Below are 56286 nucleotides of genomic sequence, written 5' to 3'. Positions count from 1 at the left end.
ACGTGCTGCCGCTGAACCGCGGCACGGGCGGGCGCGTGCTGTCGGCCTTTGGCCCCAAACCTGCCGCCGCCAGCGCGAAAGACAAAAACCTCTATGCCCGCATCCGGGAGCAAGGCTATTTCTCGGCAACGGGCGACCGCCTGGCAGGCGTGGCCGGCATTTCGGCGCCGGTTTTCAGGGCCGACGGCAGCCTGGCCGCCGCGCTGACGCTGACCATGCCGGCCGGGCGTTACGACGGGCAGCACGTCCAAAAGGTGCTGCAGGCGGCCCGGAAACTCGGGGCGCAGCTATAACCGGCGGTGGTTCTCAGCGCTTTCGCTGCTGAATTAGGTAGATCAATGTCACAGATAAAGCGATTTCGCGGTAATTAATCGCGCGTGGTGTATCAAATACAGTAGAGGCTTATGGAAAAGCCCCGCTCCAACTCGCCTGTCAAACTGCGCGCCGTGCTGTTTGATGCCTACGGCACGCTGTTCGACGTGTACAGCGTGGGCCTGCTGGCGGAGCAGTTGTTTCCGGGCAAGGGTGAAGCGCTGGGCGTGCTGTGGCGCGACAAGCAGATTGAATACACCCGCCTGGTGACCATCAGCAATGGCGGCGCGCACTACCAGCCGTTCTGGGACCTCACGCGGGCTGGCCTGCGTTATGCATGCAAGCGGCTGGGGCTGGACCTGGGCGCCGCCCAGGAAAAGCAGCTCATGAACCAGTACCGCCACCTGTCGGCCTTTCCTGAAAACCGCGAGGTGCTGCAGGCGCTAAAGGCGCGCGGCATCGTCACCGGTATCCTCTCCAACGGCGACCCTTCCATGCTGGACGTGGCTGTGAAGTCGGCCGGGCTGGACGGCGTGCTGGACCATGTGATCAGCGTGGACAGCATCCGCAAATACAAGACGGCGCCCGAGGCCTACGCGCTCGGGCCCGCCGCGACCGGCTTCGAAGCGAAGCAGATCGGCTTTGTGAGCTGCAACAGCTGGGACGCGCTGGCCGCCACCTGGTATGGCTACCAGACGCTTTGGGTGAACCGCTACCAGCTGCCGTTTGAAGAACTGGGCACGCAGCCCGTGCATACCGGCAGTAGCCTGCGTGATGTGCTGTCCTTGCCGCTGCAATGATTCGGCATTCACGCTTCAGGTTTTGAATTGTTTTTGAATCTTTGAGTTTTGAGCTTTTGAATTTTTGAGAAAAGGGACCACACCATGAGCACAACAAACACCACACCGCGCACCGCCAGCCATCGCCTGCAGGTTGCCACCAATCTTTACCGTTTTGTCGAAGACGAAGTGCTGCCCGGCACCGGTGTGGCCAGCGCCACTTTCTGGAAGGGCTTTGACGCCATCGTGGCCGACCTGGCGCCGAAAAACCTCGCCCTGCTGGCCGAGCGCGACCGCCTGCAGACCGAGATGGACGCCTGGCACAAAGCCAACCCCGGCCCCATCACCGACATGAAGGCCTACCGTGCCTTCCTCGAAAAGACCGGCTACCTGGTGCCCTCGCCCAAGAAAGTCACCATCACCACCGGCAATGTCGATGCCGAACTCTCCAAGCAGGCCGGCCCGCAACTGGTGGTGCCTATCCTGAACGCGCGTTATGCGCTGAACGCCGCCAACGCACGCTGGGGCAGCCTCTATGACGCGCTCTACGGCACCGACGTTCTCTCTGAAGACAACGGCGCCACCAAAGGCAAAGGCTACAACCCGGTGCGCGGCGCCAAGGTGATCGAGTACGCACGTTATGTGCTGGACCGCACCGCGCCGCTGAAGAAGGGCTCGCACATCGATTCGACGGGCTATGCCGTCAAGGGCGGCAAGCTGGTGGTCTCACTCAAAGGCGGCAAGACGACTACGCTGGAAGACGCCAGCCAGTTCATCGGTTTCCAGGGCAAGGCGTCTGCGCCTTCGTCGGTGCTGCTGCAACACAACGGCCTGCACCTGGACATCCGCATCGACCGCGCAACACCCATCGGCAAAACCGACGCTGCCGGTGTGAGCGACCTGGTAGTCGAAGCCGCGCTGTCGACCATTCTGGATCTGGAAGATTCAGTCGCGGTGGTGGACGCCGACGACAAGGTGCTGGCCTACCGTAACTGGCTGGGCATTTTGCAGGGCACGCTGACCGAAAACGTGACCAAGGACGGCAAGACCTTCACCCGCGGCCTGAACCCCGACCGCGAATACACCTCGCCCAAAGGCAAGGCGGTCACGTTGCACGGCCGCTCGCTGATGTTTGTGCGCAATGTGGGCCACCTGATGACCAACCCGGCCGTGCTGTACACCGCCGCGGACGGATCGACGAAAGAAATCCCCGAAGGCATCCTCGACGCGGTCGTCACCACCGCGATCGCGATTCACGATTTGAAGCGCAAGGGCAAGGCCGGCATCAAGAACTCGCGCAAGGGCTCGGTTTACATCGTCAAGCCCAAGATGCACGGCCCCGACGAAGTCGCCTTTGCCGACGAACTTTTCCGCCGCGTCGAAAAAGTGCTGGGCCTGCCCGACAGCACCGTCAAGCTCGGCATCATGGACGAAGAGCGCCGCACCAGCGTCAACCTGAAGGCCTGTATCGCAGCAGCATCCAGCCGCGTTGCCTTCATCAACACCGGCTTCCTGGACCGCACTGGCGACGAGATGCACACCGCCATGCAGGCCGGTCCGATGATCCGCAAGGGCAATATGAAGATCAGCCCGTGGCTCAGCGCTTATGAGCGCAGCAATGTGCTGACGGGCCTGGCCTGCGGCCTGCGCGGCCGCGCCCAGATCGGCAAGGGCATGTGGGCCATGCCCGACCTGATGGCCGACATGCTCAAGATCAAAATCTCGCACCCGCAAGCCGGCGCCAACACCGCCTGGGTTCCGTCGCCCACGGCCGCGACGCTGCACGCGCTGCACTACCACCAGGTCAATGTGGCGGCGGTGCAAAAAGACATCGAGAAGAAGGTCGACCTGAAATCCGAAATCGCCCGCCTGCTGCCCGAGCTGTTGCTGGTGCCGGTCTCGCCCGACGCGCAATGGGCGCCCGCCGAGATCCAGCAGGAACTCGACAACAACGCCCAGGGCATTCTGGGCTATGTGGTGCGCTGGATCGACCAGGGCGTGGGCTGCTCCAAGGTGCCCGACATCCACAACGTCGGCCTGATGGAAGACCGCGCCACGCTGCGCATTTCAAGCCAGCACATGGCCAACTGGCTGCTGCACGGCATCGTCACCCATGCCCAGATCAAGGAAACCTTTGAGCGCATGGCCGCCGTGGTTGACGGCCAGAACGCCGGCGACCCGCTGTACAAAAAAATGGCGGGCAACTTCGAAACCTCGTCGGCGTACAAGGCGGCTTGCGACCTGGTCTTCAAGGGCCTGGAGCAACCCAGCGGCTACACCGAGCCGCTGCTGCATGCCTGGCGCCTGAAGGTCAAGGCCGGCGTCTGAGTGCTGTTGCCCTGAACTGAAAAAGGCGCTGTGAAGCGCCTTTTTTTATGGGCGGGGAATCCTCATTCGTACCCGGCGCGCCTAAAGCTCGCCCGCATCCACCAGCTGCCGCTGCTTGATGACGATCCGCAGGCTGGGGTGCTCAGGCCGTCCTGAGCGAAACAGCATCACGTCGGCATCCGCGCTGACCCAGGAGGCGGTGTCGGCGACGGCGCCTGGCGTTGCACCGAAAGCGGCGAGCTCTGGGCCCAGCCTCGCACGCAGGGATTGCAGCAGCGCCTCATGGACGTGGGCCATGGCGTTCTCCGACCCGGGGCCGGACGCCGGGTTGAGCAGCACCAGATCCATCTGCGCCAGCTTCTGGTGATTGAAGTACAGGGTTTGCTCGAAACGCGCGCCCTCGCACGCCGCATCGGCCACACGAAGCGAACCCAGCGCGCCTGAGGGCAGCCGCCGTGGCGCCCTGACGGGCTGTGCATCGGGCAGGGCGGCGGTGATTTGTTCGGCACCCATGCCCAGCAGTGCGGCATTTTCCAGCACGGTGTTAGCCCATGCGACCGGGCACAAGCCCAGTAAAAGTGCGCCGGCCAGGCAAGCACGCCGGCACCGGCCAGAAGATTCAGATGGGGCCCGGCGTAAGAAGAAGGGCCGGAATATCTCGAACAGAAAGAACATTAAACACACTCCGCAACACAGAAGGGCATTTTGCACACCCCAAAGTGTTGTGTGGAACCGACCGTTCCTCGCAGTTGCCCAACGTGCGAAGAGTCACATCAAAACCGGTATTCAGAGGCATTTAGGCGCAAATTACGGCCAATAGTTCTCTACCCGGGGCTTCAAACCATATGTGTACAGGCGAAACCAAGTGAAACATTTTGCAAGCATTTCGATGGAGACACAGTTGGCCCTTACCCTAGACACCTCTCTCGCCCCGGCACGGACGGTTGCAAGCTGGCTGGCTGAGTGGCTACACCTTTATTTTTCGCAAACCTTGGCTCCAGATGGCTTCGCAACCTGATGTTCTTCAATCCTGTCTCCAGGCTGCCGCCCAAGCGGCCCGGCCCGCCTTGGAGCAGTGCATAGAAGATGCGGTGTCGGGCATGCAGGTGGCGGAAACGCAATCCACCAAAGTCAGCGAACGTGACGAACTGGCCACCGCCTGGCGCGACCTGCAGAAGCACAAAGCCGCCTGGAGCGTGCAGTACCCCGCCGACCTGCTCGCGCACTTCAAGGCCAATGTGGCGACGGCCGCGCAGGCGGCAAGAACCCCCGAGGAATCCCCGCAGCAGCTCGCCGCCTCGGCTGCTGCGTCGTCCAGCGCCTTCGCCTCCCTGACCCACGCCAGCTTCTCCCTGGTCGATGACAGCCATGTCTCCAAGGCCATCGAGTCGTCGCGCCTGCTCCAGCAGGTGCTGCCCGCGGTTGAGCAGATACTGGCCGAACTCAACAAACTGATCAGTTCCGTGCAGGGGCTGCCCAATGTGCGGCCGGACCTCAACCCGCTGCGGCCCGACGTCTTTGCGCAAACCCTGCGCGAGATGGTGGCGGCCAGCCATGCCGAGCCGGCCATTGCCTCGCACTGGTTCAAATACCTGGCGGCGCCACTGGGGCGTGAGCTCAAGCGGCTGTATGAACGGCTGGTCAACCAGCTGGAGCTGGCCAACGTGCAGGGCGCCAGCTACCGCGTGCTGCAGACGCCGGCCAGCGTGGGCCGCAGGCGCGGCCAGGGCGGCAACGGCTCCAGCGCCGCTGCGATGGGCTCGGGCAACGGCGGCGGCAGTGGTGATGGCGACGGAACCGGCGCAGGTGGAGGTTATGGCGGCGGGGAAGGCGGCTATGGCGAGGGCTCCAGCGCTCCGGCGCCGCAGTACGCCGACCTGTCCAACTACGAAATCCGGGACGAGCTGTTCCAGGAGTTCCTGTTCGGCGGCGGCGGCAACGCGCACCACGGGCTGGCGCCTTCTTATTACCAGACGGTTGAGAAGGAACTGACGGCACTCAAGGAAGCGCCTGACTCCGGCTCCGCGCCGCTCGAGTCGCGTCCTGGTTACCTGTCTGACTACGAAGACATGCCGGCCGTCGACCGGCCGCAACGCCTGATCGACGAACGCAGCCACCTCAATGCGCAGGTGTGGGGCTCGTATGCCCAGCCCCGGGAGCGGGCGATCATCCGCACCCAGCTCAAAAAAGAAGCCCAGCAAGTCGGCCAGGTGCTGGGGCTGGAAGTGGTGCGCAAGCTGGTCAACCAGGTCGCACAAGACCCGCGCCTGCTGGTGCCGGTGCGCGAAGCCATCGTGGCGCTGGAGCCTTCGCTGCTGCGCCTGGCCATGGTGGACCCGCGCTTTTTCAGCGACGAAGGCCACGCCGGGCGCCGCATCATGGAGCGGGTGGCGCAGCGCAGCTTCAAGTACAACGACGAGTTCAGCCCCGAGTTCCTGGCATTTTTTGAGCCTGTCACACGCGCCTTCAATGGCCTCAACGGCCTCACGATCGAGGACGCGCAGCCTTTCGGCATGGCGCTGGCCACGCTCGAATACGGCTGGGACGAGCAGGACCAGCAAGAATCGCAAAACCGCAGCAATGTGCTGCAGGCCCTGCGTTTTGCCGAAGAGCGCCAGACGCAGGCCGACCAGATCGCTTTTGAGCTGAGCACGCGCTCGGACCTGGAGCAGGTGCCGGGCCTGGTGCTGGACTTCCTCTTCGGCCCCTGGGCGCTGGCCATGGCGCATGCCAAGCTGGCCGACACGCGCAACCAGATCGACCCCATGGGCTTCGGCTCCGTGGTGCCTGACCTGCTCTGGAGCGTCAAGCGCGAGGTGACGCTCAAGCGCCCGGCCAAGCTGATCGAAATGATCCCGGGCCTGCTGGCCAAGCTGCATGAAGGCCTGGAGCTGCTGGGCCAGGACCCGCGCGAGAGCGAGCCCTTTTTTGAAGGCCTGATGAAGCTGCACCGGCCGGTGCTCAAGCTGCGCCGCTTGAAGAGCCAGCGCGATGCGGAAGAGTCCGGCGCCATGCCGCTGGAGCCTGAGGAGTTGCCGGCCACGCCCGAGCAGCGCCGCGCCAAGGCCGCGGCCCATCCCTGGCTCGCACGCGACGAACTCGATGCTGCGGGCTTTGAAGACACTTTGCCGACAGCGCCGGGCGATCTTGCGCCGCTGGAGGACGAGCACGAAAGCTCCTCGGGCATGCAAACCGCAGATTCTGTGGGCGAAGAAATCGATTCTTCCCATGCCGAACTGCTCGCCGAGCAGGAAGCGTCCGCCAACGCCGCGCCGGCCATGGACCAGGGCGATGCCGAGCGCGTATTGCTTGGCCTGCGTTCGGGCCACTGGGTCGACTTGTATTCACGCCGCCGCTGGCTGCGCGCCCAGCTGATCTGGGCCAGCACCAAGGGCACGCTCTTCATGTTCGTGAGCCATGGCGGCCAGCCTCACTCCATGACCAAGCGCAGCTGCGAACGCCTGATCCGCGAACGCCTGCTCAGGCCGGTCGACAGCCATGGCGTGGTGGCGCAGGCGCTGGACGCCGTCGCCTCGGAAGTCACCTCGCAGACCACCCCGGCCGCTCAGGCCGAGGCTGAAACGGCTTAAGCTGAATGCGGCTGCCGGCCGCTGTAGGAAAGCGTCAAGCCGGCGCTCGCGGCCCTGTCTGACGCCGAGCCCGCCGGCCGGCGCGCACACTGGCCTTTCGACCCCACCCGAATCCTGCCCGCAACCCCAGTGATCTCCCAGTGATCGTTTGTTTGCGGCGAAGGGTGCGCCTGTTCAAACCGCCAACACCACACCGAAAGACCACCATGACTGAAAAATCCGCCTCCGTTCATTGGGAAGGCCGGGGCAAAAAAGGCCAGGGCCAGATCAGCACCGAAACCGCCGCGCTCAAAGCCTATCCCTATGGCTTCGGCAGCCGTTTTGAAGACGACCGCAGCGGCACCAACCCGGAAGAGCTGCTGGGCGCCGCGCATGCGGCCTGCTTGACCATGGCGTTTTCCTTTGCCTGCGACAAGGCCGGGTTCAGCACCGACAAAATCGACACCCGTGCACGCGTGCGCCTGGTTCAGCAAGGCGACGGCTTCGTGATCGACCGCATTGCCTTGACGCTGGAAGCCGTGGTCCCCGGCATCGACGAGGCGAAGTTCCAGGAAATTGCCGCCGGCGCCAAGAAGGGCTGCCCGCTGTCGAAAGCACTGGCCAGCGTGCCGGAAATCACCCTGACAGCCACGCTGCTCAAATAACAACGCAAGGGCGGCATCCGCATGAATCCGAAAACCAATTTCTCGTTTGAAGTTCAGTACACGGCGGACTCCGGCGCTGGAGCTTCCTCAGCCGGGGCCGACGGCGTGATGGCCTCGCTCGGCCCGTCGCTGCAAAAACTGTTTGCCGCCACCGACCCCGCGGCCACCGTGGCGGTGAGCGACAGCCACAAGGGCAGCGGCAACAAGCTCGTTGAGCTGACCACCACGCTGCAGGACGCGGAGATCGCCGACATCCTCAAGGCGTTTTCCGGGCAGCACGGCGTCAGCGTGAACGCGCTGGAATAGCCCTGAGCCCACAGAAGGGGCGGTAGGGCTCAGGCCTGCCAGACCCCGTAACCCGCTTCACGCAGGGCGATGCCCAGCTCGACCTCCATATCGCGCGCCGCATCGTAGGGCATGGGGTTGTACATCTCATACAGCCGCGGCAAAAGGCGTACTCCGAAATCACGCGCGTAGCGGTTGGCCTGGATGCCGGCCTTGTGTTTGTCAAAGCGCACGTCCGGGTCCAGCCCCGTCATGCCGACATAAACAAAGGGCTTGCCGAACTGGTAGTCCGGGTTGGCGCGGCGAAAGCGCGCGACGTCCCACACCTCGGGCCCTAGCTCGATCACGTAGACGCTGTAGTGGTGGCGCTTGGGCCGGGCGGGCATGGGTGGGTGAGGCCTGAAGGGTGGACGGTGGGCCGACTTTAACGCAATCCGCCTTTCAGTCTCTCAGTCTTTGCTATCAAAAGAGTAGCTGCCTACGCTTGTCTTTATTGGCTTGCAGTTGGCTTGAAGCTATTTTCGATTCAAGAGCCTTGTTGTTGGCCCTGGGATTGCTGCGACTGAGTCGCGGCAATCATTTCTCCACCTGCTTCGCTTTGCGCCGGCGCCTCTACCGGCGCCTCTACCTGGCCTTGCGCCGGTGGCTGCGCGTTCCCCTGCTCTTGCAGCCAGCTACCCGAAGACACCACCAGGTGAATGAAATGCAGCTTGGCCACGACCTCGGTCGGCAGGATGAAGGGGTAGAAGTCGGGCTGGCCCATGCTGCGCGACATCTCGTTGAGCATGGTGGTCAGGCGCGTCCAGTGGTTCAAAAAGGTCAGGAACTGCTCGGCCTCGGGGTGTTCCGGCTGGTGAAGCGCGTCGATGGTGAAGGGCGTGAACTCCAGGTCGAAATGGTCCACGCTCAGGCCGAAGCTCAGCGCCGTGTCGATCGCATCGCGCATGTGCAGGTAGTGCGCCCAGCACTCGGCCCAGTCCTCCCAGGGGTGGGTGCTGGCGTAGGCGCTCACGTAGTGCAGCGGCCAGTCGGCGGGCGGGCCTTCGTCGTAGTTGCGCTGCAGGCTGGCTTTGTAGTCCAGTGTTTCGTCGCCGAAGAGCTCGTGAAAGCCGTCCATCCAGGGCGTGCCGGCAATCAGGCGGTCCCAGTAATAGTGGCCCACCTCATGGCGGAAATGCCCGAGCAGCGTGCGGTAGGGCTCGCGCATGGCCTTGCGCACTGCTTCGCGCTTGGCATCGTCGGCTTCATCCACATTGAGTGTGATGAGGCCGGTGTTGTGGCCCGTCATGATGTGCGGGCCGTTCACCGGCGAGCGCAGGAAGTCGAACATCAGGCCGCGTCCGGTGTCTTCGCTCATGCGGGAGGCCACAGGCAGGCCGAGCAGGATCAGCGAAGACACCAGGCGGCGCTTGGCCAGCTCGACCCGCCCCCACAGGTAGCCGTTGTCGGGCAGGGCCGGGTCGGTCAGGTCCGGAATGGTGCGGTTGAGGCGGCAGGCCCGGCACATGTCGGCAGGGTCTTCGACCGGCACCAGCCAGTTGCAGGACGCGGGAGTGGAGAGGTTGAGGCAGCGCTTGTACAGCGGCTCGCCGCTTTCGAGGGCCACGGCCTGGACAGGCGGGACGCCGTCGGCAGCGGCAACCGGTGCGGGTGCGGTTACGGCGGCGGATTCCTGGCCGGGGATGGTTTCGAGCGGGGGCGGCTGGGCGTCGTCAGGCGGCGCGGCCGCCGGTGCGGCTTGCGCCTGCCATTCCTGCCAGGTGCCCTCCCGCGGGCCCGGCATCAGCGGCAGCAGCAGGCCGCGCTCACAGTCGTAGCCCAGCGGCGTGCCGCAGGCCAGGCATTTGCTGTTGCGGAAGAATACCGGCTGCCCGCAGTGGCAACGGTAGTTGCGGCCGGCCAGCAAAGGCAGGGGCTGCTCGGTGGATCGGGATGGCGTGGTGAAGAACAAGGGCTTGCCCGGATAAATGGGGCCTGCAAGGCTGAGGCTTCAGGCAAAGGGTACAGGATAGCGCCCGCCTGCTCTCCCGCCCCCGGCAGCAACACCTGTCATGCTGTCAGTGCAGGCCGACAAAACAGGGCGGGCCGCTTGCTTTTATCATCGGGTGTCAGACATGTTGACGGGCTGCCCACCGGCTGCCCGCAAAACCCTGTACCAACCCCCCGGCTCAAGCCCCAATCAACCACAACACCCCAGAGGACACCATGCCCACTTACCACGTCGAAATGATGGAAGGCCGCACCATCGAGCAGAAGAAAAAGCTCGTTGAGGCCATCACCCGCGTCAGCGTCGAAATCCTCGGCGGCCAGCCCGAGTCCGTGGACATCCTGATCACCGACATCAAGCGCGAAAATTGGGCCACCGGCGGCAAGCTCTGGTCCGAGCCGAGAGACTGAGTCCGGACAGCCATGTCCGCATCCCTCGCCGACCTGCAGGCGCACCACGGCCCGCGTTACCGCTGGCTGCTGCTGCTGGCCGTGATGATTGGCACGATGGCCTCCATCATGTCGTCGACCATCGTCAATGTGGCGATTCCCGACATGAGCCACCACTTCACGCTGGGGCAGGAGCGCGCGCAGTGGGTGAGCTCGGGCTTCATGGTGGCGATGACGGTCTCCATGCTGACCACGCCCTGGCTGCTGGGTCGTTACGGTTACCGCCGCACCTACGTGGGCACCATGGTGCTGCTGATGGCCGGCGGCATTGTGGGAGGCCTGGCCAACAGCTTCGGCCTGGTGCTGGGCGCGCGCGTGGCCGAGGGCCTGGCGGCCGGCGTGGTGCAGCCGATTCCCGCGATCATCATCATGCGGGCCTTCGGGCCGCATGAGCAGGGGCGCGCCAGCGGCCTCTTCGGCATGGGCGTGGTGCTGGCGCCGGCGCTGGGCCCCAGCGTGGGCGGCATCCTGGTCGATCTGTTCGGCTGGCGCTCGATTTTTTTCATGGTGGTGCCGCTGTGCCTGGTGTCGCTCTGGATGGCGTACCGCTATGTGCCCGACACCGCGCCGGGCGGCGTGGCAGCCAACCGCCAGGGCGCGATGATCGACTGGCGCGGCCTGCTGCTGGGTGCGGTGGGCACGCTGTGTCTGCTCAACGGCATGGTCGAGTTGCACGGCGCAGGGCGCGCGCATGCCTTTGTCTTGCTGGGCGCGGCACTGGCGGCGCTGGCGGCTTTTATCTGGTGGCAGCGCCGCCTGGCCGCGACCGGTGGTGCGCCGCTGATGAACTTGGCGCTCTTCGGCTACCGGCCTTTTGCCATGGGCAGCATCGTGGCTTTCATCTATGGCACCGCGCTGTTTGGCTCCACCTATTTGCTGCCGGTGTATTTACAGCTGGGCCTGAACCTCTCGGCCTCGCACGTCGGCACCATTCTGCTGCCCGCGGGCCTGGTGCTGGCGGCCACGATTGCGGGTGTGGGTCGCCTGGCTGACAAGCACCCGACCTGGCTTCTCGTCAGCACCGGCCTGGCTCTGCTGGCGGCGTCATTCGCGTTGATGCTCACGGTGAGCCTGGCGTCGGGCTTGTGGATGCTGGTGATGTGGGCCACGCTGGGGCGCATCGGGCTGGGTTTTATCCTGCCTTCGCTCAACCTGGGCTCGCTGCGGCCCTTGCATGAACACCTGCTGTCGCAAGGTGCGAGCGCCATCAATTTCTTGCGCATGCTGGGCGGCGCCATCGGCGTGAGTTTGTGCGGCATCGTGCTGGAGTGGCGGCTGGCTGCCCATGGCGACTCATTGGCCAATGCCACCAGCAGCCCGGCGCGGCTGGCGGCTTTTAACGAAGCCTTCCTTATGCTGGCCGGCCTGTGCGTGCTGGCCATGGTGGCCGCGTGGCAGCTTCGCGTGCCGGTGCCCACCCAACCCGGCAAATCACAGAACAACAAGCAGGAAGCAGACTGACATGTGCCAGCTACTCGGCATGAACTGCAATGCCCCCACCGATGTGACCTTCAGCTTTCGCGGCTTTGCGCAGCGCGGCGGCCACACCGACCACCATGCCGACGGCTGGGGTATCGCGTTTTTTGAAGGTGACGACAGCGTTGCCGGCGGCAGCGATAAAGGCCTGCGCCACTTTGTCGACCACCAGCCGGCCTGCAGCTCGCCGGTGGCCGAGCTGATCAGCCGCTACCCGATCAAAAGCCGCAACGTGATCTCGCACATCCGCAAGGCCACGCAGGGCCGCGTGGCGCTGGAGAACTGCCACCCCTTTGTGCGTGAGCTCTGGGGCCGTTACTGGGTGTTTGCGCACAACGGCGACCTGAAAGATTTTTCACCCCGGCTGCACGGCAGCTTCAGGCCCGTCGGCACCACCGACAGCGAGCGTGCTTTCTGCTGGATCATGCAGGAGATGGCCAAGTCGCATGCGGGCGTGCCCAGCGTGCGCGAGCTGAGCATCACGCTGCGCGAGCTGGCCGCGCACATTGCCACGCACGGCACGTTTAACTTTTTGCTCAGCAACGGCCAGGCGCTGTGGGCGCACGCCTCCACGAATCTTTACTACGTGGAGCGCAAGCACCCCTTCGCGCACGCCACGCTGAGTGATGAAGACGTGAGCGTGAATTTTGCCGAGCACACAAAGCCCACTGACCGCGTGGCCGTGGTCGTCACGGCGCCGCTGACCACCAACGAGCAGTGGACGCAGTTCGCGCCCGGCGAGCTCAAGGTGTTTGAAGACGGCGCGCTCGCCGCCGCCTAGATCCTGGATTTCAGGGTTTGGCCGGTGGGGCGGGGCACGCAGCCGCCTGCCCGTTGAGCTGCTGGCGCTCATGCGTGAAGCTGGCGCTGGCCTTGCCACCCTCGCGCCGTACCGTCACCACATAAATGCTGTCGAAGTCGCTGCCCTTCCAGCGCGGCACCTCGCCGGGGTTTGCGCCCATGTCCTTGAGCAGGGCCTTGACCATGTCTTCCAGCTTCTTGTGTTCCCACGCAATGAAGACCACGGCATTCTGGTAGCGCGGCGCAGCCAGCTCCTGCTGCAGGCCCGCGATGTTTTCAAACCCGAATGAGGTATTGACCGGCAAGCCGGCCTGCACGGCCGTAGGCGCCACGGTCAGCAGGGGCCGCACGTAGTTGTAGAGCTGGCCGCCGTCGGGTTTTTTCTCATGCGGGTCGGAGGCAAAGACGAAATCGGGCTTGCCGAATTTGCCCAGCAACACCGCCGGCAGCGCCAGCGCACGGTTCAGGCCCTGGCAGTTGATCTGGCCCAGGCCGTCGGCCGGCTTTTCGGCGTGGCGGATGAACACCAGGGTCTGCTGGCTCGCGGCGGGTTGGGCCCAGGCCAGCCACGGCAGCGCGAGCAGTAACGCCATGGCCGCCAGGCGTGGGCGGCGAACGATGTGTGCACATACCGTTGCCGCACTGCAACGAATGGTGTGGAAAACATGACGCAAAAGTACGCCAGGCAAGGGGAAACCCGAATTCAAGGTAATAATAATCATTCTCATTTACAAATCTTCCAGAGCTCAACATGTCTTCATCGCGTTTCTTCCTCACCCCCATCGCAGCAGCCGCCACCCTGGCGCTCTGGTTGCCGCTCGGCCATGCGCAAACTGCCCCTGCGCCCGAAGGAAACGCCACGGCCACATTGTCCACCGTGACTGTTAACGCCAGTGCTGACGCTTCAGCCGAAGGCCTGACCAAACCGTTTGCCGGCGGCCAGGTTGCACGCGGCGGGCGCGTCGGCATCCTGGGCAACCAGGACATCATGGAAACGCCGTTTTCCAGCACCAGCTACACCAACGAGCTGATCCAGGACCAGCAGGCCAAGAGCGTGGCCGATGTGCTGCTGAACGACCCCTCGGTGCGCACCGCCCGCGGTTTCGGCAACTTCCAGGAGCTCTATATGGTGCGCGGCTTCCCCGTGTACTCCGATGACGTGGCCTACAACGGCCTGTACGGCATGCTGCCGCGCCAATATATCGCCGCTGAATTCCTCGAGCGCGTGGAAGTCTTCCGCGGCGCCAACAGCTTCCTCAATGGTGCGGCCCCCGGCGGCAGCGGCATAGGCGGCAGCATCAACCTGCTGCCCAAGCGCGCGCCCAATGAGCCGCTGAGCCGCGTCGGCCTGAGCCTGCAAAGCGGCGGCCAGGCATCGATCTCGACCGACATCGCGCGCCGCTTCGGCCCCGACCAGGCCACCGGCCTGCGCCTGAATGCCGTGCAGCGCGACGGCGGCACCGGTGTCGACAACGAAAAAATGAAGCTCACGGCTATTGGCATCGGCCTGGACTGGCGCAGCAGCAATGTGCGCATCTCGGCCGACATCGGTCACCAGGACTACACGCTGACCGCCGGCCGCCCGAACGTGACGCCGTCGGCCCTGCTGCCGATTCCCGCCGCACCGGATGCGAAAAGCAATTTCGCCCAGCCCTGGACCTCGGCCAAAGAGCGCGACACCTTCGCCACCGTGCGCGCCGAAGTCGACTTCAACAGCGCCGTCACCGGCTGGGTCGCAGGCGGCGTGCGCAACAGCTGGGAAGGCAATGACCTGGCCAACCCGACCATTACCAATGCCGCTGGCGCCACGACCGCCACGCGCTTTAGCAACACGCGTGAAGACAAGATCACCACGCTGGAAGCCGGCGTGCGCGCGAAGTTCAGCACGGGCAGCGTCGGCCACACGGTGGTCGCCTCTGCCGCAACCTACAAAAACGATCGCAACAACGCCTTCGCGTTCTCCGCGGCCAGTGTGGTCAGCAATATCTACACGCCGGTGGCCTCGGCCTTCCCGGTGGCCAACAGCGCCGCGGCTGGTTTTGTCGGCAACAACCTGGCCAGCCCAGGCTTGCAGGCCAAGACCGACACCTCCAGCCTGGCGATTGCCGACACGCTGTCGTTCGCAAAGGACACCGTGCTGGTCACGCTGGGCGCCCGCAACCAGACCATCAAACAGCAGACCTTTGCCTACAACACCGGCATCGCCGCCGCGCCTATTGAAAGCAGCCGCACCACACCGGTGGCCGGCATTGTGTTCAAAGTCAACAGCAATCTGTCCGTCTACGGCAATTACATCGAAGGCCTGGTGCCCGGCAAGGTCGCACCTGCCACCGTCACCATCGGCGGTACGGTGACGCCAGTCACGAACGGCGGCACGGTGTTCAAGCCCTTCCATTCCAAACAAACCGAAATCGGCGCCAAGTACGACGCCGGCACCTTCGGCAGCAGCGTGGCGCTGTTTAAAACCAATCGCCCACTCGACGGCACCGTCGGCGCCACCTACGGCGCTTTCGGCGAACAGCGCAACCAGGGCCTGGAGTTTTCCATCTACGGTGAGCCGGTGCGCGGCCTGCGCCTGCTCGGCGGCCTGACGCTGCTCGATGCCAAACAAACCAAGACACTCACCGGCGCCACCGACGGCAAGGACGCCATTGGCGTGCCGCGCCAGCAGCTGAACATCGGCGGCGAATGGGACGTGACCGGCGTGCGCGGCCTGGCGCTCAATGCGCGTGTGATCCACACCGGCAAGCAATACGCCAATGCGGCCAACACCCAGCAACTGCCGGCCTGGAGCCGCCTGGACGTGGGCGCGCGCTACATCGTGGACATCGGCAACGGCCGCGTCCTGACGCTGCGCGGACGCGTGGACAACCTGCTCAACAAGTCCTACTGGGCATCAGCCGGCGGCGCCTCGCCCAGCGACAACTACCTGGTCATGGGCGCACCGCGCACCTTCGTCGTGAGCGGCAGCATCGACTTCTGAGGGCTTTTTTCATGCGTACCCTCTGGACAACCCTCCATCGCTGGATGGGGCTGTCCACCGCGCTCTTCCTCATCGTCTCGGGCCTGACCGGCGCCGTCATCTCGTGGGACCACGAGATCGACGGCTGGATCAACAGCAAGCTCTACGACACCGAGGCGCGTGGGCCCTTTCGCAACCCTTTCGAGCTGGCCGCCGCCGTTGAAGCCCACGACCCGCGCGCGCGGGTCGCTTACATGCCGCTGGGCTTCGAGGAAGGCCATGCCGCCGGCTACTTTGTGCAGCCGCGCAATGACCCGGCTACAGGCAAGCCTTACAAGCTCGGCTACAACCAGGTCTTCGTCGACCCGGTGACGGCTGAGGTGCGCGGCAAGCGTGATTCCACCGCGGTGTCGTTCAAGCCCGAGACGCTGATGCCCTTTCTGCGCAAGCTGCACTACACGCTGCATGTGCCGGCGATGTGGGGCAGCGACCGCGTTGGCCACTGGATCATGGGCGGCATCGCGCTGGTCTGGCTGCTCGACAGTTTTGTCGGCTTTTATCTCACCATGCCGCGCCGCCTGCGCAAGCGCGCCGGCGAGCAGGCGCCTGTGCACCGCGACCCGGCCAACTGGTGGTCGCGCTGGAAGCCTTCGTGGCTGCTGCGCTGGAAAGCCGGCGGCTACAAGCTCAACTTTGATTTGCACCGCGCCGGCGGGCTGTGGGTGTGGGGCCTGATCATCGTGGTGGCCTTCACCTCGTTTTCGATCAACCTCAACCGCGAAATATTCTTCCCGCTGCTGTCGATGGTGTCAAAAACCACGCCCGGCCCGTCCACTCTGGTGCCGCTCGCGCCGCTGGGCGTGCGCATCGAGCCCAAGATCGGTTTTGTTGAGATTGTCGGTATCGCCGAAGCCGAGGCCAAACGCCGCGGCTGGACCACGCCGCTGGGTGGCGCTTTCTACAACCAGCGCGGCGGGTTTTACAACATCTCGTTTTTTAACCACGCCGAGCACGACGACAGCGACGGCATGGACCTGTCCAACCTCTACCTGAGCGCGGAAGACGGCCGCCTGATCAGCAGCAACCAGCCCTGGCACGGCACCGCGGCCGACGTGTTCGCGCAACTGCAATTGCCGCTGCACGGCGGGCGCATCCTGGGCCTGACGGGCCGCATCATGATGTCGCTGATGGGAATCGTGGTGGTGATGCTGTCGGTGACCGGCATCGTGATCTGGTGGCGCAAGCGGCGCTCACGCGTGCTGGCGGCCAGCCGCGAGGCGCAGGGCGAGCGCACTGAGGCTGTGAGTCCCCTCAGCCTTTCAGCGCAGCCTCCAGCGCATCGGTGAACATGGCCGCCACGTCGAAGCCGGCCTGGTCATGGATCTCCTGGAAGCAGGTCGGGCTGGTGACATTGATCTCGGTCACATAGTCACCGATCACGTCGATACCGGCCAGCAGCAGGCCGCGCGCGGCCAGTACCGGCCCCAGAGCTTCGGCAATTTCAAAATCGCGTTTTGACAGCGGCTGCGCCACGCCCAGCCCACCGGCTGCCAGGTTGCCGCGCACCTCGTTGCCCTGCGGAATCCGCGCCAGGCTGAAAGGCACGGGCTTGCCGCCAATCACCAGCACGCGCTTGTCGCCCTTGGCAATCTCGGGCAGAAATCTCTGCACCATCACGCTCTCGGCGCCGCGTTTGTTCAGCGTCTCGATGATGCTGCCGAGGTTGAGGCCGTCTTCCTTCACGCGGAAGATGCCCATGCCGCCCATGCCGTCCAGCGGCTTGAGGATGATGTCTTTGTGCTCCGCGTGAAAGCGCTTGATGTCGGCCGCGCTGCGCGTGACCAGCGTCGGGCCGCTGAACTGGGCGAACTCGAGGATGGCGAGCTTTTCCGGATGATCGCGCAAGGCGGCCGGCTTGTTAAACACCCTGGCGCCCTCGCGCTCGGCCTGCTCCAGCAGGTGCGTGCTGTAGAAATACTCGCTGTCGAACGGCGGGTCCTTGCGCATCACAACCGCGTCAAAAGCGGCAATGGCTTCACGCCCATCGGGGCGGTCGGCATCAGCCGCGAACCAGGCGTCAGCGTCGCCCGTAAGCGTGATGTGGCGCACCTGCGCGGTGACCTTGGCGCCGGTCTGCCAGCTCATGTCCTTGGGCTCGCAGGCGCTGATGCGGTGCCCGCGCCTTTGCGCCTCGCGCATCATGTCGAAGGTGGTTTCCTTGTAGATCTTGAACGACTCGAGCGGGTCGGCGACAAAAAGAATGTTCATGGTTTGGAAGGGTTTTCTGGATTGGCTGCGGGCTTGGCGAGCACCTGCCCGGTGCGGCGCTGTTGACCGTATTGTTGTACAAAGAGCGCAATCGCGCCCGCGACCACCCCCCAAAAGGCCGAGCCCACACCGGCTATTACCACGCCCGACAAGGTGACGAGAAACGTGATAAGTGCCGCCTCACGGTGCGACTCGTCCTTCACCGCCGCCGCGAGACCACTGCCTATGGTGCCCAGCAGCGCCAGTCCGGCAATCGCCACCACCAGCTCTTTCGGAAAGGCCGTGAGCAAGCCGGTGATGGCCGCACCGAAGATGCCGATGACGATGTAAATCGCGCCGCAGCACACCGCCGCGGTGTAACGCTTGGCCGGGTCTTCATGCGCTTCCTTGCCCATGCAGATGGCGGCGGTGATCGCGCTGAGGTTGAGCGCGAATGCCCCAAAAGGCGCCAGCACAAAAGTAGCCAGTCCGCTGAGCGTGATGATTTTTGACACCGGGATGCCGCCGTCAGGTGAATCGGGGCCGTAGCCCGCCGCATGAATGGCCGCCACACCCGGCAGGTTCTGCGAAGCCATGGTCACCACAAACAGCGGAATGGCCAGGCTGACAATGGCCGCCAGCGTGAACTGCGGCGCCACAAACACCGGCATGGCAAAAGAAAAATGAACCCCGGACCACGCGAGCTGGCCGCGAGCCACCACAAAAACAATGGCGCCCAGCAGCGTCAGCACCACGGCGTAACGCGGCATCAGCCGCTTGCCCAGCAAATAAATCGCCAGCATCAGCAGCACCAGCGGCAAGGCCGTCTGCGCTGCCGCAAAAGCCTGTATGCCAAAGCGCGCCAGCACACCGGCCAACAAGGCGGAGGCGATGGCCACCGGAATGCGGTTCATGACTTTTTCAAACCAGCCCGTGACACCAAACAAGGTGATCAGCGCCGCACTGACCATAAAAGCCGCAACCGCCTCTCCCATCGAAAACCCGCCTGCGAGCCCCGCCGTGGCCAGCACAGCCGCCCCGGGCGTGGACCAGGCCACCATCACCGGTTTTTTCAGCCACAACGAAGGCCCCAGCGAACACACGCCCATGCCGATGCCCAGCGCCCACATCCATGAGGCGATTTCAGCCGGCGTGGCGTTGAATGCAAGCGCGGCCTGAAAAACAATGGCAACCGAACTGGTGAACCCGACGAGGACTGCGACAAAGCCGGCTGTGAAGGCGGCGAGGTTGAGGTCTTTGAAAAATTGCATTTGGGGGATTCTGGCAGGGTTTGGGCCTGGCTGTTCTTGCTCAGCCGGTGCGCTCTCTGTTGAGGTTGCTGGCCGGGGTCGCCCGGCGGCGACTCACTTTCTTTTGCTTCGCCAAAAGAAAGTAAGCAAAGAAAAGGCGACCCTACTGTCTGCGTCCCTCCGCTGCGCTACGGGCAACCTGCGGTGCTCGGTCCAGACGGGGTCAAAAACAACTCGCCTTCGGCTCAAACAAGTTTTTGCCCTTATCCGTCTGGACCTCCGCTCCTCGGCGCAGACAGAAGGGGGTGGGGGAAGGAATACCGAACACCAAACAGCCAAACGGCCGAATACAAATACCGAATACCAGAAGAAACAAGGACTCGCCATGGCGAGTCCTTGTTGGTATTTGTCTTTGTATTTGCCCCCGTTCCCGATTGCCCCGTCCTGGCTGGGCCGAGGAGCGCAGAGGCAAGCGGATCAGGGCAAAAACTTGTTTGAGCGCAGCGAGTTGTTTTTGACCCCGCTTGGCTCGAGCACCGCAGGTTGCCCGAAGCGAAGCGTAGGGACCCAGACTGCGGGTCGCCTTTCTTTTGGGTACTTTTCTTTGGCGAAGCAAAGAAAAGTGCCTCGCCCGCCGGGGCGAGTCCCGGCCAGCAGCTTCAGAAAAATCGACTTACCACCGGGCACCCCCGGCCATTCGCCCTCAGCAGAGCACCCAAAGTCGGGGATCACAAATCCCCATAAACCGGCTCACACCTCACATCCGTCTTTACAGAAGAAGCAATAAAACAGGCTTCATGCGCATCGTGGTGCATCTTGTCCAGCTCAGCCCGCGTCGGCAGCTTCTCGCCCGAGAAGGTCACTTCGGGGTGCAGGGTGACCACCGTCATCGCCACTTTCCCTTCAGCATTCTTTTCCATCACCCCCGTCGCTGCATCAAAGTAACGGTCCACGCAAAACTTGCGTTTAACGGCCATCGTCAAAAACCACAGCATGTGGCAACTGGAGAGCGATGACACAAATGCTTCTTCCGGGTCCAGTGCCGATGCGTCGGACATCGGCAGCGGGACGACGGACGGTGAGGACGAGCCCGGCACTTCCAGGCCGCCGTCAAAGCGCAGCAGGTGGCGGCGGCTGTAGCGGTTGTCCAGGAAGTTGGCGTCTTTGCGTTCCCACAAGGTTTCAGCAGAGTAGTGCGACATGGCTGTGTTGGCGAAGTTGAAGAAAACTCAGTGGAAGAAGCCGCGAAGCGCCTGTGCCGTCGCTTCGGGCTGCTCTTCGGGAATGAAATGCCCGGCCGGCATGGCCTTGCCTGAGACCTCGCCGCTGCACTGCGCTTCCCACAATGCCATCGGATCAAAGAGCCGGTGCACCACACCGCGCTCGCCCCACAGCACCAGCAGATCGCAGCTGAGCTTTACGCCCTGCGTGCGGCTTTCGCGGTCGTGCTCCAGGTCTATGCCGGCGCTGGCGCGGTAGTCTTCGCAGGCCGCATGCAGGGCCTCGGGGTTGCAGAAGCTGCGTTCGTATTCGGCCAGCGCCTGCGGCTCGATGTAGTTCAGGCCCGCGCTGCCCCAGCCGCCCAGTTTGGCGTGCAGGTAAGCCCTGGCTGTTTCGGGGTGGTTGGCGCCCATCATCATCTCGGGCAGTGGCGCTGGCTGCAACATGTGAAACCAGTGGTAGTAGGCGCGCGCAAAGGTCATGTAAGGCTCGGTCATGCTGCGGCCCTCGTACATGTCGAGCGTGGGGGCGATGTCGATGACGCAGAGCTTTTGCACGCGGGGTGCGTAGTCCAGCGCCAAACGGTGCGCCACGCGCCCGCCGCGGTCGTGGCCGCACAAAAAGAAACTGTGAATGCCCAGCGCGTCCATCACACCAGCCATGTCGTGCGCCATGTTGCGTTTGCTGTAGTTGCTGTGGTCGGGCAGGCCGGCGGTTTTGGAGGAGTCGCCATAACCCCGCAGGTCGGGCATCACCAGGAAATAATCATTCGCCAGGCGTTGCGCCACGCGGTGCCACATCACATGCGACTGAGGAAAGCCGTGGAGCAGCAGCAAGGCCGGGCGCAGCGGCTCGCCCAGGGTGGTTTTGGAAACCCGTGCGTTGATGGCCGCACCGTTGACCTCGAAACTGCGTGATTCAAAGCCGTCAAACCAGGGCATGGGCAACTCCCGTTGGGGTTCAAGTCTTGCGTTGAGCCAGATATTTTTGCAGATTTGCTGCCGCCTGTGCCCTGACCTTGCTGCGCAGGAAGGGCGTCCAGCCCAGCAGCAGGCCGGGCGTGCCCAGCGCCTGGCGCGACCAGGCCCAGAAGTTAAAGCGGTCGCGGTGGCGTTTGATCAGCCCCTGCTCATTGAACTCAAACTCGCCGTCGATGATGTTGTGCACCATGCGCCCGGTGGCGCTGAAGCGGTAGTCGGCTTCCCAGTGCGACTTGCCTGTGCGTGCATCGGCTTCGATGCCGCTGTAGCTCAGCTTCCACACATCGGCGCCTTTGGCCTTGGTGACGTCGCAGAGCATGTGCCACATGCCGGTGACTTCCCTGTGGCCGCGCAATGAAAACGCCTCGTCGTCAAACTGCGCATCGGCTGCATAGCAGGTCGCCATGGTGTCCGAGTCGAGGCGGGCAAAGGCGGCATAGAACTTGTCGAGGGTGGCCTGGTTGGGGTGCATGGTGTCTCCTGTTCGAATCTGGCTGGCGGTAATGGCGAACCCGAACTCTATAGCGCCAGACGCCGCCCCGGCGTCGCTCACGCGTCAGCCGGCTTCGTGCAGCAATTCCAGCAGCCGCTGCAAGGCGTGCTGCACCGTGGCGCTGCGCACCGCGGCGCGATCGCCGTCAAAGCGCCTCATCTCGCTGCTGAGCTGTTCGCCCACCTTGAAACCAAACCATACCGTACCCACAGGCTTGGCTGCGCTACCGCCCGTCGGGCCGGCTACGCCTGTCACGGCAACCGAGACTTGCGCGCGGGAGCGGTCTACAGCGCCGGCGGCCATCGCGCGGGCAACTTCTTCACTGACGGCGCCATGTTGCCTGATCAGCGCGGCATCCACGCCCAGCAATTCGGTCTTGGCTTCGTTGGAATAGGTGACAAAACCGCGCTCAAACCAGGCGCTGGAGCCCGTCAGGTCAGTGCAGGCGGCCGAGATCATGCCGCCGGTGCAGCTTTCGGCGGTCGCCAGCAGCCAGCGCTTGTTTTGAAGGACGCCGGCTAGCTGCCCGCACAGGACGGCGATGCTTTGCGCCTGTTTTGATCGCAAATCGGTGTTCACCAGAATCTCCAGAGCGCAATCACCAGCAGCGTGCAAAACGCCGCCACGAAGTCGTCAAACAAAATGCCGAAGCCGCCGCGCCAGTTAAGGCCCTTAAATGCCTGGTCCGCCCAGGCAACCGGGCCGGGTTTGACAGCGTCAAAAAAGCGGAAGAGCGCAAACGCAGCCAGCTGTGACCAGAAATCGGCGGGCATCACCAGCCACAGCACCAGCCAGAAGGCGACGACTTCGTCCCAGACGATGTTGCCCGGGTCCAGCACATTCATGGCCTTGGCGGTGACGGTGCAGGCCCACCAGCCGATGAGGGTGGAGACCGCGATCAGCCAGCCGATTTCGGCCGGTGTCAGCCACTGCTGCAACACCAGAAAGGCCAGCCAGGCCCAGAGCGTGCCGGCCGTGCCGGGCGCGACCGGGCTGAGCCCCGAGCCAAAACCCAGGGCGATGAAATGCGCAGGGTGGGCCAGGAGGAACCTAGCGTTGGGCCTGGGGGGCCTGTTTGGCGTGCTTGCTGGTGGCAGCGGAGTGTCGGTCATGGTGTGAGGGGGGTTGGCTGATTTTGTCACAGCCGATTCACAGAGCGCCTGCACAGTGCAGCGTTTATGCATGGGTGCACACGTACCTGACGAGGGAATAGAGGAAACCGGTAATGAAGAACAAGTCTGCTTTGAAAAAAATGAACGCACTGACCCTGGCCGCGGCCTGCGCGCTGTGCCTGGCTGCCGGCAATGGCCGCGCCCAAACGGCGCAAGCTGCGCCTGCGGTCGAAGCCACGCTGGTTGGCCATGCCGCCTTGCCCGCCACCGCCGCAGTGCCGGCGCCGCGTGATGCGGGCGCTTTCTTTGCCACCGCCGGCAAGTTTGCCAATGCCAAACGCCAGCGCAATGAACAACTCGGCAGCGAAAGCGCCAACACCTTTGTGGGTGACCCCAAATATCCGCGCGCATCGGGCGGCACGCTGCCCATGAAAGGCCAGTCGGTGCAGGGCTTTTCGGGCATCGTGTCCCTGGGCAAAGGCGAGTTCCTGACGCTGACCGACAACGGCTTCGGCAACAAGATCAACTCGCAAGACGCGCTCTTGATGGTGCACAAGGTGTCGGCCGACTGGGCCAAGGGCCAGGTCGTGCGCCGCAGCACCACCTTCCTGAGCGATCCCGACAAGCGCGTGCCCTTTCACATCCAGAACGAAAACACCCAGCGCCGTTATCTCACCGGCATTGACTTCGACCCCGAGTCGCTGCAGGTGGTGGGCAATGAATGGTGGATAGGCGATGAGTTCGGCCCTTATGTGCTGCGCACCGACTTTCAGGGCCGTGTGCTGGGCGTGATTGAAACGGTCATCAACGGCAAATTGCTCGCGTCGCCAGACCACTACCTGCAAGGCCGCCTGCCCAACCTGCCGGGCGAGGCCCTGTTTGAGGTGCGCCGCTCCAACGGCTTTGAGTCCATGGCCAAGTCGCCTGACGGCAGCAAGCTCTACCCGATGTTTGAAGGCCCGTTGTATGACGCCGCTGCCAAGGGTGTGGAAAAAACCGGCGACAAAACCTATGTGCGCATCAACGAGCTGGACGCCGCCACCCGCAGCTACACCGGCAAGCAATGGAAGTACCTGCTCGAAGAAGTGGGCAACCTGGCCGCCGACTTCCAGCTGCTGGATGCCACCACCGGCCTGGTGATCGAGCGCGACGACAGCACCGAAGGCCTGGCGCCGGTGTGCCCCAATGAAGCGCGCACCGACTGCTTCACCCGGCCTGCACGCTTCAAGCGCGTCTACAAGATCGACCTGGCCGCCGCCGATGCGGACGGCTTTGTGCGCAAGGTCGCCTACATCGACCTGACCCGCATCGCCAACCCGAAGCGCGTGGCGAAGCTGGGCCCCAACGAAGCGGTGTTTGCCTTGCCGCACCTGGGCCCTGAAGGCCTGGCGGTGGTGGACGCAACGCACATCGTGCTGGTGAATGACAACAACTTTCCCTACTCATCGGGCCGTGAGATCGGCAAGCCTGATGCCAATGAGCTGACCTTGCTGGATATTCGCGCCTTGATCGAGGCGAAATAGGCAAAGACGGTCAGCCGGCCGGCGGCCCGCCGGCCACACCCCGTTCGTGGCTGAACCATTCAGCCCAGTAATCAATGCAGGCGCGTATCTTCGGCAGCCGATGCCGTCCGCCCAGCGTCACCGCGTGAATGGGCACGGGCTGCTCATCGACAAAGCCTGGCAACACCGGCACCAGCAGGCCGCGCCGCACCAGGGGCTCGGCCGCCAGCATGGCCAGGCGTGCAATTCCCAAACCATGCAGCGTCAGCTGGCTGGTCATGCCGGTGGAGTCGGCGCGCCAGCATCCGTCCGCCGTGATCACCACGGGCTGGCCGTTGATGATGAATGGCCAGCGATTGAGCACGGTCGCGCCGCTGTTACTGATCAGGCGATGCCGGGCCAGGTCGTCGGGGTGTTCGGGCGTTCCGTGGGCCTCCAGGTAGCCCGGTGTGGCATACAGGCGCCGCCCCAGCGTGCCGATCTGGCGCATCACCGTGTTCTCGTTGGTGTGTGTGCCGCTGCGGATAGCGATGTCGACGCCGTCGCGCACCATGTCGACCAGCCTGTCGTCCACCTTCAGCTCCACGCAGACGCGCGGGTGGCGCTGGTTCAGGCCCTCCAGGCTGGGCGCCAGCAGGTATTCGGCCATCACGGTGCTGGCCGCCACGCGCACCCAGCCGCTGGCTTCGCCGCTCTGGCTGGCGAACTCGCCTTCGAGGTCGTCCAGCGTGTGCGTCATGCGCCGGCAATAACCGAGGAAGGTTTGCCCTTCGGGCGTGAGTGTCAGCGCATGCGTGCTGCGCTGCACCAGCCGCGCGTTGCAGCTTTTCTCGATGCGGGCAATGGCGCGCGACACCTGACTGACGGGTACTCCGCGCACACGGGCCACGGCTGAGAAGCTGCCCAGCTCGGCCACACGTGCGAACAGGTGCATGTCGTCAAAGTTCAGGTTGCGCATGCCGGCCATATTACCCATCGCGGCGGTTTTTGTTTTGCAGCTGGCGCAAGACGCATTTGCGGCGCGGGTGGTTTCCGCCGTGAGCGGTTTTGCGCACAGTAGAGCTACCTTCACAGCCCATCCCCTCAGACGAAAGGGCTTCTACCGAAAGGACACGCTCATGAACACGATCCATACCGTCACCGATGACAGCCGCCTGGTCGCTGCCGCCATGGCCGAGGCCCGGCATTTGCGCGCCCTGGCGCCCTGTGAATTCTGGTCAGCTATGGGGCGCTGGGCCGCCCGCCTCACGCACGGTCTGGTGCATCGCGCGCGGGCAGATGCCGCCGTGCGCCCTCAGGCGAAGTGATCGAAAGAGGCGTAGCGCCGTTCTATCAACGCGCCGCCCGCGTCCAGCAGGCGCAGGCCGGGTTCCGCGTCGATGCGGCCGATACGGCTGACCGGTGTCTGCGACTGCCTGGCGGCCGCCTGCACGGCGTCGCGGGCTGACGCCGGTGCGGTGAAGGCCAGCTCGTAGTCGTCGCCGCCCGCGAGCGCGAACTCCAGCTGTTTCTCGGCATCAACTCCGGCTGCAGCCCAATCAGGACGGGCGTAAGAAGCTACCAAATTGGTAGCGACCGCCGTTTCGAGCGTAGCGCCTGTTTTCGATGCACTGAGGATGTGGCGCAGGTCGCCCAGCAAACCATCGCTCACATCAATGGCCGCCGAGGCAATGCCGCGCAGCGCCTGGCCCAGGGCCACGCGCGGTGTGGGCTGCTCCAGCCGCTGCCTGGCCTGGGACAGCATGCCGGGCGGCAAGGTCACCGTGCCGCGCAAGGCTTCCAGCGCCAGCCGGGCGTCGCCCAGCGTGCCGCTCACGTAAATGTCGTCGCCGGCCTGTGCGCCGGAGCGCAGCAGCGCCTGGCTTTTTCCGCCCGTCACCGGTACCTCACCAAACACGGTGATGCAGATATTGAGCGGCCCCTTGGTGGTGTCGCCACCCACCAGCTCGCAGCCGTGCGCGTCCGCCAGTGCCAGCAAGCCTTTTGAGAAAGCCGCCAGCCAGGCTTCATCGATGCGCGGCAGCGAAAGCGCCAGTGTGAACGCCAGGGGCTTGGCGCCGCAGGCGGCCAGGTCGCTCAGGTTGACGGCCAGCGCCTTGTGGCCTAGCGCGGCCGGGTCCACATCGGCAAAGAAGTGCCGGCCTTCGACCAGCATGTCGCTGGAAATTGCCAGCTGCGTGCCGGGCGCCGGCTGCAGCAGCGCGCAGTCGTCGCCCACGCCCAGCACCGCTTGCGCGGTGGGGCGTGTGAAGTAGCGTGCGATCAGGTCAAATTCACCCATGGCGCAGAGCATACAGGCTGCGCGTGCCCCCTTGCGGGCGCCGGCAGGTTCTCAGCGTTGCTGCTGGTGCGTGACACCGCCGCGAAAGCGGTCGGCCGCCTGGCGTATGACTTCGGCCAGCAGGTGCTCTTCGCCCTGCCTTTCGCGTAGCCAGCGCGCGTCGTTGTCGGCACGCTCGACGCTGGTGCGCAGCAAATGCAGCGACGCCCCCGCGCCCATGGCGGTGGCATGGCGCTCGATCTGCCCCATGGTCTGCAGGATGTGCTCTCGCAGTGGCATATGGCCGCCGGTGGCCGGGTCTACATACACCGCATCCAGCCCGAAGCGGCAGGCCTGGAAGCGGTTGTAGGTGTAGACCAGGTAGTCGTCTTCGGTGGGCATGAAAGGCTGCTCGTGCATAAACCACGAGGCCAGCGACTGCACAAAGCCGGCCAGTGCGGTGGCGCGCTCCACCGTAAGCGGTGTGTCGAACACGCGGATCTCGATGGTGCCGAACTCCGGCTTGGGCCGGATGTCCCAGTAAAAGTCCTTCATGCTCTTGACCACGCCGGTGCGCGTCATCTTGTCGAAGTAGACGGTGAAGTCGTCCCAGGTCAGCGCAAACGGCGCGCGCCCCGACAGCGGAAACGCAAACACCGAATTCAGCCGCGCCGAGTCAAAGGCGGTGTCTTGCCCCTGCACATAGGGCGACGAAGCCGATAGCGCGATGAAGTGCGGGATGTAGCGCGACATGCGGTGCAAGGTCAGCAGCGCGCTGTCGGCGTCAGGGCAACCCACGTGCACATGCTGGCCGAAAATCGTGAACTGCTTGGAGAGGTAGCCGTAGAGCTCGGACAGCTCGCGAAAGCGCGGCTTGTCGTAAATGCGGCGCTCATGCCACTGCTGGAAAGGGTGCGTGCCGCCGCCCACCACCGCGATGTTGAGCTTGTCGGCGCTTTTCACCAGCGCATCGCGAATCTGCGAGAGCTGCCCCAGCACTTCCGAGGCGTTATGGCATATGCCGGTCGATACCTCGATCATGCTCGAGGTCATCTCGGGCACCACCGCACCGGGCAGCGGTATCTTGGACATCAGGCGCAGCATGTCTTCGGCATAAGGCGCCAGATCGTAGTCGTGCGTGTTCACGAGTTGGAGCTCAAGCTCCACGCCCAATGACAGCGCGGCGGATTTGTGAAACGGTTCAAGGCTCATGGACAGGTCCGGATGAAGGGCCGCGCGTCAGCGGCGCCCAGGGTTTGGAACTTTCGCCGGCGCGGTAGATGGCCACGGTGGCCAGCACCGCACCCAGCACTTCCATCAGCAAAATGGCGGGCAAAGCGACGCCGGCAATCTGTCGGCCCAAAGAGCCCGAGGCCGACACAAATTGCGACACCAGCAGCAGGGCGACCGACGACATCGGCGACATCGCGCAACCGACCCACAAAGCCTGTTTCCAGCTCGCGCCGCTGCCCACATTGCCGATGGCCACGCCGGTGATCTTGGCGGCCACGCGGGCAATGACCAGCGCAATGACCAGGCCGGCCACCGGGCCGCTCCAGTCGGCCTGCGCCGCCACCACCGAGACCAGCACAAACATCAGCATGGTCAACATGGACGAGGCCGTACCCATCTGCCGCGGCCACGACCAGGGGCGCGGATTGAGCTGCTTGAGCAACATGCCGCCCAGCAATGCCGCCAGCGGCGCCGAGCCGCCGAAGTGGGCGGCCAGCGCGGCGCCCGCGGCAATCAGGGCCAGCAGCAGGATGGCGGTGTTTTCGCTGGTGGGGCTCATCACGCGCAGCGCAACGCGCAGCGTGAGAGCCAGCACGGCGCCCACCACCACTGAAAGGCCCAGCACCACCAGCACCGGGTAGAGCGTGCTGAGCAAGCTGCTCACGCCTTCGGGCCGGTGCATCATGCCGGCGCGTGCGCTGCAAAGCGTGAGTGCGTACAAGGTGCTGAGGGTGGACAGCACCATCGCGCGTTCGGTGACGGGGCCGGCAGCGCGCGTGTCGATGGCCACGCGCGACAGCACGGCGGGCGATGCGGCCATGGCCAGCAGTGCCAGCGGCTCGGCTACGGCCTCGCGCACGCTCATCGCGCTCAGCGCCCAGTACACAAAAATAAACGTCAGAGACGACTCGGCCAGGCTTTGCACCAGCACCATGGGGTTGTGGCGGAACCAGCGCAGCGGAATGCGCCCGCCTGCCTCAAACAGCACTACTGCCACGCCCAGCTCCAGCAAAAAGAGCCCGGTGCCCTGCAGCGGCCAGACCGCGCCGGTAAAGCCGGCCAGGCCCGCAACGCCGCCCACCAGCGAATAGCCCACCACCTTGGGCATGCCGGTATAACGGTTCAAAAGATGGCCGGCGGCAGCGGCCACCGCCAGCAGGATGGACCACTGCACAGTCGGCAGCCCTGCCGACGGTTTGATCCATTCGGCCCAGATGGCCAGGACTTCATTCATACGGGGTTTGCCTCCACTCTCATCAGACTTGTGCAGACATGCCCCGTTGGCTGGGCGGCATGTTGCGCGTTGGTTGGCCAGCCGTTACGGCATGATGCCCGGTGGGTTTGCGTGAACAGAAACTTGTTGCATTAATTTACCGGCGCACGGCAATCAGCCATGTAGGACAAGGTCGGAAATGTTGTTCGCGGCCTGCTGGTTGAAAAATTCAGTGAGCACAAACCAGTTGGGGCCGAGGGTCCGGCTTCGCCGGCCCCAGGCGCCGTTCCCTTGAGGGGAGAACAGGCTACACGCAGTGAGCCTGGACAGGGGGAACCTAGATGATGAAAAAGCTGCGGGGATGACTGCGCCAGCGCGCCCAGATGGCCGCGCGAATGCGGGCGCGATCCAGGGTGCTCACGTTGTGCGCCTGCAATGCCAGGCGAAACGCGAGGTAAAAACTCACGCTCAGATTCAGCGCGCCAATCAGCGGAATGGCCGCGACGCACCACCAGATGGTGAGGTGTTTGAAGGCCTCCAGGCCCAGCGACGCACCGGCGGCCGCAAGCTGGCCTGTCGACAGCGTCACATGGCGCGCTTCCAGCTCCACGCCGAAGAAGCCGGTGAAGGCGGGTATCAAACCCAGCATGAAGCCCAGCGCGATGTTGGAGGCAAAGCCCGAGATGTTGTCGCGCATGAAAGTCGACCAGCGCGCCGCGCGCTCGCTGCCCAGCATTGCGGTGATGCGCGGGTTGTGGCGCATGGCCGAGTCCAGCCGGTGCAGCACAAACCAGTTTTCCGTCCAGCCCGCGATCATGGCGGCCGCAAACAGGATGCCGCCGGTAAAACCTGCCCACATCAGGGTGGGGCCCAGCAGGGTGAGGGTGCCCAGCACATGGTGGGCCTCGGCGTTGCTGATCATCGGACGGCCCAGCAGGAGCAGGATCAGCGTGTTGATCAGCAGCACGGCGGGCACCACCATAAAGACGTTGCCGAAGACGGCCGCCACCTGCGAGCGCACCAGGTGCGTGACCTCATCGACAAAAGCCTCGATGGTGCCGGCCGAATCGGGCGAGCCGAGGTCTTTGAGTTTGGCCGCCATGGCCGGCGCCGTCATGGCGGGCTGCTTGGTGGCCAGCGTGAAGTGCAGCAGCTGGATCAGGATAAAGCTGGCCGAGTACATGAGGGCGGACCAGAAGCCGCTCCAGAAAGCCGACAGGCCCACGCCGACGATCATGAATTTGAGCAGCGTGGTGAAGGCCGTAATCGCGCCGCCGCCCATGGCCTTGCCCAGCATTTCGCGATACTCGCCGCGCGTGCGGGTGATGTAGGTCTCGCCGGTTTCGGCGCTGCGCTCGGCCACCTTGGCCGACAGCAGGGTGGAGTTGGCGCTGATCAGCGCGCCTATACTTTTGCCCTCTTGCGCCATGATGACGCGGCGCCCCAGCAGCTTGACGGCGGCCATGGCGGGCTTGGGCGAGAGCAGGCTGTCGAGCAGCTCGCGCACACGCAGGATGCGCTCGCGCAGCTGGCGCAGGCGAAACACCATGCCCACCGAGATGCCGTTGTCCTCCAGGTGGGTGTAGATGCTGTTGACGGCCTGGCGGCAGGCGTCCAGGCGTTCGCGGTATTGCGCAATGGCGGCTTGCAGTTGCGCCTCGTCCCGCTCGGGTTTGAAGAACGCATTGCGCAGCTCGTCAATATCGGCCGGCAGCGCATGGAAGGCGCGCGCATGCGGCGTGGCCCGGTTCATGCGCAGGCGAAGCTCGGGCGCAAAGCCCGTCGCGCGAATTTGCGCCGTGCAGTAAGTGAGCGCATCCATCAGGCTGTATTGCCAATGCAAGGCATCCAGCTGCGGACTGGCGGAAAGCAGCGTCACCAGCCGGGCAATCTGCGGCTCTTCCAGCGCGCCCATCCACTGGGCGTCAAAGCGGGTAGGCGCGACCAGAGGGAAAAGCTCCGAAGCATCCGCCGTTTCAGGTGTACCGGGCAGCAGCTTGCGGCGCATGCGCTCGGCCAGCTCGCTCACAAACGCCGTGCGCGGCGCAAAGCCGAAATCCGCCAGCAAGGTGGTGATGTCAACCGTCTGGATCAGTGTTTGCCACCAGGCTTGCAGCTTCGCCTGCAGCTCCGGCTGCCGTTCAACGGCATCCATGAGGGTCTGCACCCGCGCCACGGCGGCAGGCACGGAGGTCTGGTCGCCGCGAATCCATTCAAACAGCTTGATCAGCCAGACGTGGCGCTGGGCCAGGTCCGCGTCCGGATCCAGCGCCTTGAGCAGGGAGGCCAGGTCTTTCATCGGTGAGGCGGTGCTGGCGTTCAGTGCAGTACGCGGCCGGCCGGTGCGCCGCCGTTTCCGGAGCCGTGATGCGCTTCCAGTACAAACATCGGGATGGGCACCTCAAAGCGCTCGCCGTCTTCGGCCACGCAAAAATAGCTGCCGTGCATGGTGCCGCTGGGTGTGCGCAGGCGCGAGCCGCTGCTGTACTGAAAAGACTCGCCGGGCTTGAGCAGCGGCTGGTGGCCCACCACGCCCAGGCCCTTGACCTCTTCGTTGTGGCCGTTGGCGTCGCTGATGATCCAGTGGCGCGAGATCAGCTGGGCCGCCACTTCACCGGTGTTGGTCACCGTGACGGTGTAGGAAAAGCCATAGATGTTTTCTTCCGGCGCCGATTGCTCGGGCAGGTACTGGGGGATGGCTTCGCAGGAGAACTGGTATTTGGGCATAGCGCAGAGAGTTAGCGACCATGTTAACCGCCTCATTTGGCTGTTGGCCGGGTGAAACAGAGGCCCTGCGGCGGGCAGGGCGGCTTGCTGCGACAATCCCGTCATGCGAAAAAACCAGACCCCCACCTACCGCATCGCCCCCTCCATCCTGTCCGCCGACTTTGCCCGACTGGGTGACGAGCTCAAGGCCGTCATTGCCGGCGGCGCCGACTGGATCCACTTTGATGTGATGGACAACCATTACGTGCCCAACCTGACTTTTGGGCCCATGATCTGCCAGGCGCTCAAGCCGCATGCCAAAAAGGCCGACGGTACGCCGGTGCCGGTGGATGTGCACCTGATGGTGCAGCCCGTCGACGCGCTGGCCGCCGCATTTGCCGACGCCGGCGCCGACCTGATCAGTTTTCACCCCGATGCCTCCGCCCATGTGCACCGCAGCGTGCAGGCCATCAAGGCCAAGGGCTGCAAGGCCGGGCTGGTGTTCAACCCGGCCGCGCCGCTCGACGTGCTGGACTGGGTGATCGAAGACCTGGACCTGATTTTGATCATGAGCGTCAACCCCGGCTTCGGCGGGCAAAGCTTCATCGACTCGGCGCTGCGCAAGATCGAGCAGGTCAGAAAGCGTATCGACGCGTCGGGTAAAGACATTCGCCTGGAAGTCGACGGTGGCATCAAGACCGACAACATTGCGCGGGTTGCGGCGGCCGGCGCTGATACTTTTGTAGCAGGCAGCGCCATTTTCGGCAAACCGGATTACAAGGCTGTCATTGACGCCATGCGGGCAGAACTGGTGAAATGAGCCGGCGCGCATGATGCAAACCCGCATCCGGCCGCCCGCACGCCGGTAGCCGATAACCGGCATCGGCCCGGCATTCATGAAAGAGCCGAGTCATGACCGAACCCGTGAGGCAGCCGGTAGACGGGCCGCAACCCCTGCGGCGCTCCCGTATTCTGGTGGTCGACGACACCGAGGACATCCGCTACTTCCTGGCAACGCTGCTGCAGGACAGCTATGAGGTGATTGCCGCCTCGTCGGGCGAAGCCTGCCTGCAGGTGGCTGTCGCCGACAGGCGCCCCGAGATCATCCTGCTGGATGTGGTGATGCCGGGAATGGACGGCTATGAAGTCATGAGCCGCTTGGCGAATGACGCGCGCACGGCGGATATCCCGGTGATTTTTCTCACGGCGCTCTCCAGTGTGGAAGAAGAGCAGCGCGGGCTGGACCTGGGCGCCACCGACTACATCACCAAACCCATCAGCCCGCCTGTGTTGCTGGCGCGGGTGCGGCTGCACCTGGAACGCAGCGCCAACGCCAAGCGCCTCAAGTCCCTGTCCGAGCAGTTGTCGCGCTATCTGGCGCCGCAGGTGTACCAGTCGCTGTTTGACGGCTCGCGGCGGGCGGAAATCCAGACCCAGCGCAAGCGCCTGACGGTGTTTTTCTCCGACATCAAAAACTTCACCGTCTCGACCGCGCAGTGGCAACCCGACGAGGTGACGTTTCTTCTCAACAGCTATTTCGAGGAGATGTCGCACATCGCCGCCGAATACGGCGCCACGCTCGACAAGTTCATCGGCGATGCCATCGTCATCTTTTTTGGCGACCCCCACACGCTGGGCCCGCAGCGGGACGCGGTGCAGTGCGTCAAGATGGCGATTGCCATGCAAAAACGCATGGTGGAGCTTCGCCGGCGCTGGAAGGAAATGGAAGTTCCCCGCGCTTTCGAGATACGCATAGGCATCAATTCCGGCCTGTGCGACGTGGGCAACTTCGGCAGCAACCTGCGCATGGACTACACCATCATCGGGCGCGAAGTGAACCTGGCCGCCCGGCTGGAGCAGGCGGCGGAGCCCGGCGGCATTCTGGTGTCCCGGGACACTTATGAACTTGTGAAAGACGATATCCGGCTGGATGCCCGGGACCCAATTGTGGTCAAGGGGTTTGCCGAGCCGATCACGGTATTCGCGGTGCACGCCACCAGCGAGGCGGCTGCTGCCGCACCGCAGGCCACTGTCAGCGCCACAGCGCCGGCGACGGCCGCCGCCCGCCTGGCTGCCGCGCAGGCAGATTCTGACGATGTGAGTTTGCCCGCGCAGGTGGACGGCCTTGACCTGGCGGTGGGCCTGACCCGCGCCATGGGCATGAAGGCGTTTTACCTCTCCATGCTGCAGCGTTTCCTCGAAGGCCGCAGCGACGCGCCCGCGCGTATTCGTGAGGCGCTGGGCGCCGGCGACTTCAAGGCGGCAGAGCTGCTCAGCCACTCGCTGCGCGGGGTTTCCGCCCAGATCGGCGCTTTGCGGCTGCCCGCCGATGCGGAGGCGCTTGAGCAGGCCCTTCACGAGAAAAAACCTTTGCCGGAGATTGAGGCCTTGCTGGTGCGGATGGAGGCTTCGCTGGGCGAATTGGTGGCCGCGCTGCGGTCAGGTCTGCCGCCTGCTGACGCGCAGGGCTCACAATGAGTGCCGCCGCCGCCGGGATTGGTGTATCTTTCTCTACGCAAGCCTTGCGGGGCTTGCAGCGCTTGCGGTATCTGGGGCTGCTTTCCTACGCCGGCCCTGACGACAATGAAGTAAAACGACAAGAACGGTAAAAAAGCCAGTCATTAGAATCAGGCAGAGCGCCCGAGGCGCATGTCACGTCCCCTTAATCAGGAGAGGAGCTCACCGTGCACAGTAACGATATCTACGCCGTCACGCCCAAAGGCCAGCAAGAACTGCGCGGCGCCGCCACCACAATTTCGCCGGAAGAGGTCGAATTGCTGGTGCGGCTGGACGGCATTTTGTCGATCGGCCAGATCCGCCAGAGCGTGGGCGGCGTTGCCGGCGCTTCGCTGGAAGGCACCATGAGCCTGCTCTATGCCAAGGGGCTGGTGGAGCTGGTTCCGCCGGACCCTTTTGCCAGTTCGCTGCAGCTGCAGCTGAGTCCCTCGGCGCTCACGGCCGCCGATGCCGAAGCCGATTTCTGCGCGGCCACACTCAAAAAATCCAATTACTACGTCCGCATTGCCCGCAAGCGCGAAACGCCGCGCCAGCGCGCACCCGGCGAGCGCCTCTCGGCCATCATCGTGGACGACGAGGAGACCCTGGCCAAGTTCCTGCATCACTACCTTACCTTCGAGGGTTTTGATGTGCGCATTGCCGGCTCCCGCGCCGAAGTCGTGGCCGAGTTCCGCAAGCCGCCGATTCCCGACCTGGTCCTGCTGGACGTGATGCTGCCCGATGCGGACGGCTTTGACATCCTGCTGCGAATCCGCTCCCACCCGCAGCTCAAGGATGTGCCGGTCATCATGCTGACCGCCAAGGCCACCCGCGAGGCCGTGCTCAAGGGCCTGGCCAGCGGCGCCGATGGCTATGTCACCAAACCCGTCGAGACGGAATCCCTGCTTCAGGCGGTCCGCACTGTACTGGGCTCGCAGTAGCGCGCGGCACAGCGAGATGGGCCGCTTTTCTGGTGAACCCGGCCTGCAGGCTCCTGTGCCATGAAGCTGCCTTTTCGCACGGCCATCACTCTGGCCCTGTTTGCCGGGATGCTGCTGATCGTGCTGAGCATCGCGGCGTCGTACATCACCATCAATACGCTGATCAGCGGCGCGCAGCACGAAAGCCGCACCGGCGAGTCCGTGCTCTTGCTGGAGCGCGTCGTTTCGGACTTCAAGGCGACGGAGTCACTGCAGCGGCGCTACCTGCTCACCTATTCGCCTCAGGATCTGGACGCCTACCGGCAGGCCCTGGCGCTGAGCCAGCAGACCTTGCTGCGCCTGCATGCGGCGCACGCCAATGAAGGCGCCGACTCGGCCTGGCGCATCCTGGAGGATGCCATCGCCGGCCGGTTCCAGTCGATGGAGCAAGCCATCGCGGCGCGGCAGCAACAGGGCCTGGAGGCCGCCGCGGCCATCGTCGGCAATGACACGAACCGCAAGCTGCATGAAGACATCGAAGCCGTGGCGGCCCGGATCAAAAACAGCGAGTCCCAGGCCCTGGAGAGCTCCAAGGACGAAACCCGCAAAACCGCGCAAACCGTCAAGCAGCTGATTTTGCTGGGCGGCCTGCTGTGCCTCAGTGTCTTCGCCTGGGCCATCCAGAAAATCATGCGCACGCAGGAAAAGCGCCGCCGCATCGAAGCCAAACTCTCCGACAGCGAGGCCATGAGCCGCGCCGTCACCGAAAGCATGGCCGAAGGTCTGGTGACTGCGACCGCCGAAGGCCGTATCGTCAATGCCAACAGCGCTGCGCGGCATCTGTTCGGCTACCGGCTGGACGACATGGTCGGCAAAGAGGTCACCATGCTGCTGCCGGCACGCTACCGCATGGGATTCAGCGCTTTTTTTGCCACATTGCCGTCCCGCCAGCACGGGTTCCGCGAATGGGACGTCAAGGTCCTGGGCCTGCGCCATGACGCGACCGAGTTTCCGGTGAATGTTTCTTTCGGCGACGTCAATGTGGGCGGCCAGCGGCTCTTTACCGCCATCATTCACGACATCACCGAAAGCAACCGCATCAGTGAAGCCCTGCGCGACAGCGAAGCCCAGCTGCGCCAGCTGACCGACTCCGTGCCCGCGCTGATTGCTTATGTGGACCGCGAGCAGCGCTTTCAGTTTCACAACCGTGCCTATGAAGAAGCCTTCGGCCTCAGGCGCGAGCAGATCCAGAACAAGCCGATGCACGAAGTCCTGGGGCCGGTGCTGTACGCGCAGGTCAAGGGCTATGTGGAGGAGGCGCTGGCCGGGTATTCGGTGCGTTATGAGCGCGAGCAGGTCACCGCCAGCGGCGACCGCCGCGAATACGTCATGAACTACTTTCCGCGCTACGGCGAGGGTGACGAGCACGGCATGGTCATCGGCTTCAGTTCACTCGGCACCGACGTCACCGAACTCAAGCGCATAGACCGCATGAAGAGCGAATTCGTCTCCACCGTCAGCCATGAACTGCGCACACCCCTGACATCCATACGCGGCTCGCTGGGGCTGGTATGGGGCGGCGTAGCCGGCGAGTTGCCGGAGCGGGCCAAAAGCCTGGTTGGTATTGCCAAGACCAACTGCGAGCGATTGATACGCCTCATCAACGACATTCTTGATAGCGAAAAAATCGAATCCGGCAAGATGACCTTCGAGCTGCAGGCGCAGGAGCTTGAGCCCTTGATGCAGCAGGCGCTTGCCGACAACGAAGGGTTTGCCGAGCAGCACCAGGTGACGGTGGTGTTGCACAGGGCCGCGGGGCCGGTCCGTGTCTGCGTCGACAGCGACCGGCTGACCCAGGTGGTGACCAATCTGCTGTCCAACGCCATCAAATACTCCCCGCCCCAGGGCACGGTGAAAGTGATGATCCGCAGGCTCGTCAACCGGGTACGGGTCGAAGTGATAGACAGCGGCCCCGGCATCCCCGAAGAATTCCGCAAACGTCTCTTCCAGAAGTTCTCGCAGGCCGACTCGTCCGACACGCGCCAAAAGGGCGGCACCGGGCTGGGCCTGAGCATCTCCAAAGCCATCATCGAGCGCATGGACGGCAGCATCGGCTTCACGTCGGAGAGCAACAAGGGCACCACCTTTTTCTTCGAGCTGCCCGAGTGGCGCGAGGCGCCCCCCGTCACCGCGCCCATGGGGCTGGTCGCACGGCCGCGCGTGCTGGTCTGCGAAGACGACCCTGACGTCGCCAAGCTGATCGGCATGATGCTCGACAAGGGCGGCTACGACGCCGACATGGCGCACACGGCCGAGCAGGCGCGCGACTACCTCAAGATGGAGTCTTATGCCGCCATGACGGTGGACATCAGGCTGCCGTATGAGAACGGCCTCTCGCTCATCCGCGAACTGCGCGCCAACCAGCGCACGGCCTGGCTGCCGGTGCTGGTGTTGTCAGTCACCGCGGCGGAAGCGCGCCAGCACGCCAGCAACCAGGCGCTGGCCATCTCGGACTGGCTGGACAAGCCGCTGGATGAAAGGCGCCTGCTGGCAAGCCTGAAAGAGGCGATCAAGAGCCGCACCCTGGGCAGGCGCGGAGAGGCCGCCTGATTCAGCGCAATTCAGCCCTCATTTCCCGGATTCATGTTGAAGCCACTTCACCAGGTCGCCCAAAGGTGATTCAGGTGCTGCCGATTCGGCGGTCAACACATAAAACCCGCTTCCGGTATCGAGCCGGTACTGCGCGCTGAGGACTTCCATCAAGGTGCCCGAGGCCAGCGCATCCTGCACAAGCACACGAGGCGCCAGCGCAATCCCGATGCCCCGTTCGGCGGCATCCAGCGCCAGGCTGGTCTGGGAAAAGGTGGGGCCCTTGCGGAAATCCTCCACGCGGCCGTACACCTCGAACCAGCGCTTCCAGTTGTTGTGGCTGTCCGAGATCAGCGGCATTTTTGCCAGCGCCTTGGGTGTGAGCGTCTTGCCGTGGGTCAGGTTGGGTGAACACACGGCGACCGCTTCGCCGCTCAGCAGAAACTCCGCGCTCACGCCCTGGAAGGGCGGCTGGCCCCATCGAATGGCGATGTCAATGCCGTCCTTGCCACGCAGGGGCCGTGAGATGTCCGATGCCTCGATCATCAGTGAGATCTGCGGATGCGCCTCCGCGAGCTTTGGCAGCCGCGGAAGAAGCCAGCGGCTGGCAAGGGCGACGGTTGTGCCCAGCGTCAACCGGAAGTCATTGCGGCGGGTGTGGTGGTCCAGAAGCTCCCGTGTGGCGTCCTCCACGATGCCGAGCGCCAGCCGGACTCTTTCTGCGTAGGCCGCGCCCGCCGCAGTCAGGCGCAGGCCTCGCGCGTGGCGGTCAAAGAGGGGGCATCCGAGTTCGGCTTCCAGGGCCCGTACCTGCTGCGCCACCGCGCCTTGCGTCAAATGCATTTCATCCGCAGCGGCGCGAAAACTGCCGAGCCGCGCCGTCACGTCAAATGCGGCCAGGCTGTTGAGCGCCGGCAAGGTGCGACGGGTTTTTCCGGAAGCCAAAGTGCTCATGCAGTAATTTTTCTACTGGCTGGCTGTAGGAGAAATCATTGGTGGATTGTGCTTGTTCATGGCTAAATTACCCCTCAATCAAGGAGAAATTCATGGCACAACAGAAGATAGCAATTGTAATGGCTGGGGGCAGTGGCATGGGGGCCGCCGCCGCGCGGACGCTGGCCGGGCAAGGCTTTCGTGTCTCCATCCTGTCGTCTTCCGGCAAGGGAGAGGCGCTCGCCCGCGAATTGGGCGGCATTGGCGTGACGGGGTCCAACCAGTCCGTCGACGACATGAAGTCGCTCGTTGATCAGGTGACTGAAAAATACGGGCGCATCGACGCGCTGGTCAACAGCGCCGGGCACGGGCCGCGCGCGCCCATCCTGGAGCTGACGGACGAGGCCTGGCACCAGGGCCTGGATGTGTACCTTCTCCATGTCATCCGTGCAAGCCGCCTGGTCACCCCCTGGATGGTGAAGCAGAAGTCAGGCGTGATCATCAATATCTCCACGTTTGCGGCGTTTGAGCCGGACCCGGTGTTTCCCACCTCAGGGGTGTTTCGTGCCGGCCTTGCCGCCTTCACGAAGTTGTTCGCTGACAAGTACGCCGCGGACAATGTGCGCATGAACAATGTGCTCCCAGGCTTCATCGACAGCCTGCCGGAGAACGAGGCCTTCCGCAGCCGTATCCCTATGGGGCGGTATGGCACCAGCGAGGAGATTGCCGCGACCATTGGCTTTCTGGCCTCTGAGGGCGCCGGCTACATCACGGGGCAGAACCTCCGTGTTGACGGCGGCATCACACGCTCGGTCTGACACCCATGGAAAACAAACAGTGGATTTACGCCAACCGCCCAACAGGGCGCGTAGGCACCGAGCATTTTGAGCTCAGGCACACCACCCTGGACACCAGCCTTGCGCGAAACGAAGTGCTGCTCAAAGCGCATTTCATCAGCGTGGACCCTTACATGCGCATACAGCAGCATGAGCGCAGGACTTACGACGAGCCGCACCCGCTGGGCATCGTGCAACGTGCGGGCGTTGTCTCGAGGGTGCTGAGTTCGGCCAGCGATCACTTCAAAGAGGGCGACTGGGTTCTTGGGTACAACGGCTGGCAGACCTTCGACAAATGCCATGCGAGTGAACTCAAGAAACTTGACCCGGACGCCGCGCCGGTGTCGACGGCGCTTGGCGTATTGGGAATGCCTGGCCGAACCGCCTGGTTTGGGCTGATGGAAGCGGGGAAGCCGCGCCCCGGAGAAACGCTGGTGGTGTCCGGCGCCGCTGGTGCTGTGGGCTCGCTGGTGGCGCAGTTCGGCAAGCGTGCCGGCTGCCGCGTGATTGGTTTGGCGGGCGGCAGTGAAAAATGTGCCTACCTGAAAGACAGGCTCGGGCTCGATGAAGCGATCGATTACAAGAAATTCCCCGATGCACTGAGCCTGCACACCTACCTGAAGACCCTGGTGGGCGGTGTTGATGTCTACTTTGACAATGTCGGCGGCATGATCACGGATGCGGTCATCCCTTTGATCAATCTGAGGGGGCGCATTGTGATTTGCGGAACCATCAGCCAATACGACGGCGGCCTCGATCACCCTGAAATGGCTCCGCGTGTCCTTCAACACATGCTCTTTCAACGCGCCACCATCCAGGGAATTCTGGCCAGGGATTTCGCGCACCGCATTGACGAGCAGATTGCGATACTTGCGCCCTGGGTCAGGAGCAAGGAAATTGTCTTTGACGAAACCGTAGTCGACGGCTTCGAGAATCTCCCCAATGCACTCAATATGCTGTTTGAAGGCAAAAATATCGGGAAGCTTCTGGTTCGCATCTAGACGGATGCCGCCGAAATCTGATCCGGCCAGCATGGAGCTCACCTGCCTGCTTCATACTCCATGAAGTTTTTTTACCGCAGAAGGCAGATTTGTTTTGAACCCCTTGACCTTGAACCCAACCAGCTTCGACGCAGCCATCGTCGACCTCGATGGCACCATGGTCGACACGTTGGGTGACTTTGCCCAGGCGCTGAACCTCATGCTGGCCGACTTGCTGCCCGGCGACGCGCCAGCGGCCAGACTGGATGCGGCGGCGATTGAACGGATGGTGGGCAAGGGGTCTGAGCATCTTGTGAAATCTGCGCTGCAGCATGTGCAAGGCCAGATGGGTGGAGTGGATGCCTCGGTTCGTTTGGTAGACCGCTATGAGCAGGCCTATGCCGGCTACCAGAAGCATTACGCGGGCATCAATGGCCGCTATTCAACGGTGTACCCGGGAGTGGTCGATGGCTTGCAGGCCTTGCAGCAGGCGGGGCTGCAATTGGCGTGCCTGACCAACAAGCCGGTCGGTTTTGCGCGTGAGCTGCTCAAGCTCAAGGGGCTGGAGGGGTTTTTCAGCCAGGTGTTTGGCGGCGATTCATTTGAGCGCAAGAAGCCCGATCCGCTGCCTTTGCTCAAAACCTGTGAAAGCCTGGGCACCGTGCCGGCGCGTACCCTGATGGTGGGTGACTCCAGCAACGACGCGCGGGCTGCGCGTGCGGCGGGCTGCCCGGTGGTGCTGGTGACCTATGGCTATAACCATGGTGAGCCGGTGCGGGATGTGGATGCGGATGGGTTTGTGGATTCGCTGGCCGGGCTGTCTTGGGAAAAGTAGCAAGGCTCAAATGACAACGGAGCCTGAGGCCCCGTTGAATATTTCAGCTTCGGCTCCAACCAGGCTGCCTTGCCTTAGCTGGGTTTGCCCAGCATCGCGTCTTTGAGCTTCCAGTCGGCGGGCTGGGGGCCCAGCCAGATGCGCACCAGGGCATTAAAGAATTCGACTTCCTTGAAGGGCTCGCCCTGTGGTTTGCCTTTTACCGAAATGATGGTGCCGGTGCCGGGAATCCAGTCGATGGTGAAACCTTCTCCGGCCGACAGCTTCTTCTGGTCGGCAAAGAGCTGGCCCATCTTGATCAGGCCGGGTATCAGCTTGGACATCTCCGACTTGGGTGCGTTCTCGGTGAAGGCGGTGGTAAAGCTCTTGCCCAGCTCGTTGGAGTCAATGTCGCGCAGCAGGGTGATGCTGATGCGCTTGTGGCCGGGCATGGCATAGACCTCTTCGGGGGTAGCGGCCTTTTTGGGCAGGTACATCGCGGCCACATAGACCTTGAACACCGCCTTGTAGCGGATACCGGCGCCGTTGAGCTGCAGCTTGGTGCCGTGAACCTCGATCGGGTCCTCCAGCTTGACGCCGGAAACTTCCATCGGGGCGGCAAGGGCGCCAAATGACAGCATTAAACCGGCCAGGCCCGCAATGCATCGCGTTGTCAAAGTCATGAGTTGTCTCCAGGTGGATGGTTGGAATAGAACGAGCGTTCTTTTTTGTTATGGGGCTATTTTGGGTTCGGTTACCAAGCCTTACAAGAGGGTTTGCGAGGGGTTACCGGACAAGTATGGGTAAGCATTGCTACAAGTTGACTACCCGGTTGTTGTAACTTTGCCAAGAGTGACGGCGTTCTGCTGGATGCAGGTTGGGGGTGCGCCGCTGTTTGCTACACTTTGACCCTCATGTTCATTCATCGCATCATTCAAACAGGTTGTGGAGACCGGGGAGCCTGGCCCTGGCGTACCTGTCATTTCTCGCACGCCTGAGGCGCATGCGGGCCGGCAACCTGACCTTTCAGCCAGTTTGCTTTCTGCCCCGCCCCGCTGCCGCCGGTTCTGCGACACCCCCCTTTTTCTTTCCTGATGCGCTCTTGCAGCCTGCAAGCGCATCCCGGCCCCGGTCTTCGGGGTGTTTTGAATGACAGGCGGCCGCGCCTTTGAGCGCGTGGCCCCTTGCGAAGGACCATCGTGATTACAGAACTCGAATTTAAAAGCCTGGCAGGCCAGGGCTACAACCGCATTCCCCTGATGGTGGAGGCGTTTGCCGACCTTGAAACACCGCTTTCCCTTTACCTCAAACTGGCGCATTCCAAAGACGGCGGCAAATTCAGCTTCCTGCTGGAGTCGGTCGTCGGCGGCGAGCGCTTTGGCCGCTACAGCTTCATCGGCCTGCCAGCGCGCACGCTGGTGCGGGCCTCGGGCTTTGGCGCAGACCGGGTGACGGAGGTTGTGACGGACGGCCGCGTGGTGGAAACCTCGGCAGCCAACCCGCTGGACTTCATCGCCGACTACCAAAAACGCTTCAAGGTCGCGCTGCGGCCTGGCCTGCCGCGGTTTTGCGGCGGGCTGGCGGGTTACTTCGGTTATGACGCGGTGCGCCACATCGAGAAAAAGCTTGAAGCCACTTGCCCGCCCGACACGCTGGGCTGTCCCGACATCCTGCTGTTGCAGTGCGAAGAGCTGGCGGTGATCGACAACCTCTCGGGCAAGCTTTACCTCATCGTCTACGCCGACCCGGCCCAGCCCGAGGCCTATGCCAACGCCAAGAAGCGCCTGCGCGAGCTGAAAGAAAAACTCAAGTACTCGGTCAGCGCGCCGGTGGTGAAACCTTCGCAGGGCTATCCGGCCGAGCGCGACTTCGCCAAGGCCGACTACATTGCCGCCGTTGAAAAAGCCAAGCGGCTGATCGAAGGCGGCGACTTCATGCAGGTGCAGGTCGGCCAGCGCATCAAGAAGCGCTATACCGAATCGCCGCTCAGCCTGTACCGCGCACTGCGCTCGCTCAACCCCAGCCCCTATATGTATTACTACCACTTTGGGGATTTCCATGTGGTGGGGGCCTCGCCCGAAATTCTGGTGCGGCAGGAGCAGGTTGCCGAAGGCCAGAAAATCACGATTCGCCCGCTCGCCGGTACCCGCCCCCGCGCATCCTCGCCCGAGGCCGACAAAGCCGTCGAGCAGGAACTGGTCAACGACCCGAAAGAGCGCGCTGAACACGTCATGCTGATAGACCTGGCGCGCAACGACATAGGCCGCATCGCCAAGACCGGCACGGTGAAGGTGACCGAGGCCTTTGCGGTGGAGCGCTACAGCCACGTGATGCACATTGTGAGCAATGTCGAAGGCGTGCTGTTGGACGGCATGACCAATATGGACGTGCTGAAAGCGACCTTCCCGGCCGGTACGCTGACGGGCGCGCCCAAGGTGCATGCGATGGAAATCATCGACCAGCTGGAGCCGACCAAACGCGGCCTCTACGGCGGCGCCTGCGGTTACCTCAGTTATGCCGGCGACATGGACGTGGCGATTGCCATCCGCACCGGCATCATCAAGGACCAGATGCTGTATGTGCAGGCAGCGGCCGGCGTGGTGGCTGATTCGGTGCCTGAACTCGAATGGAAAGAAACCGAGGCCAAGGCGCGCGCGTTGCTGCGGGCGTCGGAGCTGGTCGAGGAGGGGCTGGAATGAACATGCCAACCCATCCCGCCGTTGAGCACTGCCTCAGCATGGCTGATGTGCGCCGCAATATCGACGCGCTGGACGAGCGCATCGTGCCGCTGATCGCCGAGCGCAGCGCCTACGTGGCGCAGGCGGCGCGCATCAAGCAGCGCGCGGATCAGGTGTACGACCAGGCGCGTATCGATTTCATCCTCGAGCGAGTGCGCGCCCAGGCCCGCAAGGCCGGCGCCCCCGAGGCCATCGTGGAAGCGGCTTACCGCGCCATGATTGCCGCATCCATTGACTTTGAGCGCGGCGAATTTTCACGCCTGCGCCAGGAGGCCTGAATCATGAAGCGCAAACTCTTGATGATCGACAACTACGACAGCTTCACCTACAACATCGTCCAGTACTTCGGCGAGCTGGGTGCGGAGGTCGAAGTGTTTCGCAATGATGAAATCAGCGTGGCCGACATCGCCGCGCGCAAGCCCGATTTGCTGGTGGTGTCGCCCGGCCCGTGTTCACCGGCCGAAGCGGGCATCTCGGTCGCAGCGATCCAGCACTTTGCCGGCAAGCTGCCTATCCTGGGCGTCTGCCTGGGCCACCAGAGCATTGGTGCGGCCTTCGGCGGCAAGATCATCCGTGCCCAGCAGCTGATGCACGGCAAGACCAGCGTGATCACTACGACGCAAGAGGGTGTGTTTGCCGGCCTGCCCGAGCAGTTTGTCGTCAACCGCTACCACTCGCTGGCGATCGACAAACCGAGCTGCCCCGAGGCGTTGGCTGTCACGGCCTGGACAGACGACGGTGAGATCATGGGTGTGCGCCATAAAGGGCTGCCCATCCAGGGCGTGCAATTTCACCCTGAATCCATCCTCACCGAGCATGGCCACGCCATGTTGAAGAACTTCCTGGAGCAAACCGCATGAAGCGGATTGCCATTAAATTCATCGTCATATTCCTACGTATTACCCGGGCTGGAGGCCAAAATGATTGTTGATTTACGCAGCGACACCGTCACAAAGCCCACACAGGCCATGCGCGAGGCCATGCTGGCCGCCCCGCTGGGCGACGATGTGTTCGGCGACGACCCGGCCGTCAATGCACTGCAGGAAAAGATCGCCGGCCTGCTGGGCTTTGAGGCCGCGCTCTTTGTACCCACCGGCACGCAAAGCAACCTCTGCGGGATCCTCAGCCACTGCCAGCGCGGCGACGAATACATCGTCGGCCAGATGGCGCACTGCTACCGCTGGGAAGGCGGCGGCGCGGCGGTGTTCGGCAGCGTGCAGCCACAGCCGCTGAACCACCACACCGACGGCACACTGGCGCTTGCGGAGATCGAGGCGGCCATCAAACCTGACGACGCACACTTCGCGCGCACCCGCATGTTGGCGCTGGAGAACACCCTGGGAGGCAAACTGCTGCCCTTCGACTACGTGCAGCAGGCAACCGCACTGGCAAAAAAGCACGGCCTGGCGCGCCACCTGGACGGCGCGCGGCTCTTTAACGCTGCTGTGGCGCAGGCCGCACAAACCGGCAGCAACCCGCTGGCCGAGGCACGCCGCATTGCGGACTGTTTTGACAGCGTTTCGGTCTGCTTCAGCAAAGGGCTGGGTGCGCCGGTGGGCTCGGCGCTATGCGGTTCGCGCGAGTTCATCGCGCGGGCGCACCGCATCCGCAAGATGGCCGGCGGCGGCATGCGCCAGGCGGGCGTGCTGGCCGCTGCGGCATCGCATGCGCTGGACCACCATGTCGGCCGCCTCGCGCAAGACCATGCGCTGGCCAAACGCCTGGCCGACGGGCTGGCCGGCATCGAAGGTCTGCAAGTCGAAGCGCCACAGACCAACATCGTGTTTGTGGATCTGACGGGTGCGGCCAAGGAACAATCGGCGGGGCTGCTCAAGCACCTGGCGAAAGAGGGCATTCAGGCCACGGGCCTGTACCGCCTGCGTTTTGTCACCCATCTCGACGTGGATGCGGACGGTGTGGACCGCGCCATCGCCGCGATCCGGCAGTTTTTCAAAGCCTGAACTTCAAGACCAGAAATTCCTGAATTCCTGAAAGCCATTTATGGACATCCACCACCTGCTCTACTTCATCGTCGCCGGCCTGTTGCTCAACCTCACGCCCGGTCCGGACGTCCTTTACATCGTGACCCATGCGCTGCGCTCAGGCGCACGTGCCGGCATGGTGGCGGCTCTGGGCATCACAACCGGCTGCTTTGTGCACATCTTTGCCGCAGCCGTGGGCGTCAGTGCGCTGATGGCGGCCTCCGCCACCGCCTTTACCGTGCTGAAATGGGCCGGTGCGGCTTACCTGGTGTACGTCGGCTTGCGCATGCTGCTGGCGCGCGCGCCTGCGGCTGGTGAGCCTTCCGCCATGAGCCTGGTCGCCAGCGATCAAAATTCCGAACAGGCTACAGCCTTGAAACGCATATTTTTCCAGGGCTTCTGGACGAATGTGCTGAACCCCAAAGTAGCGCTCTTCTTCCTGGCCTTTGTGCCGCAGTTCATCACGCCGGATATGCAAAACAAGCCGCTGGCCTTCCTGCTGCTGGGTCTGCTGTTCAACTTCAATGGCCTGTGGGTCGGTGCCGGTTGGGCCCTGGCTGCCGCGTGGATGGCCAAGCGCATCGGCGCCGTACAGCGCGGCATGCATTGGCTCGAGCGCGTTGCCGGCGCCATGTTTGTGGGGTTTGGCATCAAGCTGGCCCTTTCCGATAATCCGGCAAGCTGATCCATCCCTTCCCAGCACCAGAACAAGTCAAAGAAACGAGACACGCCATGCCTAACACCCACAAAATCACCCCGCAGGAAGCGCTGCAGCGCACCATCGAACACCGCGAAATCTTCCACGACGAGATGCTGCACATCATGCGGCTGATCATGAGCGGTGAAATGTCGCCCGTGATGATGGCCGCGCTCATCACCGGCCTGCGCGTGAAGAAAGAAACCATAGGCGAAATCACCGCCGCCGCGCAGGTGATGCGCGAGTTCTCCACCAAGGTCAATGTGGCCGACAAGACCCATCTGGTCGACATCGTCGGCACGGGCGGCGACGGCTCGCACACCTTCAATATTTCGACCTGCTCCATGTTTGTGGCGGCGGCGGCCGGTGCCAAGGTCAGCAAACACGGCGGGCGCAGCGTCAGCAGCAAGTCGGGCAGCGCCGATGTGATCGAGTCCCTGGGCATTCACATCGGTCTGACGCCTGAAGCCATTGCCAAGTGCATTGAACAAGTTGGCGTGGGTTTCATGTTTGCGCCTAACCATCACCCGGCCATGAAAAACGTCGCACCCATCCGCAAGGAACTGGGCGTGCGCACCATCTTCAACATCCTGGGCCCGCTGACCAATCCGGCCAGCGCGCCCAACATACTGATGGGCGTGTTCCATTCGGACCTGGTGGGTATCCAGATCCGTGCGTTGCAGCGTCTGGGCGCCGAGCATGCGATGGTGGTTTACGGCAAAGACGGCATGGACGAAGTCAGCCTGGGCGCGGCCACCGTGGTGGGTGAGCTGAAGAATGGCGAGATCACCGAATACGAAATTCACCCCGAAGACTTCGACATGCCCATGGCCAGCAACCGCGCACTGCGCGTGGAAACGCCCGAGCAGTCCAAGGCGATGCTGCTGGGCGTGCTCGACAACCAGCCCGGCGCCGCGCGCGACATCGTGATCCTGAACGCCGGCGCGGCCCTGTATGCCGCCAATGTGGCCGACTCGATGAAGGCCGGCATGGTGCTGGCCCGGGCGGCGCTTGAATCAGGCGCGGCAAAAGATCGCCTGCAGCAACTGATCTCTACCACCCAAAAACTGGCAGCCTGAACACCATGTCCGACATCCTCGACAAAATCATTGCCGTCAAGCGCCAGGAAATCGCCGAGGCGATCCGCAAGAAACCCCTGGCGGTCATGCGTGAAGACGCCGAGTCGCGCGTACTCACACGCGACTTTGTGGGCGCGTTGCGCGTCAAGATCGCGGCGGGCCAGGCTGCGGTGATTGCCGAAGTCAAGAAGGCCAGCCCGTCCAAGGGCGTGCTGCGCGCCGACTTCATTCCGGCCGACATCGCGCAAAGTTATGCCGAAGGCGACGGCGAGATCAGCGCGGCTTGCCTGTCGGTGCTGACCGACAAGCAGTTCTTCCAGGGCAGCATTGATTATCTGAAGCAGGCCCGGGCGTCTTGCGACTTGCCGGTGCTGCGCAAGGATTTCATGGTCGATCCGTATCAGGTGTATGAAGCGCGCGTGATGGGTGCGGACTGCATCCTGCTGATCGCAGCCTGCCTGGATGATGCGCAAATGAAGACGCTGGAAGCGCTGGCGATGTCTATGGACATGGCGGTGCTGGTCGAGGTACACGACGAGGCCGAGCTTGAGCGCGCGCTCAAGCTCAAGACGCCGTTGATCGGCATCAACAACCGCAACCTCAAGACCTTTGAGGTGTCGCTGGACGCCACGCTTGGCATGCTGGGCAAGGTGCCGGCGGACCGTCTGCTGGTCACCGAATCAGGCATTGCCACGCCGGCCGATGTGCAGCGCCTGCGCCAGGCGGGCGTCAATGCCTTTCTGGTCGGCGAGGCCTTTATGCGGGCGGAAGAGCCTGGCCTGGCGCTGGCCCAGTTGTTCGGGAAGAAATAATCACAGGCTTCATAACGCCGGTTGCTTGACATGACGACATCTCCACCCGACCGCCTCACCAGCGCCGACCCCGCCGCCTGGCCCGTAGCGCCCGGCTGGCGTCCGATTACCGATGCCTTTTTCGGCAGCTCGACAGGCGAGAAGCTGCTGGGCTTTCTGCGAGGCCGGCTGGCGGAAGGCGCGACGATTTTTCCGCCCCAGCCGCTGCGCGCGCTGGAGCTCACGCCGCCCGAAGAGGTGCGTGTGGTCATCCTGGGGCAAGACCCGTATCACGGCCTGGGGCAAGCCGAGGGGCTGGCGTTTTCTGTGGCGCCCGGCGTAGCCTTGCCGCCTTCGCTGCGCAATATCTTCAAGGAGCTGCAGCGCGACCTGGGCACACCGCCGCCGAAGTTTCCGGTGCCGGGCGGAAGCCTGGTGAAGTGGGCCGCGCATGGCGTGCTGCTGCTCAACACCTGCCTCACGGTGGAAGAGGCGCAGCCCGCCAGCCACGCCGGCAAGGGCTGGGAAGTCCTGACCGACACGCTGATCCGCCAGGTGGCTGATGGCGACCATCCGGTGGTGTTCATGCTGTGGGGCGCCCATGCGCAAAGCAAGCGGGCGCTCATTGATGCGAAGCGCCACAAGGTGCTGATTGCCAACCACCCCTCACCACTCTCGGCCCTACGGCCGCCGCTGCCGTTTATCGGCTGCGGGCATTTTTCGCAGGCCAAAGAGTGGCGGGACAGCCATCCTCGAACCTAGCAAGCGCTGCCGCCGGGCAGGGCGGGGGATAGCCGTAAATACCCGGTGCAAGAAGAGGGTGGCCGGGTATACACTGAATTGAACAAGGGCCGCAGGAACACTGCGGGTGCCGGAGCCGGACGCCACGCGCGCTGGGCCTTCTCCGTCAGCGTCATGAAACGCCCGGCATTGCAGGAGAGCCCCATGCCCCGTTCCGATGATCCGTCTCGCCGCAGTTTCCTGAAGGTCAGTGTCATTGCCGGTGTGACGGTCTATGTCGCGCCGCTGGCCGGCGAGGCCTTTGCGGCTCTCTTCGAAGAAAAAATCCTGACGCCTGTCCAGTGGGATCCCAAGGCCGGCGCCAAATTCCGCGTCGACGGCATCGCCAAAGTCAGCGGCGACAAGGTATTTGCCCGCGATATCCGCGCCCGCGACATGCCGCACTGGCCGCAGCAGCAAGCCCATGCATTTATCTTGCGCACCACGCAGGCAGACCGCAGCTATGAGGGTTTTGATCTGGGCCTGCTGGGCGATGAGCTCAAGCCCGACCGCGTGGTGACGGCCGAAGACCTGGTGCGCGACGGCGTGGCCTTTCCGGCGTTTTACGGCGAGGACATGCTGCTGCCCAAGGGCAAGGTACCGGCCTATCTGGGCCATGCGGTCGCAATCCTGATTTACAAGGATTTCGCGCGCTTCCGGTTTGCCAAGGACAAACTGCAGTTCAAGGATGGCGTGCTTCGTTACGGAGCCAAAACCGCGCCGCTGGAGCGCGACCCCTGGGGCACGTTTCGCTTTGTGCGCGTGGGCGGCGCCAGCGCGTTTGACGACGACGTGTTTTCCAGCCTCAAGGATGCGCCTGTCTTCCCGAGCATGATGCGCAAGCACCAGCCGGTGTGGCCCGACGGCAGGCAGCACGGCAAGCTGGGTGAGCAGGGCATGTTCCATGCCGCCGCCATCCAGGCCGAGCTCGACAAACCACCCGCCGATTGGCTGGTGCTGCAGCGCGATTACCAGTCGCAATCGATAGACACGGCGGCCCTGGAGCCCGACAACGCCAACTGCTGGTATGACGCCGCCGGCCAGGCCATGCACATGGTGGTGCCTACGCAGTCACCGATGGAGGTGGTCGACAGCGCGCTGGAGATGATGAAAAAGTCGCGGCTGCCGGTCAAGAAGCTGTTTATGCATCCTTGCTACACCGTGGGCTACGGCTCCAAGGACCATTACAACTTCCCGTTTTACGGCCTGGCGACGGCGCTGTATGCCGACGGCTTGCCGGTGCGGCTGGCCAATGACCGTTATGAGCAGTTCCAGACTTCCCTCAAGCGGCACGCCTTCAATATGCGCTACCGCATGGCGGTGGATCGCAAGAGCGGCCTGCTGCAATCGTTCAAGGGCGACTTCGAGGTCAACGGCGGCGGCCGCCGCAACTTCTCTCCGGAAGTGGCCATGGTCGGCGCCACGGCCGCGCAGTCGATCTACTACTTTCCCAAAAATGATTTCGCGACCGTTGCAATTGCTTCGCGCGCCGTTGATGCGGGCTCGGCGCGCGGCTACGGCAGCCTGCAGAGCATGGCCGCGACGGAAATGATGGTCGACGAGATCGCCGGGACGCTCGGTGTGGATGCGATTGAGTTCCGGCTGAAGAACGCCATCCGCTCGGGCATGAAAAACACGCAGGGCGCGATTCCCGCGGGAGCCGTTCGGGTTGACGAAGTGCTGCAAAAGGCCAAGGTACATCCGATGTGGACCCAGCGCGCCGCGAAGAAAGCCGAGTTTGAGTTACGCCACCCCGGCATGCGCTACGGCGTGGGTTTTGCCTGCGTACAAAAGGATTTCGGCACCGGCGCCGAATCGTCTTTTGCGAAGGTGGAGATTTCCGCCGCGGGCGTGGTCAGCCTGCAGCACAGCGGCGCCGAGATGGGAACCGGCATGTCGACGTCCCAGGCCATTGCCTGCGCACGCTGGCTGGGCAAACCGGCGCAGCAGGTGCTGACTTCTGTCACCGACTGGAGCGACCTGCCAGTCGTCACTAGCGGCGACCCTTACACCATGAGCCAGGCTGAGCAGACCCGGTTGCAGGCCAATCCGCGCTGGTCGCCTGGGTACGTCTCGCCATCGAGCGCTAGCAATTCGGCTTTCTATTTCACCCACAGCACGCGCGAGGCAGCGCGCGTGGTGTTCCTGCAGGGCCTGTGGCCGGCTGCAATGGCCATCTGGAGCCAGGGCATAGGCGGCGGGCAGGCCGCGCCGCTGGTGGTGCGGGTTGAAGATGCACGCTGGGTTGACGGCAGGCTGTCGGCCGCGGGGCTGCAGCCCTTGCCGCTGGAGCAACTGGCGCAGAAGGCCCATGACATGGGGCTGGTCACTGGTGCGGTGGTGCATGTGTTTAACCGCTGGCAGTGGTCTGAGGCCGAGTTTGAGATCGCTGGGGCCGTGGTGCGGCTTCCGCTGGATGGGCTGTCATTGCGGTACGGCGCCGGCAAGAAGGAAAAGAGCGGCAATGCTGGTGTGGCTGGCTCTCCTGGTTATCAGGTGCTCAATCGCAAGCGCGTGTTCATCCCGCCCACGCAGCGCAACAATGCCGCCGTCACGTACTACAGCGCGATAGGCACGCTGGTCGAGTTGTCTGTGCATGTGGCCAGCGGCAAGGTCAATCTGCTTTCGCACCACTCCATCATGGAGTGCGGCAGCCAGATTTCACCGCAACTGGTCTCGGGCCAGCTGCAGGGCGGGCTGGCCATGGGCATCGGGCATGCGCTGCATGAGTATTTGCCGCTCTATGAAGGCGGCCCCGGTGACGGCACCTGGAACTTCAACCGCTACCAGTTGCCGCGCGCGAACGACGTCGCGGTGTGGACGCAGACGGGCGAGGTGTTGCCCCCGGTGACGGAAACCGATCCGCCCAAGGGGATCGCCGAAGTGGTGATGATCCCGGTCGTCGCGGCCATCGTCAACGGCATTGCACATGCGACCACGCACCGCTTCACCGATCTGCCCGTCAGCGAGAAAAAAATACAGGAGGCAATGGCATGAGCATCCCGACCCGGCCGATTACACTGACTGTCAATGGCAAGGCAACCGCACCGGCCCAGGTGCCGGAGGGCCTCATGATGATCGACTTCCTCCATGAGTACCTGGGCCTGACAGGTTCGCGCCTGGGTTGCGGGCAGGGTGTGTGCCACGCCTGCGTGGTGATTGTGGACAAGCCCGACGGCGGCAGCGAGCAAATGCGCACCTGCATCACGGGCGCGCATTTCTTCGACGGCAAGAAAGTGCGCACCATTGAAGGCCATGCCAAGCGCAATGAAAAAGGCGAAGTGGTCGCGCTCTCGCCCATCCAGCAGAAATTCATCGAACATTTCAGCTTTCAGTGCGGTTACTGCACGCCGGGTTTCGTCAACGCCGCGACGGTATTTGTCGAGAAGCTCAAGCGCCAGCCGATTGCGCGCGCCCAGCTGGAGCCTGCGATTAACGAGGCGTTGAATGACCATATTTGCCGCTGTACCGGTTATGTCCGGTATTTCGAAGCGGTCAGGGACGTGGTGCTGCAGACGCCCGGTTTGCTCAAGGACGGCAAATGAAGCCCGCGTTGAGCGCCCTTTATGGCAACCGCCCGGTGCAGGCTTTGTTGTTGGCAGCGGCTGCATTGCTGGCTGGCTGCGGCAAGCCAGAGCCCGTTAATCCGGCGGTGACCGGCGTACCTGCCTCGATGGCCAAAGCCGACCAGGTGACGCGTGGCCGTTACCTGGCCAAGGCGGCGGACTGCGCGGCCTGCCACACGGCGGCCGATGGTGCGCCATTTGCCGGTGGCTTTGAGTTGGCCTCACCGTTCGGCAATTTCTACGGCACCAACATCACGCCTGACAAAGAGCATGGCATTGGCAAATGGAGTGCCGATGATTTCTACCGGGCGCTACACGACGGCGTTGCGCCGGGCAAGCAGCTTTACCCGGCCATGCCTTACACCTCGTACCGAGGCATGACGCGCGAAGACAGCGATGCCATTTATGCCTATTTGATGCAGCAAAAGCCCGCGGCAGTGCCCAACCGGGAGCCGGAGCTGAAGTTTCCCTACAACATGCGTTTTGGCATCCGCTTCTGGAACTGGGTGTTCCTGGAGGATGCCTTGCCGGATGCTTCAGCCGGGCAGTCGCTCAGCTGGCAGCGGGGCCGTTATCTGTCAAATGCAATGGGGCATTGCGCCGAATGCCATACGCCGCGCAGCTTCCCGGGGCAGCTCAATGGCAGCAAGCCCTTGCAGGGCGCGGCGCTGGGGCGTGTGGCCGCGCCGGACATCACGCCGGCCGGCCTGGCCGCGCGCGGCTGGACGGGCGCCGACTTGCAGACTTTTTTCCGTACCGGCATGGCGCCGCAAGGCTCGGCCTGGGGGGAAATGTTCCCGGTGATTCACTTCAGTACGCAGTACCTGAGCACGGAAGACCTCGCCGCAATCGCTACTTATCTGACCGGCGATGTGCCTCTGGCGCCCAAGCCGTTGCCGGCCGTTGTTGCCGACACCGGCAAATTGGTGGCGGGCCGGCAGGTGTATCTGGCCGTCTGCGCCGGTTGCCACGGGCGCGAAGGTGAGGGCAAACCGCATGTGGCGGTCGCGATGAAAGGGAATTCCACGGTGCGTGATGTCAACCCGCACAACCTGATCGTCTCGGTACTTGACGGCATCGAGGCGCAGAAATTCCCGGGAACTGAAAGCATGCAGAAGATGCCGGGCTTTGCGGGCACGCTCAGTGATGCCGAAGTGGCGCAACTGAGCAACTATTTGCGCGCCACCTGGGGAGGCCTGCCTGACGACATTGAGGCGGAAAAGGTCGGGAAATTGCGCGCTGCAGCGGGCAAGCATTGAGGGCTACTAGATATAAGACGTTAGCCCGGGCGTCCCGCTAGAACTCTTGGGGGAGGCTGCCCACGTAGTCGCGCCGGATATTGACCGTGCTTTGCTGGCCCAGGGCCTCAAAGTGGCGGCGAAGCCAGCGTTTGGCCGCGCCCTGGCCCATTTCAAACAGCTTTTCAATCATGGCGCCGTCGGCCGATAACTTGCTCGAGGACGGCAGGTCTTCCAGGGCTTCCCCGCCATCGATGCGGTGCAGCAGCAGGCTTTTGTACTTTGCGCCCTCCTGCAGGCGGCCGTCGGCCAGCAGGCGGTTGATGAAGTCGATGGTGCGCATCTGGGACAACAGGCTGGCGTTAAAGGTCAGCTCATTCACCCGGTCCATGATGTCGTGCGGCGTGTGGGGAACCTCGGGGCGCCGCAGGGGATTGATCTGCACCACGATGATGTCGCGGCTGCTGCATTCACTGATGAGGGGCAGCAGGGACGGGTTGCTGGAGAAGCCCCCATCCCAGTAGGGTTGGCCATCGATTTCCACGGCCTGGAACAGCGTGGGCAGGCAGGTGGAGGCCATCACGGCCTGCAATGTCAGGCGTTTGCCCGAAAAAATCTCCGCCCGGCCTGTGGTGACATGGGTCGCGGAAACAAATGCCCGGGGTGCGTGCAGGGCCGCTATGGCGGGAAAGTCGATTTCAGCCTGAAGCAGCTTTCGCAGCGGGTTGATGTCCAGCGGATTGGACTGGTAGGGCGACATCCACTGGCTTATGGCGTTACCGAAAAAGTTAGCGCCCACTTTATCGGATGGCCAGCCGCCCAAAAGCATCTTGCTGATGCCATCCGCCATGGAGCCCAGGCTGCCCATGGCGGCAATACCCTGCCAGATACGGGCCAGCGATGCGCGCGCCGCCTCTCTGGGGTCGGCGGTTCCGCTGTCTTTTGGTCCGGCGGCGGCAAACCCGTGCGCGAGCGCCACCGCGTTGACGGCGCCGGCGCTGGCGCCGCTGATGCCGTCGAACTGGATGCGTTCGTCCTGCAGCAGGGCGTCCAGAACCCCCCAGGTGAATGCACCGTGGGACCCGCCGCCCTGCAGCGCCAGATTGACCCTGCGCAGGGAGGACGGTTCTGGCGGGAGGGCGGAATGGGGTTCAGTGCTCATAGGTCGGATGTCTGGCGGTTGGGGGCGCAGCCTCGAAAGGCCGGTGCTGCGCCATCATGCCTTAATGCCGGTAAAACGCAGTAATTTGAGCTTTGTAGCGCGATCTAAACGGAGGCAGGCCCCAGCCGCCACCGGATGAGGTGCGAGCAAGACCCACGGCAGCAACTTTTTAATGGTTTTTGCCATACCCAGAGACTTCACCCGACATAAAACCGTGGCATAATCCGAGGTTCGCTTGAAGGATGGGTGCCCGAGTGGCTAAAGGGGGCAGACTGTAAATCTGTTGGCTAACGCCTACGCTGGTTCGAATCCAGCCTCATCCACCAGATTTTGTTTGATTTTTGGCAAGCGGCCGGCGCAAGGCAATCGCGTAAAGCGGGTTTTGGGTCGTGAGTGATTTGATGTGAGTTGAATTGGCAGAGCTGCGCGGGAGTAGTTCAATGGTAGAACCCTAGCCTTCCAAGCTAATGACGCGGGTTCGATTCCCGTCTCCCGCTCCACAAAACTGTGGTTTTGGGGTGTGGCGGGCTCTGTTGGTTGATCTTGTGTCGGATTGCGGTGGTGGTTAAGGTCTTTGGCCTTTTGAGTTTGATTTAAGCCCTTTTGGCTCAGTGGTAGAGCACTCCCTTGGTAAGGGAGAGGTCGCGGGTCCGATTCCCGCAAAGGGCACCATATTTTGAGCTGGCGCGGCGTGCAAGGCGCTGTTGCCGGCTGTAGTTCGTTAACTGGTTTTGTAACTCTTTATAAATTTCTGGAGTTGAAAAATGGCAAAAGGCAAATTTGAGCGGACCAAGCCGCACGTCAACGTCGGCACGATTGGCCACGTGGACCATGGCAAGACGACGCTGACGGCGG

General features: G+C 63.5%; 52 protein-coding genes and 3 tRNA genes (1 of these 55 only partly in view). 35 read left to right on the top strand and 20 right to left on the bottom strand.

Annotation, left to right across the window (positions count from 1 at the left end; translation table 11 throughout):
- From BM408_RS20335 to BM408_RS20325, 3 genes are all read left to right on the top strand, one after another.
- Window positions 1–293, top strand: the 3' portion of a protein-coding gene (locus tag BM408_RS20335) for an IclR family transcriptional regulator (protein ID WP_092132287.1). It extends 445 nt beyond the left edge of the window; the window shows 293 of its 738 coding nt (coding positions 446–738); its start codon lies off the left edge, out of view; it ends in the stop codon at window positions 291–293.
- Window positions 294–404: 111 nt separating this feature from the next.
- A complete protein-coding gene (locus tag BM408_RS20330; RefSeq protein WP_092132286.1) occupies window positions 405–1112 on the top strand; it encodes a haloacid dehalogenase type II in 708 nt (235 codons plus the stop codon).
- Between the two features lie 84 nt (window positions 1113–1196).
- Window positions 1197–3419, top strand: a complete 2223-nt coding sequence (locus tag BM408_RS20325) for a malate synthase G (RefSeq protein ID WP_092132284.1) — start codon at window positions 1197–1199, stop codon at window positions 3417–3419.
- Window positions 3420–3500: 81 nt separating this feature from the next.
- Here the strand turns inward: BM408_RS20325 and BM408_RS20320 are convergent, their stop codons facing one another.
- Window positions 3501–3959 carry a hypothetical protein gene (locus tag BM408_RS20320; protein WP_092132283.1) on the bottom strand — a complete coding sequence of 153 codons (459 nt, stop codon included), beginning with the start codon at window positions 3957–3959 and terminating at the stop codon, window positions 3501–3503.
- Window positions 3960–4420: 461 nt separating this feature from the next.
- On the opposite strand from BM408_RS20320, the gene BM408_RS20315 reads away from it, so the two are divergent.
- The 3 genes from BM408_RS20315 to BM408_RS20305 all read left to right on the top strand — a co-directional run bounded on the left by BM408_RS20315 (window position 4421) and on the right by BM408_RS20305 (window position 7959).
- Window positions 4421–7009 (top strand): DUF1631 family protein, encoded by a 2589-nt coding sequence (locus BM408_RS20315; RefSeq protein WP_092132373.1) that lies wholly within the window; start codon window positions 4421–4423, stop codon window positions 7007–7009.
- Between the two features lie 206 nt (window positions 7010–7215).
- The gene (locus BM408_RS20310; RefSeq protein WP_092132281.1) at window positions 7216–7653 is read left to right on the top strand and encodes an OsmC family protein; all 438 of its coding nucleotides are present in this window, start codon (window positions 7216–7218) and stop codon (window positions 7651–7653) included.
- 21 nt (window positions 7654–7674) lie between these two features.
- Window positions 7675–7959, top strand: coding sequence for a hypothetical protein (locus BM408_RS20305; RefSeq protein ID WP_092132280.1), 285 nt, complete (start codon window positions 7675–7677; stop codon window positions 7957–7959).
- 29 nt (window positions 7960–7988) lie between these two features.
- Here the strand turns inward: BM408_RS20305 and BM408_RS20300 are convergent, their stop codons facing one another.
- Window positions 7989–8324, bottom strand: a complete 336-nt coding sequence (locus BM408_RS20300; RefSeq protein ID WP_092132278.1) for a hypothetical protein — start codon at window positions 8322–8324, stop codon at window positions 7989–7991.
- A gap of 140 nt (window positions 8325–8464) precedes the next feature.
- Window positions 8465–9889: a zinc-binding metallopeptidase family protein gene (locus BM408_RS20295; protein WP_092132276.1), complete on the bottom strand. Its 1425-nt coding sequence runs from the start codon at window positions 9887–9889 to the stop codon at window positions 8465–8467.
- 254 nt (window positions 9890–10143) lie between these two features.
- Here BM408_RS20295 and BM408_RS20290 point away from each other — a divergent pair, with 254 nt between their 5' ends.
- Genes BM408_RS20290 through BM408_RS20280 form a run of 3 tightly spaced genes read left to right on the top strand, consistent with a single transcriptional unit; the run spans window position 10144 to window position 12631 of the window.
- On the top strand, window positions 10144–10335 hold the full coding sequence (locus tag BM408_RS20290) for a 4-oxalocrotonate tautomerase (RefSeq protein ID WP_092132274.1): 192 nt from the start codon (window positions 10144–10146) through the stop codon (window positions 10333–10335).
- 12 nt (window positions 10336–10347) lie between these two features.
- A complete protein-coding gene (locus tag BM408_RS20285) occupies window positions 10348–11835 on the top strand; it encodes an MFS transporter (RefSeq protein WP_092132273.1) in 1488 nt (495 codons plus the stop codon).
- Between the two features lies 1 nt (window position 11836).
- On the top strand, window positions 11837–12631 hold the full coding sequence (locus tag BM408_RS20280; RefSeq protein WP_092132271.1) for a class II glutamine amidotransferase: 795 nt from the start codon (window positions 11837–11839) through the stop codon (window positions 12629–12631).
- 10 nt (window positions 12632–12641) lie between these two features.
- Here the strand turns inward: BM408_RS20280 and BM408_RS20275 are convergent, their stop codons facing one another.
- A complete protein-coding gene (locus BM408_RS20275) occupies window positions 12642–13244 on the bottom strand; it encodes a hypothetical protein (RefSeq protein WP_092132270.1) in 603 nt (200 codons plus the stop codon).
- Window positions 13245–13402: 158 nt separating this feature from the next.
- On the opposite strand from BM408_RS20275, the gene BM408_RS20270 reads away from it, so the two are divergent.
- Together BM408_RS20270 and BM408_RS20265 are read left to right on the top strand one after the other, a co-directional pair.
- Window positions 13403–15634, top strand: coding sequence for a TonB-dependent receptor (locus BM408_RS20270; protein WP_092132268.1), 2232 nt, complete (start codon window positions 13403–13405; stop codon window positions 15632–15634).
- An 11-nt stretch (window positions 15635–15645) separates the two neighbouring features.
- The gene (locus BM408_RS20265; RefSeq protein ID WP_092132266.1) at window positions 15646–16959 is read left to right on the top strand and encodes a PepSY-associated TM helix domain-containing protein; all 1314 of its coding nucleotides are present in this window, start codon (window positions 15646–15648) and stop codon (window positions 16957–16959) included.
- Here the strand turns inward: BM408_RS20265 and gshB are convergent.
- From gshB to BM408_RS20230, 7 genes are all read right to left on the bottom strand, one after another.
- Window positions 16925–17881 (bottom strand): glutathione synthase, encoded by a 957-nt coding sequence (gene gshB, locus BM408_RS20260; RefSeq protein WP_092132265.1) that lies wholly within the window; start codon window positions 17879–17881, stop codon window positions 16925–16927. The genes BM408_RS20265 and gshB overlap by 35 nt on opposite strands.
- A complete protein-coding gene (locus BM408_RS20255) occupies window positions 17878–19131 on the bottom strand; it encodes a benzoate/H(+) symporter BenE family transporter (RefSeq protein ID WP_254774895.1) in 1254 nt (417 codons plus the stop codon). The genes gshB and BM408_RS20255 overlap by 4 nt, the downstream gene beginning before the upstream one ends.
- A 707-nt stretch (window positions 19132–19838) precedes the next feature.
- On the bottom strand, window positions 19839–20312 hold the full coding sequence (locus BM408_RS20250) for an OsmC family protein (protein ID WP_092132263.1): 474 nt from the start codon (window positions 20310–20312) through the stop codon (window positions 19839–19841).
- 27 nt (window positions 20313–20339) lie between these two features.
- Entirely contained in the window at window positions 20340–21272 is a 933-nt protein-coding gene (locus BM408_RS20245; protein WP_092132261.1) for an alpha/beta fold hydrolase, read from the bottom strand.
- A 19-nt stretch (window positions 21273–21291) separates the two neighbouring features.
- A complete protein-coding gene (locus BM408_RS20240) occupies window positions 21292–21783 on the bottom strand; it encodes a nuclear transport factor 2 family protein (RefSeq protein WP_092132260.1) in 492 nt (163 codons plus the stop codon).
- 84 nt (window positions 21784–21867) lie between these two features.
- A complete protein-coding gene (locus BM408_RS20235; protein ID WP_371327036.1) occupies window positions 21868–22347 on the bottom strand; it encodes a CinA family protein in 480 nt (159 codons plus the stop codon).
- Window positions 22348–22379: 32 nt separating this feature from the next.
- Window positions 22380–22916 (bottom strand): phosphatidylglycerophosphatase A family protein, encoded by a 537-nt coding sequence (locus BM408_RS20230; protein WP_092132256.1) that lies wholly within the window; start codon window positions 22914–22916, stop codon window positions 22380–22382.
- Window positions 22917–23056: 140 nt separating this feature from the next.
- On the opposite strand from BM408_RS20230, the gene BM408_RS20225 reads away from it, so the two are divergent.
- On the top strand, window positions 23057–24439 hold the full coding sequence (locus BM408_RS20225; RefSeq protein WP_254774894.1) for an esterase-like activity of phytase family protein: 1383 nt from the start codon (window positions 23057–23059) through the stop codon (window positions 24437–24439).
- Between the two features lie 10 nt (window positions 24440–24449).
- Here the strand turns inward: BM408_RS20225 and BM408_RS20220 are convergent, their stop codons facing one another.
- Window positions 24450–25394: a LysR family transcriptional regulator gene (locus BM408_RS20220; RefSeq protein WP_092132253.1), complete on the bottom strand. Its 945-nt coding sequence runs from the start codon at window positions 25392–25394 to the stop codon at window positions 24450–24452.
- 142 nt (window positions 25395–25536) lie between these two features.
- Here BM408_RS20220 and BM408_RS20215 point away from each other — a divergent pair, with 142 nt between their 5' ends.
- Window positions 25537–25725 (top strand): hypothetical protein, encoded by a 189-nt coding sequence (locus BM408_RS20215; RefSeq protein ID WP_092132252.1) that lies wholly within the window; start codon window positions 25537–25539, stop codon window positions 25723–25725.
- Here the strand turns inward: BM408_RS20215 and thiL are convergent.
- From thiL to apaG, 5 genes are all read right to left on the bottom strand, one after another.
- Window positions 25713–26699 (bottom strand): thiamine-phosphate kinase, encoded by a 987-nt coding sequence (gene thiL / locus BM408_RS20210; protein ID WP_092132371.1) that lies wholly within the window; start codon window positions 26697–26699, stop codon window positions 25713–25715. The two genes, BM408_RS20215 and thiL, sit on opposite strands and share 13 nt — an antisense overlap.
- 51 nt (window positions 26700–26750) lie before the next feature.
- Window positions 26751–27890, bottom strand: coding sequence for a YbdK family carboxylate-amine ligase (locus tag BM408_RS20205; protein ID WP_092132250.1), 1140 nt, complete (start codon window positions 27888–27890; stop codon window positions 26751–26753).
- Entirely contained in the window at window positions 27880–29145 is a 1266-nt protein-coding gene (locus BM408_RS20200; RefSeq protein ID WP_092132248.1) for a cation:proton antiporter, read from the bottom strand. Before BM408_RS20200 ends, BM408_RS20205 begins: the two co-directional genes overlap by 11 nt.
- Before the next feature lie 316 nt (window positions 29146–29461).
- On the bottom strand, window positions 29462–31423 hold the full coding sequence (locus BM408_RS20195) for a site-specific recombinase (protein WP_092132247.1): 1962 nt from the start codon (window positions 31421–31423) through the stop codon (window positions 29462–29464).
- A 20-nt stretch (window positions 31424–31443) separates the two neighbouring features.
- Window positions 31444–31851, bottom strand: coding sequence for a Co2+/Mg2+ efflux protein ApaG (gene apaG, locus BM408_RS20190; RefSeq protein ID WP_092132245.1), 408 nt, complete (start codon window positions 31849–31851; stop codon window positions 31444–31446).
- A 103-nt stretch (window positions 31852–31954) separates the two neighbouring features.
- Here apaG and rpe point away from each other — a divergent pair, with 103 nt between their 5' ends.
- From rpe to BM408_RS20170, 4 genes are all read left to right on the top strand, one after another.
- Window positions 31955–32650 (top strand): ribulose-phosphate 3-epimerase, encoded by a 696-nt coding sequence (gene rpe, locus BM408_RS20185; RefSeq protein WP_092132243.1) that lies wholly within the window; start codon window positions 31955–31957, stop codon window positions 32648–32650.
- Between the two features lie 92 nt (window positions 32651–32742).
- Window positions 32743–34308: an adenylate/guanylate cyclase domain-containing protein gene (locus BM408_RS20180; RefSeq protein WP_092132242.1), complete on the top strand. Its 1566-nt coding sequence runs from the start codon at window positions 32743–32745 to the stop codon at window positions 34306–34308.
- Between the two features lie 206 nt (window positions 34309–34514).
- Window positions 34515–35267 (top strand): response regulator transcription factor, encoded by a 753-nt coding sequence (locus BM408_RS20175; protein WP_092132240.1) that lies wholly within the window; start codon window positions 34515–34517, stop codon window positions 35265–35267.
- A gap of 60 nt (window positions 35268–35327) precedes the next feature.
- The gene (locus BM408_RS20170) at window positions 35328–37856 is read left to right on the top strand and encodes a PAS domain S-box protein (protein ID WP_092132238.1); all 2529 of its coding nucleotides are present in this window, start codon (window positions 35328–35330) and stop codon (window positions 37854–37856) included.
- A gap of 18 nt (window positions 37857–37874) precedes the next feature.
- On the opposite strand, the gene BM408_RS20165 is transcribed toward BM408_RS20170, so the two are convergent.
- Complete coding sequence (locus BM408_RS20165) at window positions 37875–38789, bottom strand: LysR substrate-binding domain-containing protein (RefSeq protein ID WP_092132237.1); 915 nt, start codon at window positions 38787–38789, stop codon at window positions 37875–37877.
- A 92-nt stretch (window positions 38790–38881) separates the two neighbouring features.
- Between BM408_RS20165 and BM408_RS20160 the strand changes: the two genes are divergently transcribed.
- From BM408_RS20160 to gph, 3 genes are all read left to right on the top strand, one after another.
- Entirely contained in the window at window positions 38882–39586 is a 705-nt protein-coding gene (locus BM408_RS20160; RefSeq protein ID WP_092132235.1) for an SDR family oxidoreductase, read from the top strand.
- Window positions 39587–39591: 5 nt separating this feature from the next.
- Complete coding sequence (locus tag BM408_RS20155) at window positions 39592–40605, top strand: NADP-dependent oxidoreductase (RefSeq protein WP_175541859.1); 1014 nt, start codon at window positions 39592–39594, stop codon at window positions 40603–40605.
- A 94-nt stretch (window positions 40606–40699) separates the two neighbouring features.
- Window positions 40700–41419: a phosphoglycolate phosphatase gene (gene gph / locus BM408_RS20150; RefSeq protein ID WP_092132232.1), complete on the top strand. Its 720-nt coding sequence runs from the start codon at window positions 40700–40702 to the stop codon at window positions 41417–41419.
- A gap of 74 nt (window positions 41420–41493) precedes the next feature.
- On the opposite strand, the gene BM408_RS20145 is transcribed toward gph, so the two are convergent.
- Window positions 41494–42081: a chalcone isomerase family protein gene (locus BM408_RS20145; RefSeq protein WP_092132230.1), complete on the bottom strand. Its 588-nt coding sequence runs from the start codon at window positions 42079–42081 to the stop codon at window positions 41494–41496.
- Between the two features lie 516 nt (window positions 42082–42597).
- On the opposite strand from BM408_RS20145, the gene trpE reads away from it, so the two are divergent.
- The 11 genes from trpE to BM408_RS20090 all read left to right on the top strand — a co-directional run bounded on the left by trpE (window position 42598) and on the right by BM408_RS20090 (window position 54290).
- Complete coding sequence (trpE, locus tag BM408_RS20140; protein ID WP_092132229.1) at window positions 42598–44097, top strand: anthranilate synthase component I; 1500 nt, start codon at window positions 42598–42600, stop codon at window positions 44095–44097.
- A gap of 2 nt (window positions 44098–44099) precedes the next feature.
- Entirely contained in the window at window positions 44100–44414 is a 315-nt protein-coding gene (locus tag BM408_RS20135) for a chorismate mutase (RefSeq protein ID WP_092132370.1), read from the top strand.
- Window positions 44415–44417: 3 nt separating this feature from the next.
- A complete protein-coding gene (locus tag BM408_RS20130) occupies window positions 44418–44996 on the top strand; it encodes an anthranilate synthase component II (RefSeq protein ID WP_092132227.1) in 579 nt (192 codons plus the stop codon).
- 60 nt (window positions 44997–45056) lie between these two features.
- A complete protein-coding gene (gene ltaE / locus BM408_RS20125) occupies window positions 45057–46097 on the top strand; it encodes a low-specificity L-threonine aldolase (RefSeq protein ID WP_092132225.1) in 1041 nt (346 codons plus the stop codon).
- Window positions 46098–46137: 40 nt separating this feature from the next.
- Window positions 46138–46803, top strand: coding sequence for a LysE family translocator (locus BM408_RS20120; protein ID WP_092132224.1), 666 nt, complete (start codon window positions 46138–46140; stop codon window positions 46801–46803).
- 47 nt (window positions 46804–46850) lie between these two features.
- Window positions 46851–47894, top strand: coding sequence for an anthranilate phosphoribosyltransferase (gene trpD / locus BM408_RS20115; RefSeq protein ID WP_092132222.1), 1044 nt, complete (start codon window positions 46851–46853; stop codon window positions 47892–47894).
- A gap of 5 nt (window positions 47895–47899) precedes the next feature.
- On the top strand, window positions 47900–48706 hold the full coding sequence (trpC, locus tag BM408_RS20110; RefSeq protein WP_092132221.1) for an indole-3-glycerol phosphate synthase TrpC: 807 nt from the start codon (window positions 47900–47902) through the stop codon (window positions 48704–48706).
- 30 nt (window positions 48707–48736) lie between these two features.
- A complete protein-coding gene (locus tag BM408_RS20105) occupies window positions 48737–49447 on the top strand; it encodes a uracil-DNA glycosylase (protein ID WP_092132219.1) in 711 nt (236 codons plus the stop codon).
- Window positions 49448–49630: 183 nt separating this feature from the next.
- Window positions 49631–52462: a xanthine dehydrogenase family protein molybdopterin-binding subunit gene (locus BM408_RS20100; RefSeq protein WP_092132218.1), complete on the top strand. Its 2832-nt coding sequence runs from the start codon at window positions 49631–49633 to the stop codon at window positions 52460–52462.
- Window positions 52459–53010, top strand: a complete 552-nt coding sequence (locus BM408_RS20095) for a (2Fe-2S)-binding protein (protein WP_092132216.1) — start codon at window positions 52459–52461, stop codon at window positions 53008–53010. Before BM408_RS20100 ends, BM408_RS20095 begins: the two co-directional genes overlap by 4 nt.
- A complete protein-coding gene (locus tag BM408_RS20090; RefSeq protein ID WP_092132215.1) occupies window positions 53007–54290 on the top strand; it encodes a cytochrome c in 1284 nt (427 codons plus the stop codon). Before BM408_RS20095 ends, BM408_RS20090 begins: the two co-directional genes overlap by 4 nt.
- Before the next feature lie 37 nt (window positions 54291–54327).
- On the opposite strand, the gene BM408_RS20085 is transcribed toward BM408_RS20090, so the two are convergent.
- On the bottom strand, window positions 54328–55431 hold the full coding sequence (locus tag BM408_RS20085; RefSeq protein WP_092132213.1) for a patatin-like phospholipase family protein: 1104 nt from the start codon (window positions 55429–55431) through the stop codon (window positions 54328–54330).
- Between the two features lie 240 nt (window positions 55432–55671).
- Here BM408_RS20085 and BM408_RS20080 point away from each other — a divergent pair.
- The 4 genes from BM408_RS20080 to BM408_RS20065 form a co-directional block, all read left to right on the top strand.
- A tRNA-Tyr gene (locus BM408_RS20080) sits at window positions 55672–55757 on the top strand.
- Window positions 55758–55857: 100 nt separating this feature from the next.
- Window positions 55858–55931 (top strand) — tRNA-Gly (locus tag BM408_RS20075).
- 97 nt (window positions 55932–56028) lie between these two features.
- Window positions 56029–56103: transfer RNA gene (locus tag BM408_RS20070), tRNA-Thr, on the top strand.
- A 92-nt stretch (window positions 56104–56195) separates the two neighbouring features.
- The coding region (locus BM408_RS20065; RefSeq protein ID WP_032978997.1) for a GTP-binding protein at window positions 56196–56286 on the top strand (91 nt) is incomplete at its 3' end.

Origin of the sequence: Polaromonas sp. YR568, from assembly GCF_900116715.1 — a bacterium.
Classification (GTDB): Bacteria; Pseudomonadota; Gammaproteobacteria; order Burkholderiales; family Burkholderiaceae_C; genus Polaromonas.
Note: the sequence above shows the minus strand (reverse complement) of the source record. Positions and strands in the feature narration are given on the sequence as shown.

Coding starts and splice junctions, on each gene's coding strand:
- trpC (WP_092132221.1), top strand. CDS start 47,900: ATGTCCGACATCCTCGACAAAATCATTGCCGTCAAGCGCCAGGAAATC.
- BM408_RS20265 (WP_092132266.1), top strand. CDS start 15,646: ATGCGTACCCTCTGGACAACCCTCCATCGCTGGATGGGGCTGTCCACC.
- BM408_RS20165 (WP_092132237.1), bottom strand. CDS start 38,789: ATGAGCACTTTGGCTTCCGGAAAAACCCGTCGCACCTTGCCGGCGCTC.
- trpD (WP_092132222.1), top strand. CDS start 46,851: ATGCCTAACACCCACAAAATCACCCCGCAGGAAGCGCTGCAGCGCACC.
- BM408_RS20135 (WP_092132370.1), top strand. CDS start 44,100: ATGCCAACCCATCCCGCCGTTGAGCACTGCCTCAGCATGGCTGATGTG.
- BM408_RS20240 (WP_092132260.1), bottom strand. CDS start 21,783: ATGCACCCCAACCAGGCCACCCTCGACAAGTTCTATGCCGCCTTTGCC.
- BM408_RS20180 (WP_092132242.1), top strand. CDS start 32,743: ATGACCGAACCCGTGAGGCAGCCGGTAGACGGGCCGCAACCCCTGCGG.
- BM408_RS20245 (WP_092132261.1), bottom strand. CDS start 21,272: ATGCCCTGGTTTGACGGCTTTGAATCACGCAGTTTCGAGGTCAACGGT.
- BM408_RS20200 (WP_092132248.1), bottom strand. CDS start 29,145: ATGAATGAAGTCCTGGCCATCTGGGCCGAATGGATCAAACCGTCGGCA.
- BM408_RS20205 (WP_092132250.1), bottom strand. CDS start 27,890: ATGAGCCTTGAACCGTTTCACAAATCCGCCGCGCTGTCATTGGGCGTG.
- BM408_RS20170 (WP_092132238.1), top strand. CDS start 35,328: ATGAAGCTGCCTTTTCGCACGGCCATCACTCTGGCCCTGTTTGCCGGG.
- BM408_RS20220 (WP_092132253.1), bottom strand. CDS start 25,394: ATGGGTAATATGGCCGGCATGCGCAACCTGAACTTTGACGACATGCAC.
- BM408_RS20275 (WP_092132270.1), bottom strand. CDS start 13,244: ATGGCGTTACTGCTCGCGCTGCCGTGGCTGGCCTGGGCCCAACCCGCC.
- BM408_RS20305 (WP_092132280.1), top strand. CDS start 7,675: ATGAATCCGAAAACCAATTTCTCGTTTGAAGTTCAGTACACGGCGGAC.
- rpe (WP_092132243.1), top strand. CDS start 31,955: ATGCGAAAAAACCAGACCCCCACCTACCGCATCGCCCCCTCCATCCTG.
- BM408_RS20130 (WP_092132227.1), top strand. CDS start 44,418: ATGAAGCGCAAACTCTTGATGATCGACAACTACGACAGCTTCACCTAC.
- BM408_RS20325 (WP_092132284.1), top strand. CDS start 1,197: ATGAGCACAACAAACACCACACCGCGCACCGCCAGCCATCGCCTGCAG.
- BM408_RS20225 (WP_254774894.1), top strand. CDS start 23,057: ATGAACGCACTGACCCTGGCCGCGGCCTGCGCGCTGTGCCTGGCTGCC.
- BM408_RS20280 (WP_092132271.1), top strand. CDS start 11,837: ATGTGCCAGCTACTCGGCATGAACTGCAATGCCCCCACCGATGTGACC.
- BM408_RS20195 (WP_092132247.1), bottom strand. CDS start 31,423: ATGAAAGACCTGGCCTCCCTGCTCAAGGCGCTGGATCCGGACGCGGAC.
- BM408_RS20285 (WP_092132273.1), top strand. CDS start 10,348: ATGTCCGCATCCCTCGCCGACCTGCAGGCGCACCACGGCCCGCGTTAC.
- BM408_RS20120 (WP_092132224.1), top strand. CDS start 46,138: ATGGACATCCACCACCTGCTCTACTTCATCGTCGCCGGCCTGTTGCTC.
- BM408_RS20230 (WP_092132256.1), bottom strand. CDS start 22,916: ATGACCGACACTCCGCTGCCACCAGCAAGCACGCCAAACAGGCCCCCC.
- BM408_RS20310 (WP_092132281.1), top strand. CDS start 7,216: ATGACTGAAAAATCCGCCTCCGTTCATTGGGAAGGCCGGGGCAAAAAA.
- gshB (WP_092132265.1), bottom strand. CDS start 17,881: ATGAACATTCTTTTTGTCGCCGACCCGCTCGAGTCGTTCAAGATCTAC.
- BM408_RS20145 (WP_092132230.1), bottom strand. CDS start 42,081: ATGACTTTGACAACGCGATGCATTGCGGGCCTGGCCGGTTTAATGCTG.
- BM408_RS20105 (WP_092132219.1), top strand. CDS start 48,737: ATGACGACATCTCCACCCGACCGCCTCACCAGCGCCGACCCCGCCGCC.
- BM408_RS20330 (WP_092132286.1), top strand. CDS start 405: ATGGAAAAGCCCCGCTCCAACTCGCCTGTCAAACTGCGCGCCGTGCTG.
- thiL (WP_092132371.1), bottom strand. CDS start 26,699: ATGGGTGAATTTGACCTGATCGCACGCTACTTCACACGCCCCACCGCG.
- BM408_RS20270 (WP_092132268.1), top strand. CDS start 13,403: ATGTCTTCATCGCGTTTCTTCCTCACCCCCATCGCAGCAGCCGCCACC.
- BM408_RS20315 (WP_092132373.1), top strand. CDS start 4,421: ATGGCTTCGCAACCTGATGTTCTTCAATCCTGTCTCCAGGCTGCCGCC.
- BM408_RS20290 (WP_092132274.1), top strand. CDS start 10,144: ATGCCCACTTACCACGTCGAAATGATGGAAGGCCGCACCATCGAGCAG.
- BM408_RS20250 (WP_092132263.1), bottom strand. CDS start 20,312: ATGTCGCACTACTCTGCTGAAACCTTGTGGGAACGCAAAGACGCCAAC.
- BM408_RS20215 (WP_092132252.1), top strand. CDS start 25,537: ATGAACACGATCCATACCGTCACCGATGACAGCCGCCTGGTCGCTGCC.
- BM408_RS20255 (WP_254774895.1), bottom strand. CDS start 19,131: ATGCAATTTTTCAAAGACCTCAACCTCGCCGCCTTCACAGCCGGCTTT.
- BM408_RS20300 (WP_092132278.1), bottom strand. CDS start 8,324: ATGCCCGCCCGGCCCAAGCGCCACCACTACAGCGTCTACGTGATCGAG.
- apaG (WP_092132245.1), bottom strand. CDS start 31,851: ATGCCCAAATACCAGTTCTCCTGCGAAGCCATCCCCCAGTACCTGCCC.
- BM408_RS20085 (WP_092132213.1), bottom strand. CDS start 55,431: ATGAGCACTGAACCCCATTCCGCCCTCCCGCCAGAACCGTCCTCCCTG.
- BM408_RS20160 (WP_092132235.1), top strand. CDS start 38,882: ATGGCACAACAGAAGATAGCAATTGTAATGGCTGGGGGCAGTGGCATG.
- BM408_RS20100 (WP_092132218.1), top strand. CDS start 49,631: ATGCCCCGTTCCGATGATCCGTCTCGCCGCAGTTTCCTGAAGGTCAGT.
- BM408_RS20095 (WP_092132216.1), top strand. CDS start 52,459: ATGAGCATCCCGACCCGGCCGATTACACTGACTGTCAATGGCAAGGCA.
- BM408_RS20155 (WP_175541859.1), top strand. CDS start 39,592: ATGGAAAACAAACAGTGGATTTACGCCAACCGCCCAACAGGGCGCGTA.
- BM408_RS20090 (WP_092132215.1), top strand. CDS start 53,007: ATGAAGCCCGCGTTGAGCGCCCTTTATGGCAACCGCCCGGTGCAGGCT.
- ltaE (WP_092132225.1), top strand. CDS start 45,057: ATGATTGTTGATTTACGCAGCGACACCGTCACAAAGCCCACACAGGCC.